Below are 57,671 nucleotides of genomic sequence, written 5' to 3'. Positions count from 1 at the left end.
CAATTCCGTTCCGTCGCCCATCATTTCCGCGGCGGGAACGACGGTCGTGGCGGAAAGCTGCTCTCCTGGTAACGGCGCGATTGATCCGGGTGAAACGGTCACTGTGAATTTTTCTCTTCAGGACATCGGCTCGATCAGCACTGGCAATCTTACCGCGACGCTTCTGACCAACAGTTCCATTTTTCCGAGTGGCACGCAGTCGGCTTCTTTCGGCGCGTTGGCGGCAGGCGGCGCGGCGGCGAGCCAGCCGTTTACATTCACCGCGAATGGCGCTTGCGGCAGCAACATCACCGCGACTCTCCAACTCAGCGATGGCTCGATCAGTCTTGGCACGGTGAATTTCATCTTGCCGCTTGGCCAATTCGTCCCTGCCGATACGTATGGAGAAAGTTTTGACGAAGTTGGCGCGCCCGGGCTCCCGATGGATTTCACGAATCAAGCGACCGCCGGTATGAGCAACTGGGTCACGGTGACTGATCAGGTGGATACCGCGCCGAACGCCGCGTTTGTCGCCGACGTCAATACGAACGGCACGAGCGATTTGATTTCGGGTTATGCGCAGATCGTTTCATCGTCCGCGCAAATCGTCTTCCGCAATAATTACGATTTGGAAAATAGTCCGTCAGATTTCTTCCAGGCTTACGACGGCGGCGTGCTGGAAATTTCGATCAACGAGGGGCCATTCTTCGACATCATCGCGGCGGGTGGAAATTTTGTGAGCGGCGGTTATAACTGCGAAATCAGCACGAATTATAGTAACCCGCTCGGCGCGCGTCTCTGCTGGAGTGGCAACTCCGGCGGCTACATCACGACCACTGCCACGTTGCCGCCGTCGGCTGCGGGACAAAAAGTTTTCTTCCGCTGGCGTCTCGCGACGGATATTGGCAACAGCACCGTCGTCAAAGGCTGGTATATAGATAGCATCGTCATTCATGACGGCTCCTATGTTTGCTGCGGCACATCCACGGACGTGGGTATTAGTGTGAGCAATGATTTGCCGAACATGGCAATCGTTGGATCGAACCTGGTTTACACGGCGACGATTCAAAATCTTGGGCCGGACGCGGCGGCGGGAATCACGTTCAGCGATACGTTGCCAACGAATGTGACGTTCGTCTCGGCCTCCATTCCTATGGTCACGAACGGCAATACGATCAGCGGCAGCGTATCGAACTTGCTGGCGGGAATGTCGAATACTGTGACGGTCACGGTGGTGCCGACTTCGCCGGGGCCGATCACGAACTTCGTGAGCGTCAGCAGCGCCACTCCTGATTTCGATAACGCCAACAATTCGGCGATGAATGTCAGCGGGGCAAATCAAATGCCGTTCATCACCACGCAGCCGACCAATATAATCGGGCTGGTGGGCACGAATGTGATGTTCCTTGTGAGCGCAGGCGGCACGTCGCCGTTCGCGTATCAATGGGTGTTTGAATCGAACAACATCGCGGGCGCGAACTCGAATATCCTGACGTTGACGAATATCCAAAATCCGCAGGAGGGCAATTATTGGGTAGTCGTCTCCAACATCGCCGGGTCGGCGACGAGTTCCGTCGCGGTCCTCACGGTGCTGACGCCGCCAAAGATTTATACGATGTTTACGAACAGCAGCACGACGCCGGGAGCGATCACCGGTATGGGCATGGCGAACAATGCGAACCTGGTGCTCTTCGTGAACAGCCTGCCGGGATATAATTACACCTTGCAGTATAAAAACCTGCTCACCGATTCGAATTGGATTCCTGTTCTGCCATCGGTCCCCGGCAGCGGCAAAGTGTTGATGATCGGCGATACGAATGCAGTTCCGGCGCACCGGTATTACCGCGTGAAATCCACGAAGATTAATTAACTTCGATTGATGGCGGCCGGGCATTGCGCCCGGCCGCCGTTTGATTTTCCTCGGACGTTACACGCTGAGCAATGCTTTTGCTTTAGCGAGCGCTTCGTCCAATTTCGCAATGTCTTTGCCACCACCACGAGCGTTGTCGGGTTTTCCACCGCCTTTGCCGCCGACGATGGGTGCAATCGTCTGGATGATTTTTCCCGCCTGCACTTTTGCGGTGAACTCCGGCGAAACGGTGGCGATGAGCGAGACTGCGCCATTTGAAGTTCCACCCAGCACGACGACGCCTTTAAACTCACCCTTCAGTGCGTCAGCGACGGCTTGCAGATAATCGCCGTCCACATTGCCAAGATTTTCGATGATGGCGCGCAAATTGTCCGCGCCGATGTTTTGCGCACGAGCAACCAATCCGCGAGCGGCCTGGGCGGCTTCTTTTTGCTGGAATGATTTCAGTTGTTTCTCGATTTCGCGCTGATGGGTAAGCAGCGAATCAATTTTCTTTTCAAGTTCGGCGATGGGCGCGCTCACGCGGCCGGCAACCGAGCGGAGCAATTCCGCTTCCTGATGCGCCGCCTGATACGCGGCGAGTCCTGCGACCGCTTCGATGCGCCGCACGCCCGCCGCGACCGCGGCCTCGCTGACGATGCGGAACAAACCGATCTCGCCAGTCGCGCGCGTGTGCGTGCCGCCGCAAAGTTCCATCGAATAACCGTTCAATGCGCCCGCTTGCCCGCCGATTTGCACGACGCGGACGACGTCGCCGTATTTCTCGCCGAAAAATTGCATCACGTCCTTGCGCTGCTTGACGTCGTCGTGCGGGACTTCCGTCCAGGAGACGCCCGCATTTTCAACGATGCGTTCGTTGACCAGTTTCTCGATGTCGCGCACTTGCGCGGGCGTGAGCGCGGCGGAATTAAAATCGAACGTCAATTTGTCCGGCCCGACGAACGAGCCTTTCTGCGTCGCTTCCTGGTTGACGACTTCGTGCAAGGCCCAATGAAGCAAATGCGTGACGGTGTGATGCCGCTGGATGGCGCCGCGGCGGGGGGCATCCACGGAAAGTTCGACGGTCGTGCCGATAGCGGGTGCGTCCTTGTCCGCGAGGAAGTGCAGAAAGGTGTTGCCGGTTTTTTGCGTGTTCGCGACGCGCCAAAGCTGGCCCGCGCCGGACATTTCACCGGTGTCGCCGACCTGCCCGCCCATCTCGGCATAGGCCGAAGAAACGTCGAGAATCACGCCGGTCTTGTCTTTGACCGAAACAACTTCCAAAACTTTCGCTGGAGTTTGCAGTTGCTCGAACCCGACGAATTTTGTGGGAGCGGTGGTTTCGATTTGCGAAAGGGAAATGACTTCTTTTTTCTGGGCGGCGCGAGCGCGAGCCTTCTGCTCCTCCATCAGTTTGTCGAAGCCCGCTTTATCCACCGTAAGGCCGCGTTCGCGCGCCATTAATTCGGTGAGGTCATAGGGAAAGCCATACGTATCATAGAGCGTAAAAGCGAAGTTGGCTGGCAATTCCGATTGCGAAGCTGAATTGCTCGAACTCGCTTTTTCAAAGAGTTCGATGCCTCGATCGAGTGTCTTGTTGAAAGCTTCTTCCTCAGTCTTGAGCACGTCCTTTACGATTTGCTGGCGCGCGCGAATTTCGGGAAACACGCCGCCCATCGTGTCGGCGAGGACGTCCACGAGTTTGTAGAAAAACGGCTGATGAAAGCCGAGCGTGCGGCCATAGCGCACCGCGCGGCGGAGGATGCGGCGCAGGACGTAGTTGCGGTCGGTGTTGCCCGGTTGAATTCCGTCGGCAATCGAGAAACTCAACGTACGGATGTGGTCGGCGATGACGCGGAAGGCGATGTCCAGCTGTTCCTGTTCCCGGGGAGCGCACGCGCCCTCGCGTGCAGCCGACTGCGCCCCCGCAGTCGGCACTACAGCGTTAACATTTTCCGCTGTGTTGACTTGTTCTGCGGAAACACCCGGAGTCCATAACCAAGGATAATTTTCCGTAGCCGATGCGTCGCCCGAATCCCAAGGATTCCTGCATATATAATGAAATTTCTCTTCAAAATCAGAATCTCCGCGAATCATTCGATCCATGTATTCTTGTTCCCAAACATGACCTTTGGTGGCGGATGACTCATTTATTTGGTGGGCGCTTGCAGATTTGATACCTTGCAAGATTTCGCGCAAAGACCAGAAAACAGTTTCGCCAGCCTCATTTTTTTCTTTTATCTGTGGTTCAAATAGAAGATGGACATGGTCAGGCATCACGCATGCGGCATAGAGTTGATATTGCCGATGTTCATGAGCGTAGAGAATGCTGCGGAGCGTCAAATCGCGTTCGGCGGCCGTTAATTTGCGGTGATCATGGGTTGAAAAAGTCACCATGTATTTTGCCCACGGACGCTCAAAATGCGGCAGGTTGCGACGTGAATATTTTGTCCCCGGTTGATGGCCGGACTCGGATGCCGACCGCGAGGGCGCGGTCGGCGACACGCGAGGGCGCGTGTGCTCCCCGGGAATATTTTGTCCCGGCAATGTGGATGTGTACCGTTTGCCGCTCATCTTTTCCAGGACGTCGAAAATGGGGCGGAAGATGTCGGTTTCGTAATTGGAAATGATGCCGCTGAAGTTGGTGAAATTTTTCGTGCATTGGATGATGCTCGTGACGCGCTCGAAGCCCATGCCGGTGTCCACGTGGCGCGCGGGCAGGGGAGAGAAGGTGCCGTCGGGGTTCGCGTTGAACTGGATGAAGACGAGGTTCCAAATTTCGATGCACTGGGCGCTGCCTTTATTGACGAGCGAGCCTTTGGTCGAGCCGTCCGGCGTGAGGTCCACGTGCAATTCCGAGCACGGGCCGCACGGGCCGGTTTCGCCCATCATCCAGAAATTATCTTTCTTGTTGCCATAGACGATGTGGACTTTCGGATCGAGTCCGGCGGTGGTGAATTTCGCGGCCCAAAAATCGTAGGCTTCCTGGTCGAAATCGCTGGGGTCGCCCTTGGTTTTATCCGGCGAATAAACCGTGGCGTAGAGGCGGTTCTTGGGGAACTTCCAGACCTCGGTGATGAGTTCCCACGCCCAATCAATCGCTTCCTGCTTAAAATAATTTCCGAAGCTCCAGTTGCCGAGCATCTCGAAAAAGGTGTGGTGATAGGTGTCGAGGCCGACGTCGTCGAGGTCGTTATGTTTGCCGCCGGCGCGGATGCATTTTTGGGTGTCAGCGGCGCGGGGCGGGTTATAGGGGCATTGGATTTGCCCGAGGAAAATCGGCACAAACTGGTTCATCCCGGCGTTCGTGAATAGCAGGTTGGGCGAGTCCGGCATGAGGCTGGACGAGGGCACGATGGTGTGTTGCTTCGATTTGAAGAAGTCGAGAAACGACTGGCGTATATCACTGCTGGTCATAAATGGTCGGGAAGATTAACAAGCGCGGATGAATAGGTCAAAACCTCAAAACAGGGCTAGATGATTTTAACCGCGGAGACGCAGAGGCGCGGAGGTCCTTGCGGACGGCCAATGGGAGAGTGTGCTAAAATGGAATAAGGCTTAAATTCGGAAAAATAAATTCTCAATCCGTGTTTAATCTGTGTTCCATCCGTGGCTTAAAGTTTTTGTTCTCCGCGCCTCCGGGTCTCCGCGGTTAAATTACAGGCTAGTTCTTCTTAAACAAACCGCCGAGGCCTTTGGTGGCGTTGTTCAAGGTATTTGCGCCGTCTTTGCCGAGGGTTTTGCCGAGGTCGCCCGCTTTGCCGGCGAGGTGCGAAACCCATTCGCCGGTGGCGGTGATGGTGCTCGAGATGAGGGGTTTCATCACGGCCTGGACTAACTGCTCGGCGGTGACGCCGCCTTCCGCTTCGCCGATATTTTGGAGATGAATGGTCGGTATCGGAAGTGTGGTGGATTGTGCGCCCAGCACTGGGACGGTGATGCTCACATTCACTTTCGCGCCTTCAATCAGAAAATCCTTTACGATAAATTTCTTCGAACTTTTGCTGGTGCCGGCTTGCGCGGGTTCGCCTTTGGGTTTGGGCGTGCTGCTGCTGTTGCCATTCACGTTGTCGAGAATTTTGGTGAGATTATTTCCGCTGAGCGAACCGTCCAAGGTGATTACCGCATCCTTCACGCTGACTTCATTGACGACGATGGTGTCGGAGGTTAAAGAACCCAATTTTACGCCGACTTTGATGTCGCCGACTTCCATTGCCGAAGGAGTTTTATAACCTTCAGGATTGCCGACGAACAGTTTCACCAGGCGTCCGCTGCCGGAGAAGGGAGAAATTTCCGCCGCGCCCAATTTCACATCCACTTTGGTGACGGAAGGGCCAACGGTCTCGACGCCTTTCTTGACGATGGAATCGAGCGAGAAAAACACGACGAGCAAGGCGACGACCACGAGCGCAACGATGACGATGCCGATCCGAATGATTATTTTTTTCATAACAATATAAAAAGGAGTTTACGGACGGCAGTGTTGGAAATGACGCGCCGTTCATTTCAAGGCCATTGTCAACTTGGGCCGCGTTTCCCGTGAGGTCAAGGGGAATGTCCGCGAAAATTTTCAAAAATAAAAGCCGTGCGCGGAAATTTTTGCTTGAGATTTTTGCAAAATCCGCCGATGATAAAACCAGTTGATTGACAGTCGGCGCAGCCCGGAGCGCCCCGCTCTTTGGAAAGATCGAGCAGACAATTTACCCTGCCATGTTCGTGAGCCTAACAAAGTCCTTGAACCGTAGTTAATAAAAAACGGAGCCTCTATTTCGGTTGTGGCCGACAGGCCTTCACTGGAAGTCGAAAGAAATCGATCGGGTTCCACCTATTCCTAAGGCGTTCATAGGAGCTGTTATACACGGCATTACGGTGGGGTTTTTTTATTTTTGGGTTGGCGCGCAGTTGGTGTTATTTTGGTGCCATGTCACGGGATGACTTATTTGCGCCGGCCAAAATCGCCGCGCCGGAAACGCCCGCCGCTGAGGCTTCAGAGGCGCAGCCCGTACGTCACATGCCGCTGGCCGCGCGCATGCGTCCGCGAAATCTTTCTGAATACACCGGCCAGACGCATATTCTTGGTCCGGGACAACTTCTCCGCCGCGCCATTGAGGCCGATCGCATCCAATCACTTTTATTTTACGGACCGCCGGGCACGGGCAAAACTTCGCTCGCGCAAATCATCGCCCGGCAAACGCGCAGCAAATTCGAGCGGCTCAGCGGTGTGGAATCCAACGTGGCGGACATGCGGCGCGTGCTGGCATCGGCGGCGAATCGTTTGGAGAACACCGGCCAGCCAACGATTCTTTTCATTGATGAGATCCACCGCTTCAACAAGGCGCAGCAGGATATTCTTTTGCCGGATGTGGAGAGCGGCGTGGTCCGGTTGATCGGCGCGACGACGCACAATCCATTTTTCTTCGTCAACTCGCCGCTGGTTTCGCGTTCGCAGATTTTTGAATTGCGTCCGCTGACGGAGGCGGAACTTTACGAATTGCTTCAACGCGCGCTCGCCGATTCCGAACGCGGGCTTGGCTATCTGAAAATCAAAGCGGAGGAATCTGCGTTGCGCCATCTCGCGAAACTCAGCGACGGCGATGCGCGCAAGGCGTTGAACTCATTAGAGATTGCGGCGCTGACGACCGAGCCGACGGCGGACGGCATGATTCACATTGACCTTGCCGTGGCCGAACAAAGCATCCAGCGCAAAGCGGTCGTCTATGACGGCGATGGCGATGCGCACTACGATACGATTTCCGCGTTCATCAAATCCATGCGCGGCAGTGACGCCGATGCCACGCTCTATTGGCTCGCGAAAATGATCCATGCCGGTGAAGACCCGCGGTTCATCTCGCGCCGCATCATGATTTGCGCGGCGGAAGACGTGGGGCTCGCCGATCCGATGGCGCTGATATTGGCGACGGCGGCGCATCAGGCGGCGGAATTCGTGGGCTGGCCGGAAGCGCGCATTCCGATTGCGGAAGCCGCGATATATATTGCGACGGCGAATAAGAGCAACACGAGCATCGTGAGCATTGACGCCGCGCTCGCCGATGTGCGCTCGGGTCGCACGCTGGCAGTGCCTGAACATTTGCGCGACGCTCATTACGCGGGCGCGAAGCGGCTCGGGCACGGCGAAGGTTATCAATACGCGCACGATCAACCGGGCCATTTCGTCGCTCAGGATTATTTAGGCGCGGACAAGCATTATTACGAGCCAACGGAGCAGGGCGTGGAAAAGAAAATCAAGGAGCGCGTAGAGAAATGGCGCGCGGCGCTGGCGGAGGCCAGAAAAAAATCGTGACGACGCTTTCCGAAACGCAGCAAGCCAAAGCCGCCGTGCGCGCGCAAGTCCGCGCGGAGTTGAAAAAAATTTCAGCGAGCGAACGACTGGAGTTGAGCGAACAAGCGTGTGAACTTTTGGAGCAGCAAACGCTGTGGCGCGACGCGAAATCCATTTTGTTTTATGCGCCGCTGGCGGACGAATTGGACGTTTGGCCATTGATGGTGGATACTCTGGCGGCGGGCAAGACGGTTTTGCTGCCGCGCTTCGAGGTGGAACACGGGCACTACGTCGCGTGTCATATAAGAGACCTCGCGCAAGATTTGCAGGCCGGAAAGTTTGGCATTCGCGAGCCGGTGGCGTCGTGCGAGAAAATTTTGCTAAAGCGTCTGGACTTGATACTGGTGCCTGGGTTAGCCTTTGACCTCGGTGGGCATCGGCTCGGTCGTGGCAAGGGGTTTTACGACCGGTTACTGGCCGTGCTCCAAGGGCCGGCTTGCGGGGTGGCGTTTGACGAGCAGATCGTCGGCGCGCTTCCAGTCGAGCCGCATGATCTCCGTTTAAATTGCATCCTGACGCCGACGCGCTGGCAATGTGACATCGCCCGCGAGCGGTTTTGAAATGATGTTCCTGGCAACTATCTCGATCACAGACGTCGTCGTTTTCTTCGGCGGCGCAGCGGTGTGTTTTGCTATTCTTTATTGGAAAGACCAGAACGCGCGCAAGCTGCAAGCCGACGAAGCTCAATCCATCCTGGAAAAATCCCGCCGCGAATCCGATACGATGATTCGCGACGCGCGCCTCGCCGCCAACGAGGAGGCGCTCAAAATTCGCGAGCAGACGGAACAATCTTTCGCCACGCGCCGCCAGGAACTGGCCGAGTCTGAACGCCGCCTGGGCGAACGCGAATCGTTGATCAATACGCAACTCGAAAAACTCGTCCAGGTCGAAAAAAGTTTGCAGGACCAGAAGACCGAGGCGCAGCGTGAAGCGGAGGCGCTCGCGGCGCAGCAGCAGGAATTCAAGCGCCTGACCGAGCAGCGCCGGGCGCAATTACAAGCGCTGGCGCATTTGACCGAAGCCGAAGCGCGCACGCAATTTCTCAAGGAGATCGAACAGGAAGCGATGGGGGATGCCAGTTCGCTTTGCCGCAACATCGTGGATGCTGCCAAGACTCGCGCGGAAGAAAAAGCGCGGGCGATCATCAGCCTGGCGATCCAGCGTTACGCGGGCGAACACACTTTCGAGACGACCACGGCGACGATTGCCTTGCAGGGCGAGGAGATGAAGGGGCGCATTATCGGCCGCGACGGACGCAACATTCGCGCTTTTGAAGCGGCCACGGGGATCACGGTTTTGATTGATGACACGCCGAACGCGGTGGTGCTTTCGGGCTTCGACCCGGTACGGCGCGAGATTGCGCGCGAAGCGATGACGCGGCTGATTTTGGATGGGCGCATCCATCCGACGCGCATCGAGGAGGTGGTTGCTAAAGTCACGGAAGAAATGGATGAAACCATCGAACGCCTCGGCGAGGAAGCGGTGCTTAAGGCGGGTGTGCCGGCGGTGCATCCCGAGGTGGTGAAGATGCTTGGCCGGTTGCACTTTCGCCGCAGCTATTCCCAAAATGTACTGGATCACTCGGTTGAAGTGGCGCACTTAATGGGGTTGATGGCGGGTGAGCTTGGCTTGGATATGGCGACGGCGAAACGCGCGGGGCTTTTTCACGATATTGGCAAGGCGGTGACCCACGAAGTGGAAGGACCGCATGCGATCGTGGGCGCGGATTTTGTGAAGCGTTACGGCGAAGCGGATGCGGTCGTCAACGGCGTGGCTTCGCATCACAATGATGTGCCACCGATCGGGCCGTGGGGAATTTTGGTGAGCGCGGCGGATGCCATCAGCGCGTCGCGTCCCGGCGCGCGTTCGGAAACGATGGCGACTTATCTCAAGCGAATCGAGGAACTCGAAAGAATCGCTTTGTCATTTCCCGGCGTGGAGAAATGTTTCGCGGTGCAGGCGGGGCGCGAGTTGCGCGTGTTGGTTCAGCCGGACAAGGTCAGCGATGAACAGGCGTTTGCGCTGGCGCGAAATATCGCGTTGAAGATCGAGGACGGATTGCAATATCCGGGACAGATCAAGATCACGGTGATTCGCGAGACGCGCTGTGTGGAGACAGCTAAGTAAGAGGCGGTGAAAATTCTTTTTCGCTTCGATTATTTTTGTTTTCGTTTTTCCCGACGCTGATTTCGCGAATCAAAATTTCTTCGATCTCTACTCGAAGAGATCTTCCAGGTCATATTAGATTCCGCACAGCAAATGTACAAATTTTGTACACGGTTGCCTGTGTTCAATAATTCTGTTCACTCCGCCCGCTTTTTTTACTGTGATTAATGCTCAACAGAATCGCGCGAAAACTTTGTGGTCCACTAAAAATCTTTTTTCGGGCCGGTGTGGCAAGACTTCTGCTTTTTCCGAACCGCCCCAAACAGGGCTTGCAGAATATTAATCTATTAACACAACCGGAAGGCATAACCAACGCATGAAAAACTTCAGAAATTTCGCAGTCATCACGACCCTCCTCGCCACTTCAACGGCATTTGGCCAAAACATTCTGGTCAATGGCGGCTTTGAAGCCGACGGTCAAATAGGCACAACTGTGGGCACCACTCCCGTTAGCGGTTTCATCACGGGCTGGACTTTGGCTACGACCTCCAGCACCACGGACTTTACGGTTTTCGCCGCGCCCGGAGAGAACGAGCCTAATCCAGCGGACGGCAGCCATCTTTTGAACATCGGCGGTTTCGGCACGTCCAAAGGCGTGGGTGAGCTTTGGCAGGATTTCGCGACTACCGCCGGCATGAGCTATGATGTCACCTATTTTTACGGACGCGGAAATAACGATCCCATGCCTGTGGATATTGTTAGTGATAGCGCATCCATCTTCGACCTCGAGTCAGGAGTGCCTTCGGGATCTGCGCTCGCGGTTGACAATTCCGGTGATGCTCCGCCGACTGGAACGGTTGGAAACCTGACCGAACGCAGTTTTGAATTTACCGCCGCAAGCGACAACACGCGCCTTTTGATTGAAGATACTTCGATGAGCAGTGGCGCGAGCATCGAACTGGATGCGGTTTCCGTTACCCAGACTCCAGAACCTGGAACGGCTTCGCTGTTGCTTGGCGGATGTTTGGCGGGCGTCGTTGCCTTTTGGCGCCGCCGTTAAAATCAATCAGCTATTGTTTTCGCTTTCGCCCGGGATTGAGACAAAGGTAACTTTGCCGGCTTATCCCGGGCGAAGGCATTTTTTTTGTTTCTCGCGGATCAGGAAGGAAGAGGAGCATCGACATTCGGCGGTCATAGACCGCCGCTACAGGAGGAAAAAGGAGAGCTTAGTGATTCTGATAGAGATTGCTGGGCAATGAACCGTTTTGCCAGCCCTCGGGAGAATTCCAAGGCTTCGAGGAAACATTATCGGGTTCATCCGTGCCACAACCCGTCAATCCAACAGTCAACCCGAGCAAGGCCGCAAGAAGCCAGACTCGGGGATTTAGGATGAGTTGGCGGAGGCGCATTTAAAATCTTAGTAAAGGACTTGATCGCCTTCCATCACGTCGCCCAGTTTCCAGCCGGGCATGACGTTGGCGATGCAACGATCGGCCTGGACGCTCTTGACTTTGACTTTGGCGATGAGCTTGCCATTGCGGTTCACGAGCAACTTGCCATCTTCGAGCACGCCTTGTTTTTCACCAATGTCGAGCACGACGAAATCATAACGAGGATCGGCGACGAGCACTTTGCCTTTCAAACCGGCGGGCAGGGGAACATCATAATCGGGATTCAAGATGCTTTGAATCTTTTGGTTCAGCTTGTAATTGGTGGCGGTAAGGACTTTCTTTTCTTCCTCGATGGCGTCGCGCTCTTCGGTGACGGCTTTGAGCGAGGCGAGCGTGGTCTTAATATTCTCGATGGGGATGCCCAAGGCTTTCCAAGCGGCGAGATCGTTCTGAGCGCTGTCGCGTTCCACCTGAGTCTTCTTCAAATTGTCGGCGAGGTCTTGCGCGCGCTTGGTCTGGTCGGCGGCGGTTTGGACGGCGGTATCGCGCTCGGCCTGTGTGGCGACGAGCAAGGCATTCGTGCGTTCCAAAGCGCTTTGCGTATCTTTGGCCAGCTTCTCGAATTTCTTGTGAGCGGCGGTTTCCGTATCCCAATTTTTGTGATACGTATCCCGGTCGTTAATAGTCGTGGTTATTTTCTCCTTAACCGTGACGAAATTTAACACTCCAGCCGCCAATCCTGCGAGAATGGCAATCCCTAACATTATTCGAATAAGCATGGCAAAACGGTAATCAAGTTGAGTAACATCCCCAACTTAACCGGTGCAAATGACTGTGTCAACGCTCCTTTAAAAATTCTTCACAACCGCGGAACATTTCGTGCAGCCAGCCATTCCGGCGTTGCGCAAACCAATTTATCTGCCATCATTGGGTCGCATGAAATATCGAAGATTTGGCCGGACGGAACTCAAAATGCCTGTCATCTCGTGCGGAGGGATGCGTTATCAATACAAGTGGCAGGACGTGGATCCCAAGGACGTTCCCCGCGCCAATCAGGAGAACCTCGAAGCGACCATCCATCGCGCCCTGGAACTGGGCATCAACCATATTGAAACCGCGCGCGGCTACGGCTCCTCAGAAATGCAACTCGGCGCACTGCTGCCCAAATTACCGCGCGACAAAATGATCGTGCAAACCAAGGTCGCGCCCATGGCCGACCCCAAGGATTTTCTCAAGACCTTCGAGCAATCCATGGCTTACCTGAAGCTCGACCACGTGGACTTGCTTTCGATGCACGGCATCAATAACCGCGAACTGCTTGACTTCACCGTTCGCAAAAATGGCTGCCTCGCCGTTGCCCGCCAACTCCAGCGCGAAGGCCGTGTGAAATTCATCGGCTTCTCCACCCACGCCACCACCGACGTCATCGAAGACGCCATCGCCACCGACGAATTCGATTACGTCAACCTCCACTGGTATTTCGTCAACGACCTGAACTGGTCCGCCGTCCTTGCCGGCCACAAGCACGACATGGGCATGTTCATCATCAGCCCCAACGACAAGGGCGGCAAACTTTACGAACCCCCGGCCAAGCTCGTGAAACTTTGCCACCCGCTTTCGCCGATGATTTTCAACGACCTCTACTGTCTCGCCCGCAAGGAAGTTCACACCCTCAGTTGCGGCGCCGCCAAACCCACCGATTTCGACGAACACCTCGACGCCCTGAAACATTACGACCAAATCCAAACCACGATCGCGCCCATTGCACAACGATTGCGCGCAGAGATGGATTCCGTCCTCGGCGCCGACTGGTGCGCGCGCTGGTTCGAGGGCTTGCCCAATTACAACGACGTCCCCGATCACATCAACATCTCCGAAATCCTCCGCCTGTGGACCTACGCCAAGTCCCTCGACCTCGTCGAATGGGGCAAAATGCGCTACAACCTCCTTGGCAACGCTCAACATTGGTTCCCCGGTGAAAACGCCGGCAAAGCTTCTGCCGCCAAACTCGCTAAAACCTTGAAAACCAGCCCCTTCGCCGAGCGCATCCCCGCAATCCTGCAAGAGGCCCACGAAATGTTATTGGAAGCCCCGAAGAAACGGTTAAGCGAAAGCTAGCCTGCCAATGGTGTGGTCACGCCCGCCAGGCCGGCACGGCTTTCACCATTTTCCACATCATCGCATCCAGGTCCAGTTGACTCGTCCGGGTATTGGTGAGCGCGGCCCAGCACAAACCGCTGGCGGTGCGCACCATGATTGACAACGTCCCCGGCAAACTGCCGCTGTGCCACCAGTTGGGCACGCTGTTCACCGCCCAGCCGCACGCATAATGTGGATTCGCCGTGCTGCCCGTCGTCATCGTCCTGATGCTCTCCGCCGTCAGGATATTTTTGGTCGTTTTGAAACCATCCACGTGCATCGCGAATTGCACCAGGTCACTCGCCGTCGCCATCCACCCGCCATGCGAATCCATGCGCGTGATGTTCATGTCGTAAGGATTCGTTCCCGATCCCGGTTGTCCGTAGTAAACCACTTCACCGGCGGCCCGCTGGGCGAAGGTATTTCCGCCCACCTGCATATCTTTAATGCCGCATTTGTCCAACATCGCCCGCTGCACAAACCCCGCGTAACTCTGCCCGGTGATTTTCTCGATCACCCGTCCCAATAGACAATAGCCAAAGTTGGAATAAGAATAATGTGCGCCCGGTTCAAACTTCAGCGGCTGCTCCTGCACCGCCCACGCGATGAGTTCCCGATGATTCCATTCCGGCTTATAGAACATCGGATCAATTCCACTATTATTGTCCCAACCGCCGCAAGTATGAGTGAGCAAATGGTGAAGCGTTATCTTGGACACCAGTTCCGGATAACTCGCTCCGTAATCGAACTGCAAAATGCCTTTCGCCCCAAAAATCAAGTCGTCCAGTCTCAACCGCCCGGCTTCGATCAGCGAAAAAATCGCCACGGACGTGAACGGCTTGCTGATGCTGGCGATGCGGAACCGGCTCGCCGTCGTCACGCTCTCTCCGCTGGCCTTGTCCGCATAGCCGAAACCCCGTTGATAGACAAACTGTCCATGCCGGGCAATCGCCACGGATAACCCGGGCGCATGACATTCCTGCATCAGTTTTTGCGCGATGTCCGCGATGGCCGCCGCCTCGCTCTCGGTGGGAGATGGCTGCGCTCCGGCCTGCTCGGCAAACCCCGGCAATGGAAAAGCAGCCGCGGACAAAGCGCCCACGCCCGCCATCACGGCCATCCGTTTCAAACCGCCGCGCCGAGTCATCTTTTTCATCGCCTGGATTTCAATTAAAGAGACGCCGCAGAATCACTCGCCACCTCGCGAAAGTCTATAAAACAATTTCTAATGCCGGGCCAGCACCGCCGTAGCCTTGGGGAGCGCACGCGTCCCGCGTGCCGTGTTCGGCGGCCCGCCGAACACCTTCATTCCCTATCTTCCCTCGTGCTCCCATTTTTTTTTCAGAAAACGAACGCCCCCCAAAATTATTTTAAGTAACTGCATGTTTTTTGCTTGCGGCTTGCAATCGTAAGTAGTAACAACGACCTTTGTAACACAGAAGTAACTCGGCTGTAACTCAGATAGAGCCCTTTTTATATCTAAAAAACTATGAAAAACTTCTCCTCCACCCTCCTATATGCCTCCGCCGGTGTTTGCGTTCTGTTCGGCCTTCAGGCGAACAATGCCCAGGCGGGTAACGATTTTTTTGATGTCAACGGCACCACTGCCGGCACCGGCGTCACCAGCGGCGCGAGTTACTCCTGGGAAGACCCTAATTGGGCCACGGCCTCCGGCGGCACGACGGCGACGGGCGCCTGGACGCCCGGAAGTTTCGCCGAGTTCACCACCGCGCTTCCCTATACCGTCACGCTCAGCGCCGATGAATCCGTAGCCGGGTTTTTCGCCACCGTCAGCGGTGAAACCTTGAATCTGAATGCCACCGGCTCTGGCACCCTTGATCTCCCCACCTCAACCACCGTAGTGGCCGGGGTCGGCACGGTTCAAGGATTTCTTGGCCACAGCAGTTCCACTGTAAATATCAACGCGCCGATCAGTGGCAGCGGCGGCGTCGAACCTGAAAATGGCGGCAGCATTAATCTTTTGGGTAACAATACCTATACCGGCGGGACGTTGTTGGCTTCCAGCAGCACGCTGGTCGGCTTCAACAATAACAATTCCTTCAGCACCGGCGCCATCGGGATCCAACTCACCTCCGGCAGTTTTGCGCCGCTCCTTTCCTCCGGCGGCGCTGCCATCACCCTCGGCAACAACTTTGTGAATTTGGCCTCCGGCGGTGGCGTTAATTTTGCCAGCGCTGCCAATACCCCCGTCATCAGTACCGGCACCTGGAGCCTGGGCGCAAACAATTTGAACCTTAGAAACAACGGCCCCGGCACGGCCCAGTTGACTCTTTCGGGCTCCATCAGCGGCAGCGCCAACCTCACGCTGAGCGGCGCCAACGGTGACAAGATCAAATTAAGTGGAGCCAATACCTATTCGGGAGTAACCACCATCGGATCGGCCAGCGCAACGGCCATCACCCTCGTGCTGGGCGCGGCCAATACCATCGCCAGCAGTTCCGGCATCGTTTTGACCGGCCCGACCGCAACCTTGAATTTGGGTGGTTTCAGCCATTCGATGGGAGCTACCACCCTCACTCTTTCCAGTGGCGGCATCATTGATTTCGGCGCGGGCGCAACCACCACCTCCTTTGCCAATAGTTCCTCCCTGACCTGGACCGGCACACTCGATCTGATTAACTATAATTCGGCTGTGGACACCCTGCAATTCGGCGTGGACACCACCGGTCTCACCTCCGCTCAACTGGCTGAGATTGAAGTAAACGGAACCGGGCTCGGAGCGGCCACAATCAACAGCGCCGGTGACATCGTCTTCACCCCGGAACCCTCCGCTGCCTCCGTCGGTCTGCTCGGCGCCGCGCTCGCCGGAGCCTTGAGCCTCATCCGCCGCCGCCGCACCTCCTAAAAAACATTTTTAGAAATCACCGGGCCGCCATCACCAATGGCGGCCCTTTTTTTTAAATCGGGAGGGCGCGAGCGTACCCGCGAGCCGTAACATTGCCTTCACCCCTTCAACCCACTATAATGGTAGGGCTGCGCTGCCGCGCAGCCGTCCGAGAAAGGAGACCATAAAATGACACTATAATTAAGCCAAAACCACTGCTCCGCCATCCGAAGTCCCGCCAGGGACGACCGACCTTAGCCCAGCAATTTATTGCTGGGTTGAAACACCCCTCAAACCAAGTCCCGCGTCTCCCCTTCACTCCCAAAAACCCACAACAAAAAACCCGCAAACTCCGTTAGGAATTTGCGGGCTTGAATCAATTTCTAAGCCTTAAAACTTCCCACCATAAACCGCGTTCTTCCCAAGGATTTCCTCGATGCGCAGCAACTGATTGTATTTCGCCACGCGATCGGTGCGGCTGAGCGAACCGGTCTTGATCTGCCCGGCGTTCGTCGCCACGGCGATGTCCGCAATCGTCGCATCTTCTGTTTCACCCGAGCGATGGCTGATGACCGCCGTATATTTATTTTCCTTGGCGAGTTCCACGGCGTCCAAAGTTTCCGTGAGCGAACCGATTTGATTCACCTTCACCAGAATGGAATTCGCCACGCCGGTATCAATGCCTTTGCGCAGGAACTTCACATTCGTCACGAACAGATCGTCGCCGACCAGTTGAATCTTGTCGCCGAGCTTGTCGGTGAGAAGTTTCCACGTCGTCCAATCGTTTTCCGCGCAACCGTCTTCGATGCTGATGATCGGATATTTGCCCGTCAGTTCCGCGTAAAAACTCACCAGTTCCGCGCCCGTCAACTTGCGGCCGCTGCTCTTCTTGAAAACATAACCGCCGGTCTTCGCATCGAAAAATTCCGACGACGCCACGTCCAGCGCGAGGAAAATCTGCTTGCCCGCCTTGTAGCCCGCGTCCTTCGTCGCCTGCAAAATCGTTTCGATCGCCGCTTCCGCGCTGTCCAGCTTCGGCGCAAAACCGCCCTCGTCACCGACCGCCGTCGAAAGCCCCTTTTTCTTCAACACGGATTTAAGCGCGTGGAAAATTTCCGTAATCGCGCGCAACCCTTCCGAATAAGTATCGAAACCCTTGGGCACGATCATGAATTCCTGGAAATCAATCGGCGCATCCGAGTGCGCGCCGCCGTTGATGACATTCGCCATCGGGACCGGCAACACCTTGGCGTTCGGCCCGCCGAGATATTTGAAAAGGGGAATGCCGATGGCTTCGGACGCGGCCTTCGCCGTCGCGAGCGAGACGGCGAGAATGGCGTTCGCGCCCAGCTTGGACTTCGTTTCCGTGCCGTCGAGTTCGAGCATCGTTTTATCCACCGTCAACTGGTCCAGGGCATCGAGGCCTTCCAGTTCCGGCAGAATTTTCTCGTGAACATTCTTGACCGCCTTGCTGACACCTTTGCCGCCATAACGCTTCGCTTCACCGTCGCGAAGCTCAAGCGCTTCGTGTTCGCCCGTGCTCGCGCCGGAAGGAACCGCCGCGCGGCCCACCGCGCCGCCGGCGAGGATCACGTCAACTTCAATGGTCGGATTGCCCCGCGAATCAATGATCTCGCGGGCCTGGATGTCATAAATGGTGCTCATGGTTCAGTTTCAGTTTTAATGATTCAAAATAACCGGCGAATAATATGAGCCGACCGCCCCGAGTCAAGAACCCATCTTGATCCGTGCGGACCGCGGGTCTGCGACCCGCAGCCATTCCCAAACCGGATTGCCGCCTCGGCCTAACCCGCCCTGCATCCAAATCCATCCCGCCAGAAACAAAAAAAACCATCACCACACCACCCTCGCTCCCGCAAAACAACCGCCACCCCAATCGGGAGGGCGAGCGTACCCGCGAGCCGTAACATCCACCCGTGCGCATCCATCACAAGGTTAGGTGGAATCACCACTCTCCGTAGTCCCGCAGGGACGGCAGACCTTAGCCCAGCAATTTATTGCTGGGTTAAATCGCCCTTCAATCCAAGTCCCGCGAGGGACGAAAGAACCATTCTGAGATACCAAACCTCACCCACTCGCCCAACGCTTCTCATTAACCCCCAAACTTCAGTTGGGGGAAAAACCGGTGCATACGCAAAAAACGGTTTTCAACCGTTTCCCTAATTACAAATCACCAACCCTGGTTTTGCCGATGCGCCCTTTTCCGGCATCGGCGACCATTTTCGCATTGACAAAACGCCTGCTTTATTGTCTATTTTCTCTCATCTCATGAAAAAGATTATCCTGATTATACTTCTGGCGGCTTTCTCCGGTGCTGTGATGCAAACTGAAGTCCAGGCCGCGCCCCGCGTCACCCAGGTCAAGCTGGTGAAAAAGCACCACAAGCAGCATCATAAAAAGCACGGCCACAAAAAGCACAAAGCTTAATAGCCCGTCAGATATGGCCGCAAGCCATGTCGCATTCATTTTCCGCGCAAAGTCCCTGCCTTTTTGGCGGGGACTTTCTTTTTGTCCAGAATAAGCGAAATTAAACCGGCCTTCGCCACCATGAGCCAGCCGCCAACGCCATCCAAATCCGATACCGATCCCCAATGCCTCGCGCGTTCGGTGGCGAAAGTTCTCGGCGAAGAACCGGCGCTCGAAGCCATCACTTTCAATCACCACCAAAAAACCATTTCCGTCGCCACACTCGGGCAGGTGGACGTCCCCAAAATCACCGAACGCGTCACCGCCACTCTACAAAATACCCGCGGCCCGGATGCCGAACCTTGCGGACTCCTCACCGGCGCCGGTAATTGCGCGACCTGCACCACCCCGCTCACGGCGCAGGAACGCGGAACTGTCACCATTCGCAGCGAAGGCGATGCCACCACCATCGCGCGCGTGACCTGTCCGACCGCCCCCAGCTTCTGGCGCTGGCGCGATATTCCGTGGCCCAAAGTCGTCCAGCGCGACGTCGAATTCATCGAGCCTCACGATCATTTCGACGAATGGAAAGCGCAACTCGCCGCGGCCATTTTGTGCGGCGTGTTCGGCGCGGCAGGATATTTTTTGCAAGGCCAGCCCGCGTCGCTCTATTGCTTTTTGGCCGCGTACCTCGCGGGCGGCTGGTTCACCACCGAGGAAGTTTGGGAAGGCTTGCAGGAGCGCACGATTGACGTGCATTTTCTGATGCTCGCGGTCGCTGCCGGCAGCGCATGTATCGGCGCGTGGGCCGAAGGCGCGACGCTGCTCTTTCTCTTTTCACTGTCCGGCGCGCTCGAACATTTCGCCCTCGGTCGCACCCAACGCGAAATCCGTTCACTCTTCAAGGAAGCCCCCAAAGTCGCCACCGTCCTCGACGCCGCTGGGCACGAAAGCGAAGTTCCGGTCGAGCGCTTGCGCCCCGGCATGCGCTTGCTCATCAAGCCCGGCGCGCAATTTCCCGTGGACGGTGAAATCGCCAAAGGCCAAACCGCCGCCGACGAATCCAATCTCACCGGCGAAGCCGTCGCCGTCGAAAAAGCCACCGGCGATTCCGTTCTCGCCGGCACGCTCAATCTTTGGGGCGCGGTCGAAATCACCGTCACCCGGCTCGCGCGCGAAAGTGCCCTGCAAAAAATCATCCAGCTTATCCGCGAAGCCCAGCAACAAAAAGCCCCCGCGCAACAATTCACCGACAAGTTCAGCGCTTACTACACCTATCTGATTCTTGGAGTTTCGTTCGTCATGTTTTTCGTCTGGTGGAAAGCTTTTGGCCTCGCCGCCTTCACCGGCACCGGCGCGCAACGCAGCGCATTTTATCACACCATGACCCTGCTCGTCGTGGCCTCGCCCTGCGCGCTGGTATTGTCCATCCCCTCGGCGGTGCTCGCGGCGATTGCCTGGGGCGCGCGGCACGGGATTTTATTTCGCGGCGGCGCGGCGGCGGAAAAACTCGCGGGCATCAACATTGTCGCGCTCGACAAAACCGGCACGCTCACCACCGGCGAATTGCGCGTGGAAAAAATCGAGAGCTTCCCGCCGGGCCGCGAAAACGAAGTCGCGCAACTGGCTTTCTCGCTCGAACGTCTTTCCACCCATCCCCTCGCGCGCGCCGTGACCCGCTACGGCAAACGCCAGGGATTCACCCCCGTCGAGTTCGACCGTTTTGAATCTGTGACCGGGCATGGCCTCGAAGCGTCTCGCGGCGAAGTGCTTCACCGCCTTGGCCGCCGCGAATGGCTCGCCGGCGGAATTCATTGCGCGACCATCGCCCAAGTGCCTGCCACGGATGCCGGCTTCGGCGAAGTGTGGCTCAGCGCAGGCGATTTGCTCGGCCGCATTGTTCTGCGCGACGACATTCGCCCGCAGGCGAAATCGGTGATCGAAGAATTGCGCCACGCCGGATTGCGCACCGTCGTCTTGACCGGCGACCGCCGCGCCGCTGCGGAACATTTGAAGTCCGAACTCGATCTCGACGACGTCCGCGCCGAGTTGAAGCCCGAACAAAAAGTCGAAGCCGTTCGCGCGTTGGCCGCCGGTGGACAACGCGTCGCGATGGTCGGCGATGGCGTCAACGACGCGCCCAGTCTCGCGGCGGCGGATGTCGGCGTGGCGATGGGCGCACGCGGTTCGGATGCCGCGCTCGAACAAGCCGAAGTTGTCCTCATGCATGACAAGCTGGAAAATTTCCTGGCCGCCTTCCGCCTCAGCCAGCGCACCCGCCGCGTGATCCGCCAAAATCTCGTGATCTCGCTGGGCACCGTCGTCGTCCTCGTTTGTCTCGCAATGCTCGGAAAAATTCCACTCACCCTCGGCGTCGTCGGCCACGAAGGCAGCACCGTCGTCGTCGTGATGAACAGTTTAAGATTGCTGATCGGCAGCGGCGAGAAACGCCCGCAAGTTGCCGATTAATATATTCCACCGCATCCGCACATTCCAAAGTTTCCCCTCCCTCTCCTGCAACGCAGTTGCGGGGGAGGGCCTGGGGAGGGGGTTCGCAAATGGAAAGCTTCAACCCTAAGTCTATACCATCTGGCACGAGATAAACAGCCTCATCGTGATTACGTGTTCACAACCTCAAAATAATTTTTATTCCCGCCTCGCAGGATTCAACTCTTGAACTCGCCGCGTTTCTACTTTAAAACGGCAGCCACTGATGAACAATAATCATGGCCTCCCGTTAGTCGCTCCGCGAGTTACTCCCGTTCTCGACCCCGCCTTCCGTCCCGCGATCTTGGCCAACCGCGCCTTCCGCGAACTCGCGCGCGCCACCGGCGAAGCCGTGCCCGTCGAACTCGCCCTTGAGCAAGCCGACGGTTCCATCTTCCGTTTCAAAACCGTCGCGCTGCCCGACACCCATCCGAACGCGCCCGGCAATATTGTTCACCTCGAGCGCATGGTGAAATTTCTCCTCTGGTCGCGCGGCGGTTTTCGCATTTATTTCAACGGCCCCAAATCTCTCGGCGAAGCCTTGCAAAAACATTATCGCGAAACACCCACCGGCAAGTTCGATTCCGAAATCATCGGCTCGCGCATTTATGATAAACCGATTGAAGTCGTGATCACTTCGAATCTTCCGCCCGAACGCGCTAACACGACCCCGCTGGGCCGCCATCTCGACGGCTGCCGCATCGGTTTTGATCTCGGCGGCAGTGATCGCAAAGTCGCCGCGGTCGTGGACGGAAAAGTTTTGTTCAGCGAAGAAGTCGTTTGGGACCCCGTCAAGCAAACCGACCCGCAATATCATTACGACGGCGTGATGCACTCGCTGAAACTCGCCGCGAAACATCTGCCGCGCGTGGATGCCATCGGCGGCAGTTCGGCGGGTGTGTATGTGAACAACCGCGTGAAAGTGGCGTCGCTCTTTCGCGGAATCGCGCCCGATATTTTCAACCAGCGCGTGAAGGAAATGTTTTTGGAAATCCAAAAAGAGTGGAGCAACATTCCCTTCGAGATCGTGAACGATGGCGAAGTCACCGCGCTCGCGGGCTCGATGTCCCTTGGCGAAAACGGCGTGCTCGGCATCGCGCTCGGCACCAGCACCGCCGGCGGTTATGTGAACATGGAAGGCAATATTACCTCGTGGCTGAACGAGCTTGCCTTCATGCCGATTGATTATAATCCCGCCGCGCCGGTGGATGAATGGTCGGGCGATTACGGCTGCGGCGTGCAATATTTTTCGCAACAGGGCGTGGGACGGTTGCTCGGCGTCGCGGGTATCGAAACCGATTCGTCGCTCGGCTTTCCCGAAAAATTGAAACACGTCCAGGTGTTGATGGCCAGGGGCGATTATCGCGCGGAAAAAATTTATCAAACCATCGGCACGTATCTCGGCTACGCGCTCGCGCACTACTCGGATTTTTACGATTTCAAACACATCCTCATTCTCGGCCGCGTGACCACCGGCAGAGGCGGCGATGTGATCATCGCGGGCGCGAAGGAAGTTTTGAAAATCGAATTCCCCGAACTCGCGGCCAAAATCAAATTTCAAATTCCCGACGAAACCGACAAGCGCCACGGCCAGGCCATCGCCGCCGCCAGCCTTCCCACGATCAAAAAATAATGAACCCGTACCATCAACTCGTTTCGGACTATGCGCGAATGACGCGCGAAGGAAAATCGTTCCCGCTCGGCAAATTTCCGCGCTGCCCGCGGCCCGACGTCGCCGCCGATGCCCCCAAGGTCCTGATCTTTTCGCCGCACCCCGACGATGAAGTCATCATCGGCGGCATCGCGCTGCGATTGTTGCGCGAAGCGAAATGGAACGTCATCAACATCGCCGTGACGCAAGGCAGCAAACCCGAACGTCAGGCCGGTCGCCTCGCGGAACTGAAAGCCTGTTGCGACTGCATCGGTTTCGGTTTGGAGCAGACCGCGCCGACCGGTTTGGAGCGCATCTATGTGAAGACGCGCGAACAGGAGCCCGCGTTCTGGCAAAAATCGGTGAAGGTGATCGCCGATATTCTCGCGCAACATCAGCCGCACGTGATTTTGGTTCCGCATGACCGCGACTGGAACAGTTCGCACATCGGCACGCATTTTCTGGTGATGGATGCGCTGGCAATGCTGCCGAAAAGTTTTGATTGCTACGTCGTCGAGACGGAATTTTGGGGTGCGATGTGGTCGCCGAATCTGATGGTGGAAATCAGCCCGCAGGATTTGGGCGATCTCATCACGGCGCTGACGTTTCACGAAGTTGAGGTGAAGCGCAACCCATATCATCTCTCGCTGCCCGCGTGGATGCAGGACAACGTGCGGCGCGGCGGCGAATTGGTGGGCGGGCAGGGCGGCGCGGCGCCGGACTTTGTTTTCTCGACGTTGTATGGCTTGAAACGCTGGCGCGAAGGGAAGTTGGAAAAAACCTACGAAGGTGGAAAAATGATTTCATGCAATCAAAACCCGGCGGAGTTATTCCCATGAAAAGCGCGTTCATGAAAGCAGCGATCCGCATCTCGCTCCAGATGATGCGGCGCAATGCCGGCGGCCCTTTCGGCGCGGTGGTGGTGAAGAACGGCCGCGTGGTCGGACGCGGCTGGAACCAGGTCACCTCGACGAACGACCCGACGGCCCATGCCGAAATGGTCGCCATCCGCGACGCCTGCCGCCGCTTGAAAACTTTTCAGTTGGACGACTGCGAACTCTACACCAGTTGCGAGCCCTGTCCGATGTGCCTCTCCGCTATGTACTGGTCGCGCTTGAAAAAAGTTTATTATGGCAACACCCGCGAAGACGCCGCCGCCATCGAATTCGACGACGATTTTATTTACCGGGAAATTCCGCGCCCCATTTCAGAACGCAAACTGCCGATGAAACAGTTATTGCACAAGGAAGCCCTCGCGGCGTTCACCGAGTGGAAGAACAAGCCGGATAAGATTCGGTATTAGGCCCATCAGAATCCTAAAAATAAGATGAGCGACAAAATTTTTTGTTGGAAATGGTGAGAGTCCTAACCGGTATGATGAGCTATTCGGATGCAGCGGTTGAAATTTTACGCCAATTTTCCCCAGTAACCATAACTGCAAAGACTTCTCATTAACCCCCAACTTCAGTTGGGGGAACCCTCGTCAAAACCGCTCACCTCTATATCGAGCGAAGCGAGGCGAGCCCAGGCGAGCATCCTCTTATCACCCGCGCTAGTGTCAAAAAGTGCCCGATTTATACTCGCTCAACCTTTGCCAAAAAGTGATCGCTATACCCATTTTTTCGCAACTTGTCGTAATCAACGCGACTGTATTTCTTTTCGATTTTCTGTTTCACTGCGCGCAAAGTTGATTGGTGGCTTGATCCAGTAACGCCGCCTCAGTTTTTTCAGCTTTGAAAGCCATTGAATAAAAAAAGATTCGATGGTTGTAAATTATCCCGCGTTCTCCAGCGGCCTCGCGGAAATTTCCAGCATGCGCTCAATCGGCAGGCGCGCGCGTTGGATGATCTCAGCGGGCAGCTCGATTTGCGGCGCGAGATTTTTCATGCAGTCGCGCACTTTTTCGAGCGTATTCATCTTCATGTATTTGCACTCGCTACAGCGGCAGTTGTCCGTCGGCGCGCGCATCACGTCAAACACCGGCGCGCAAATAAATTCCTTGTCGGGACATTCGCGCTGCATGCGATGGATGATGCCCGATTCCGTGACGATGATGAATTTCCGCGCGTCGCTGTGCTTGCAATAATCAATCATCTTTTCCGTCGAGCAAACAACGTTGGCAAGGTCGCGCACTTCGCGCATGCTTTCAGGATGAACAATCACTTTGGCGTCGGGATATTGCCCGATCAATTTCGTCAGCGCATCGGCGCGATATTCCACATGCGCATAACAATTTCCGCGCCACAAAGTCATCGGGCGCCCGGTCTGTTCCATGACCCACGCGCCGAGATTTTCGTCCGGCACGAAAAGCAAATCGCGGTCCTTCGGCGAGGCATTCACGATTTTTACCGCATTGCCACTGGTGCAAATCACATCGCTGAGCGCTTTCACTTCCGCGCTGCAATTAATGTAAGTGACCGTGTAGAAATTCGGATTGGTGGCTTGCAGCGCCGCGAGTTTTGGCGCGGGACAGCTTTGTTCGAGTGAACAACCAGCATCTTTGTCCGGCAAAATAACGACCTTGTTCGGGTTCAAAATCTTCGCCGTTTCCGCCATGAAATGCACGCCGCAGAACACGATGACATCCGCGCTGGTCTTCGCCGCTTGCTGCGAAAGCCCAAGGGAATCGCCAACGAAATCCGCAACATCCTGGATTTCCGGGACTTGATAATTATGCGCGAGAATGACGGCGTTGAGTTTTTTCTTGAGCGCAAAAATCTCCTGCGAAAGCGGATCAAACTGCGCGCGCGGCATCGGTGCGCGAACCTTCAACAAATCCCCGCGAACCTGAAATTCAGCCAAATCAATCATGGGCACAATTTAACGCGGCTGAGGAAGCGCCGCAAGGCAAGTCGGAAGGGGCGCATCCGCGTACTGCCCTCAAAAGCCAGGGTGGCGCTGCCGCGCCGCCGAAGTCCCGCAGGGACGAAAGATCTTAGCCCAGCCATTTATGGCTGGGTTTTAATTCGCTTCTGATTCAAGTCCCGCCAGGGACGAAAGAATTTGATGAAAATGAACACGGCGTAAACCCGGATGATTTCAGAAATATTTCTTTCGTCCCGGCTGGACTGCGGCGGCGTTGGCAGGGCTTAACCTCGGGTGGCCGTGTCAAGATGCGCACGTTGAAAGTTTTAAGTTTTAAGTTTTCAGTTCGGAAAAATATTTTGCTGGCCACTCGCTCCCAGCTTGAAAATCACCCAGCGCCTCACTTCCCTCTCCCCGCGACCGCGCGGGGAGAGGGCTAGGGAGAGGGGCAGCTTTAAAGAATTTCTAAAAACATTCCCTCACATTCCGCACAACCGCTCACCGATGCCGCGCAAGAAAACCCGGCTCAGTCCCGCGCAAGTCCGCGCGCCGCTGATGGGCAAGAAGCTGGCCATAGACGCGCGTATCGCGCACAAGCATTTCGAGGCGGTGCTTGAAAGTTTCGCTGATGATTTGGCCGTCCTTCACATCGTGCCCGTCAACAAAAGCGACGCCGTACGGCAGCACCCACGCGTAACACTGGCGCGCGACCGTGCGGAGTTGGTCGGTGGCAGTGAGGCCCTTTTCGTGCGAGGCGACCAGGATCGCAAAAAGTTTTCCGGCGAACTCGCGCCAGAAATGGTCGAGAAAATTTTTCGTCGCGCCGCTGATGCTGCCGTGATAATCCGGCGTGCCGACGAGGATGACATCCGCCTGTTCCACGCGCGCGCGCAACGCGGAATAAGCCGGGCCTTCGTGCGCCGTGTCGGGATTATAAAGCGCGAGCGGTTCCTGCGCGAAATCGAGAATGTCCACAATGCAACCCGCAGCTTGAAATTGCCGGGCGGCATTCTGGATCACGCAGCGCGTGACGGATTCGCGATGGAGGCTGCCGACGACCGCAAGAATTTTCAGAGCTGGTTCTGACATGGCCGGAACTTAGCGCAAGTCGGCGGGAGAGGCAATGCTCGGTGGAATGGGATTATATTGCCAATGTGTTCAACACATTGACCGGGGAAGCTGTGAACACCACGAAGGACAGCACCAAAATTAAAAAGGTTTTTGCGTCCGGATTACAATTCCGTCTCGATTAAAAACAATCACATAATCTTCACTGGTGGGCGTGAATAATCCGTGTTGAAAAAAACCTCCGTGGAGCAAATCTTCAAAAGCCTCCGAAAGACTTCTTCGACTTGAAAATGCCCATGCTTCATTTCCGCCGAATTTCAATAGCACGAGAACACCTGAGAATTTAGCATCTGGCTGGCCGACGCGGCTTATTACTTCGCTTTTTGTTGCTCCAGGTCGTATTTGAGCGAAACGCTTATTAAATTTCTTCGGCCATGACGCTACTAATAACGCGGCGAGAATGATAAAGCTGCAAATCACAATCGCCGAGAATTTCGTAATCGCGCGAGGCATAAAATTAAAAATATCTAAAATCTCACAGAATCTTTACCTCTTTATTTTCTTGCGAGGACAGTTCAGTTATCTGCTCCGAATCCACAATTCCTTGACGGCAACCGCGCGGATTTAAGAACCAATTGTCAACCGGTGCAAGTAGTTGTTTGCTTGAAAATCGTGATACGCATCGTTACGCGTTGTGTAAGAACAGCGGAATCTATGGTCGCTCTTTATCAGAGGATTCAACGGCCATAGACCGCCGCTACAAAGGCAGGAAATCTGCCGGTCAAACCACCCAACCAGCAACTTGCATCGCCCAAACCATGCCGTAAGCAATGGCACCCGAAACCGGAATCGTGAAAATCCACGCCCACACCATGCGCTCCACCACGTTCCATTTGATCGCGTTGAAACGCTTCGCGCAACCCACGCCCATGATGGAGGCGGAAATATTATGCGTCGTCGAAACCGGAATGCCAAAGTAAGACGCCGCCGCAATCACCGTCGCGGAACTCGCCTCCGCCGCGAAGCCATTGATCGGATGCAGCTTCACCATTTTGTGGCCGAGCGTCTTGATGATGCGCCAGCCGCCGACGGCCGTTCCCGAGGCCATCGTCAGCGCGCACGTCACCTTGATCCAAAGCGCAATTTCCAGTGAACCGCCAGCCGGTGGTTCCGGCGTATCCAGAAAGGAAAGGAATCCCGGCAAGTGCGCGAAAGTCCCGGCCTTCGTCGCGCCCAGCAGCACCAGCGCAATGATACCCATCGTCTTTTGCGCGTCGTTCGTGCCGTGCATAAAACCCATCGCGCCCGCGCTGAACATTTGTGCCTTGCCGAAGAACGCGTTGACGCGCGAAGGCCGGCGGTTGCGCAGACAAATATAGAGCGCGGCCATGATCGCAAAACCAAGGATGAATCCAAGCGCCGGCGAGAAAAACATCGGCACGATCACTTTCCACAACAGCCCCCCGCCTTTGTACCAATGCTCGTGATTGGGCTCCGACCAGATGATCGCGTGCCAATTATTATGCGACGCCGCCAGGCCCGCTCCGCACAACGCGCCGATCAGCGCATGGCTCGAACTCGAAGGCAACCCCAGCCACCACGTGAGCAAGTTCCAAAGGATCGCGCCGATTAAAGTGCAGATGAGAATGTCCGAAGTCATCGTGACTATCCTCGAATCAACGAGGCCGCCCGTGATGGTCTTGGCGACGGCGGTTCCCCACATCGCGCCGACGAGGTTGGTGACCGCCGCCAGCACGACCGCCTGGCGCGGCGTCAGGACCTTGGTCGAGACGACCGTGGCGATGGAGTTGGCGGTGTCATGAAATCCGTTGATGTATTCGAAAACCAACGCAATGACGATGACGGTCAGGACGAGCGTCATGGCATCAGGAGTTTTTCAAAATGATCGCGGCGATGATATTGCCGACGTCGCGGCAACGATCTATGACCTTTTCCAGCACTTCATAAAGGTCCTTCAAAACGATGACTTTGATGGGGTCATCGTGTTTGGCATTGAGCAAACCGCGGAGCAGTTCGATGACGGTCTTGTCGGCCTCGCCTTCGAGATATTGCAGCTTGTCATTGAGCGCCATTATTTTCTCAAGCGACGCCCCCTGGCGAAGGCTTTTGACCATCTGGCAAACCGTGTCGGTCGCTTGTTCAAGCAAATTCACCTGCTTGGAAAAATCCACGCCCTGAGCATACTGCGGCGCGAGCAACAGGCGCTCGCCAAATTTCTCGACCGTCTTGGGAATGCGATAAAGCGCATGCGAAAGACTCTCGATGTCTTCGCGTTCGAGCGCAGTGACAAAAGTATTATAGACCGCCTCGGTGATCTTCGCGCGAATCTGCTTCTCCTTGCGCCGCGCCTGGATGAATTCGTAGAGCAAGGTGGTTTGCTCGGGGTTTTTGTTCAGCTTGACGAGCGCCTGGACGCTGGCACGCGCTTCTTCCGCGCTGGCTTCAAGCAGGTCAAAGAACATGTCTTCTTTGCCGAGCAATTTTTGAAGTGAAAACATAGGTTGGCGTCATGTTGCCCAAAATCGGAAAAAGCGCACGAACATTATTGTTACGTTTTTAGCCGCGTGCGGGCGATCAACAAAATTGCTTGGTGCAATGTTCCACCGAATATATGTTAAGCCGAATGGTTCATGTAGGAATAGGTTATGATGTCCATCAACTGGTGGCCGGTCGCAAGCTCATCATCGGCGGCGTGGAGATCCCGCACACGAAGGGGCTCGACGGCCATTCGGACGCCGACGTGCTCATGCATGCCATCTGCGATGCCGTCCTCGGCGCGCTTGGCGAGGTGGACATCGGCCACTTTTTTCCGAACACCGATCCACGCTGGAAAGGCGCGCCCAGCAAAGTGTTTTTGCAGGAAGCCGCGCGCCAGGCGAAAACCCGTTCGGCCCGCATCGTGAACATTGACGCCACCATGATCGCGCAGGAACCCAAATTATTTCCGCACATCGCGAACATGAAAAACAACATCGCCGCCGCGCTGGGCATTGATGCGACCCGTGTGGGCATCAAGGCGACCACCAATGAAATGATGGGCTTCGTCGGCCGCGGCGAAGGCATCGCCGCAATGGCCGTGGCGAGCGTGGATCGTCCCGAATAATCATCATGGGAGCCAAAGCTGAAATCAGTTGGAAACGCGTGAATGACGAAGGCGAAAAAATGCTTTTGTATGCGCAACACGTGGGAACCCAGTGGAAATTTTTTATTCGCGACCGCCGTTTTGAGCAATGGCAGCCGCTGGCCGACCCGCCGCTCGAAGATTGGCTGGAACTTTTGGATGCCGTCCGCCGTCGTATTGGTCGGCGGTTGCAGCGCCCCGAAGAAGAGCAGCGCCTGAAAAGAACGATCAATGAAAAATTCCCCGCGCACAAAATCGAAGACTAGAAACAAAAACGAGCGGCCGCCGCTGATTCTAGTTTCGCCGAACACGGAAGTGAAAGGCGAAGAATTTGGCGACATGTCCATCAGCCTTTCGGAGACTTATATGCGCGCCGTCATGGCGGCGGGCGGCGTCCCATTGGTGCTGCCGGGATTGGCGTCGCCGGAAATCGTGGCCGAATGCGTGGCGCAGTGCGATGGCGTGCTTTTCTCTGGCGGCGACGACATCAATCCGAAGCTCTATACAAAATCCTTATCGCCGAAGTTGCGAAAGACGGTGAACATCGAAAAAGGCGAACGCGATTTGCGCGAGTTGATATTGGTGGACGAAGTGTTTAAACAACGCAAACCGGTGCTGGGAATTTGCCGCGGGCATCAGATCATAAACGTCGCGCTCGGCGGCACGCTGGTGGTGGATATTCCCAGCCAGGTCAAGGGTGCTTTGAACCATCGCCAAATGGAGCGCAAAAGCGAGGTCGTGCATGAAGCACGGTTGACAGAGGATTCATTGCTTGCCAAGATTACGGGGAAGCAGCGCCTGGGTGTGAACAGCACACATCATCAAGCCATCGGCCGCGTCGCCAAGCCGCTGAAGGTCACGGCTGTAAGCGATGATGGCGTGGTGGAAGCAACGGAATTGCAGAGCGACTCCGCCCATTTGCTGCCGTATTTTATGACCGTGCAGTTTCATCCTGAGCGTCTGGCGCCCCGGTATCCGGAGCATCAGGAAGTATTCAATAGTTTTACCCGGGCGTGTGTCGCAAATCGCAATCGTAAAATATGAAGGCAAATATCCTGGTCCTGGACGACGATTCGGAAATCCGCGAATTGCTCTCACAAGTGTTGCAGCGCAGCAATTACACAGTCCACCAGGTGAAGGACGCCGCCGGGCTCAAGGAAACCTACGGCCGTTTCCAGCCGGACGTGGTGTTGCTGGATTATAAATTGCCCGATGCCACCGGCCTCGACCTGCTCCCGCTCATCAAGAAAGAATGGCCCGAGGCGGAAGTCATCATGCTCACCGGCCACGCGACCTATGATGTCGCCGTGGAAGCCACTAAGCGCGGCGCATTTCACTTTGCAGAAAAGCCGTTCGACCCCGAGAGCCTGCTGAACCTCATCAAGCGCGCGCTGGAAATCCGTTCCTTACGCGAAGCCGTCTCGACCGCGAATTCCATTTTCCAATGTGAGGCGATGAAAGCCGTCGTGCGCACCGTGCGCCGCGTCGCGCCGAGCGATGTTTCGATTTTGATCACCGGCGAAAGCGGCACGGGCAAGGAAGTCATCGCCGATCTCGTCCACACCGCGAGCGGGCGTTCCGCTGGGCCGTTGATCAAGATCAACTGCGCCGCACTGCCGCGCGAATTGATCGAGAGTGAATTGTTCGGCTCCGTCAAAGGCGCCTTCACCGGCGCGAACAGCGACCGCGAAGGGTTGTTTCGCCAGGCCGAAGGCGGTACGCTGCTGCTGGACGAACTGTCCGAAATGCCGATTGATACGCAGAGCAAATTGCTGCGCGTGCTCCAGGAAAAGGAAGTGCGCCCGGTCGGCGGGCGGACCAGTTACAAGACGGATTGCCGCATCATTGCCGCGACCAATCGCAAGCCGGAAGAGGCGATCCGTGATGGCAAGCTGCGCGAGGATTTGTTTTACCGCATCAGCGCGGTATCGGTGCATCTGCCGCCCTTGCGCGAGCGCCGCGAAGACATTCTGCCGCTGGCGATGTCGTTCCTGAAGCGGTTTTCCTCACAGGCGAATCGTGACATCACGGGATTTTCTGACGAAGCGGCGGAGCGGTTGCGTTCGTTCGACTGGCCGGGCAACGTGCGCCAGTTGCAGAACGAAGTCCAGCGCGCGGTGCTTTTGAGCGAAGGCAAAGTGATTGAAGGCGTTGACTTGTCCATCACTTCCGCCAGCAACGAAGCCAGCGGTGACACAAGTTTTACGCTGCTGGAAGGCGTTGAACGCAATACCATCGTGCAGATGCTCAAGGAAACCGGCGGCAATAAATTGGAAACGGCCAAGCGTTTGGGCATTGGCCGGCAGACACTTTATAATAAGATCAAGGCTTACGGGATCGAGACGTAACCGGATTAGATACTCAAGGGTTTTGCGGACAGGTTTAGACCTGTTCCACCAACAAACCGGGCGCGAGCAAGTCAAAATCGTTGCGATCCAGGGTCAGCAATTCGTTCGCGCCTGATTTAACTGCTGCGAGTGCGTGCAAATAATCATGCACACGCCCGCCTCTCACGCCTCGCTGCCGGGCCTTTGAAAGACCGGCAATCACTTCATCGCTGGAAAGATCACAAATTGAATGCACTCGGCAATTTGCTTGACGACTTTAGCCGCCGCCGCGGCGTCCATGCGAATATGGGCTTTACCTGTAAGCACTGAAAACACTTCGGCGAGAGTGTGCGTACGAGTGAGTCCACCCTCTCTCACCAACCGTTCGTGAAGTTGATCATCCAATATTGCTTTTACAAGCGCGGAAGAATCCCAATACGCTTTCATCGGGAATCCCGGTCTGCCCGGATAGCCGCGATTATTTCTTTCCGGCTCATTTTAACCGGCCATTTATAGGAACCATCCTTGCGTTTAATTGGATTTACGATCGGAACATCGGTGGGCTGTAATTCAACCAAATTAAAGTGGCCTGAACCGCTATTCACGAGTTGAAAAACGGTTCCTGGTTTTACATCCGGCAATTTTACCCGGCTGCGATTGTCCGCTTTGAGCGTAATCATATGAGGACTATCCTCCGATTAGCGATTTTTTTCAACCGGTTTCGGGATATTGCATGTCGCAGGGTTGACCGGCGTGGCGTCTCAATTTGATGAATGCAAATAGCCAGCTATTCCGTCTTTAAAACTCACCCCATTAATTGAAAATAATTCCATTGCGCACTTTGCATCACCAACATTGTCCTCCTGAAGCATCAATAGTTGATCGCGATTGAATGGCGGCGCTTTTCCGAAGAGAGGAAAAACTTTTTCCAGCAGCGTGGCTTGGAGTCGCGCGATGGCGAGGGGCACGTGCATTTTCCAGCGTTTGCGATGCGTGACTTCGAGAATAGTGTCGAGGACTTGCTCAAAACTTAAAACGTCACGACCAGCAAGGTCGAAAGTTTGGCCGATAGATTTGGGCTCGGAAAGTGCGCTGACAAAACACTTCGCCACATCCGCGACGGGAACCGGTTGCAATTTTGCGCGGCCATCGCCGATCACTGGCAACACGGGAGAAAAACGCGAGAGGCTCGCGAACAGATTTACGAAATGATCATGCGGGCCGTAAATGATCGAGGGACGAAAGATCGTGAAGTCCAGGCCGCTGTGGCGCAAAATTTCCTCGGCGGCCCATTTGGATTGATGATAACGCGCGACCGCGTTCGGGCGCGTGCCGAGCGCGCTCATGTGGATGAAGCGGCGCACGCCGGCTGGTTGCGCGGCACCCACCATATTTTGCGTTCCGCGCGTGTGGATGTTTTCGTAAGTGGATTTGCCCACTTCGCTGATGATGCCGACGAGATGGATGACGGCATCGCAGCCGATCAATGCGCCGAAAAGGGTTTGCGCATCGGTCACGTCCCCGGGATGAATCTCAACCTTGAAACGCGCGGCGGCGGATTGAACCGCGGATGATTTTTCCTTTCGCGCGAGAATGCGGATGCCGTAACCAGCGGCGTGAAGCTGTCGAAGAATTTCTTCGCCGACAAAGCCCGACGCGCCGGTGACGAACACTTTCACATTACTTGAGCCGGGCCAATTCGGTGCGGACGAGGTTCATCAGCGGCTTCATCGTTTCCTGGTTGAATGCGAATTTGCAGCCGGCGGCGGCGAAAAGTTCGGGCAGCGGGCGCGAACCGCCAAGCGCGAGCGCGGACTTGTAATCGTTGAGCGCTTTCGCCTTGTCCTTTTTTGAATTTGCCCAGACTTGCAGCGCGCCGAGTTGGGCGATGCCGTATTCGACATAATAGAACGGATGCAGAAAAATGTGAAGCTGGCGGTGCCACATATAGCCGCGCGCTTTTTCATAGCCTTTCCAATCCACATCGCCGCCGAAACGATCCATGAGTTTTTCCCACGCCGCGCGGCGGTCGTCGCGCGTGTGGCCGGGATGCGAATAAATCCAGTGCTGGAAGGCATCCACCGTGGCGATCCACGGAAAAATTTTCGCAATGCCTTCGAGATGATCCTGGCGCGCGCGGCCCGCTTCGGCAGGCGCGTAAAAGTTTTCGATGAACTCGTTGCCGAGCAGTTCCATGCTCATCGAGGCGACTTCACAGAATTCAATCGGCGCATCGCGATAGGCATACAAATCCTCCTTGCGGCTGGCGAGCGCGTGAAACGCGTGGCCCGCCTCGTGCAACATGGTCTCGACGTCGCGCTGCACACCGACCGCGTTCATGAAAATAAACGGCAGCCGCGATTCGGACAGCGTGGATTGATACCCGCCCGGCGCTTTTCCTTTGCGATTCGCCAGATCGAGCAAACGCAAATTCTGCATCTCCTGAAACTCGCCGCCGAGCGTGGCGTCGAGCTGGTTAAAAATCTTTTGTGTGCTCGCGACCATGCCTTCGACCTGCTCAAAAGGACGCAACGGCGGACGATTCAATGGGTCCACGCCGAGGTCCCACGGACGCAACGCGGTCAAGCCGAGTTGACCACGGCGAACCGCTTGCAAATCACGCACCACCGGCATGATTTCTTTTTCAATCGCGGTGTGAAATTGCAGGCAATCCTCGGGCGTGTAATCGAAACGGCGGCGGGAGCGAAACGCGTAATCAATAAAATTTTTGTAACCCGCGTTTTTCGCCGTCTGCTCGCGGATTTTTACCAACTCGTCAAAAATCGTTTCGATCTTGTCCACTTCCTGCAAGCGGCGATTGGCGACGAGTTCCCACGCTTCCTGACGCAACGGACGGTCGGGCTCTTCGAGAAAACGCGCCATCTGCGCGAGGGTTTTTTCCTCGCCGCGAAATGGCACCGTCAGCGAGCCGCTGAGCTTTTGATATTGCTGGCCGAGCTTGGCTTCCTCGGTTTCGAGCGGGACATTTTCGGGACGATACAATTCGACCTGAAGCGCGGTGTTGCGGTCGAAGACTTCGTAACGCTGTTTCGGCAACCGGGCACGCAACGGATGAGCGATGAAAATTTCCGCGAGCTTGAATTCGCGTGGCTTGAGTTGCGGCTGCACATTTTCGACGGCGTGCAGGTAGGCTTTTTCCGCGTCGGGACTGTCCGTGTGGCAGGTCATGGCGATGTAACGCTCCGATTGATCCTGATCAATCGCGGCATTAAGTTCACTCCAATCCACGAGCCAGCGTTCGAGATCGGCAGGAGTCTGGCACGCGGCAGCGCGGACTTCCAGTTGATCGTAAAGCGGAGTGATCTGCGCGATGTCCCCTAAATCAATTTTTTGCGGAACGAAATGACGGGGCTTGTAGGCCGGCAAATTGGTGAACGGCAATAAATTCATACGCGAAAAGATAAACTAAGTTTGCCGAATGGGAATGAGATTTTAAGGGGAATGACGGGCCGATCTCAGTTTTTGTGGAATTGAAAGAGCGTATTCATGAGGGTGTCGCTCCTACGGAGCTAAGGATTGATTTGAAATACTATTATAAACATGGCGCTCCTAACGGAGCTTAATACACTGCCGTTGCGCGATCATCTCCGACGCGCATGTCGCGGCCAAGGGACAAGGTTTTATTTTTTTCAAGCTCCGTTAGGAGCGCCATGTTTATAATAATGACCCTGCAATAACCAAGCTCCGTAGGAGCGACAAGGTTCCTTCTTCCCAAGACGCAGGAAGTTGAAATGCGCAAATCCCGATACCACCGCAAAACCGGCCCTAAGAAAATTTAATCAGCGCGCCTACTGCGCCAAACGAGTTTTCTGCCCGGTGTCAAAATTCGCGGAATCGGACGCCAGCGTTCGAAATCCACTCGGCGCTATGCCATAAATGGATTTGAACATCCGGGAAAAATACAGCGCATCCTTGTAACCGACGAGATAGGAAACTTCCTTGACCAGCAAACGGTTGGTCGAAAGAAGTTCGCGCGCCTTCCGCATGCGCAAACGGATGAAAAAATCCAGCGGCGTATAACCGGTGGAAGATTTGAAGACCGCAAAAAAACGGCTGTGAGTAATCCCGGCGAGTTCGATGAGCACGGAAATTTTTAAAGGCTTGTTCAACTGCTGCACCATGTAGCTCACGCAATGATCCACTTGCAGATTTCCCGTCGCGAGCCGGATTGAATTGGAACCACAACCGGCATCTTCGCTGGAAGAGTTCTCGAAAGAAATTTCAACTGGCGCTGAACTTTTGCTGGTGCGGGCGGCACAATGGTTGGTCATCAGGCCAAGCTTATCATTCAGCTTTCCCGGTCATACATAGGTAGCAATACCTATGCGCTTTTGGACGGCCACAGAAAGCTACAGGTGAGACTTGTGATCAAACGCGAATTTGAGAAGGCTGTGGCTGCCGTGCAGGTTCAGTTTCTGGCAAATGTTGAGCCGATGATTATCTACCGTTTTGACGCTAATGCCGAGTTTGTCGGCAATTTCCTTGCTCGTATTATCTTCAGCGATGAGTTTCAAAATCCGCCGTTCCGCTGACGTGAGATACTCGATTTGCGGCTTGCTCAATAAAAGTTTTTGGACATGGTCGGTGCGCTTCTTTCCAATGTCCGACATGGAGCGGCTGATGAAAGTTTTTCCGCCGACAACTCTATCCAAGGCTTCCACAATATCATCGGCGGCGTTCTCTTTGAGAATATAAGCCTTGATGCCCAAATCCATCGCCGCGTTAAACATGTCCTCCTCCTTGTACATCGTAAGCACAATGATTTGGGCGGGATGCTCGCTCTTTTGAAGCGCGCGCGCCATGTCCAATCCGCTGATGCGTGGCATGTCAATGTCCAGCAGCACAATGTCCGGCTTGCGGTCCGAAACGAGCCGCAGCCCAAGCTGGCCGTCCGACGCCTCGCCCACCACTTCGAAATTCGGATGCTCCTCGATGATCTCGCGGAGCCCGCGTCGAAAGATCGGATGATCGTCAACGATCAATAATTTCACCAGGCGCTTCATGCTTGGAATTAAGAATGGGAATTTCAATCGTCAGGCTGACTCCGCTTCCCGGGCGGGAATCCACCACCAGTTCGCCGCCGAGAATTCGCGCCCGTTCGCTGATGTTGCTCAGGCCGAAACCGGCGCTTTCAACCCCGTGCGCGGAAAAGGCGTTGGCGTTAAATCCCTGGCCGTTGTCGCGAATGCCGAGCGAGATACGCGCCAGGTTTTTTTTGACGATGATGGTGACCTCGGTGGCCTTGGAATGTTTGACGACGTTGTTGAGGCTCTCTTGCACGATTCGATAAACATGGATTTCCGATTCCTTGTCGAGCAATCCGTCAATGTCCTCAACATCGCTGGCGAAGGAGATGGCGGTGTTTTCCGAGACGCGGCGGATCGCGGCGCGAATGGTCTGCGTCAAACCGAGCCGGTCAAGCTGATACGGCCGCAAGTCGTGGGTGATCTGGCGTACTTCTTCAATCGCCTGCGAAGCCATGCTCGAAATCTCCTCGAGCCGCCGTTGTAACTCTGGCACCGCACCCACCGGTTGCATCGCCAGATGCAGTTGATTTTTTATGACCAATAAATTTTGCCCAAGGCTGTCGTGAAGATTGGCGGCGATGCGGCGGCGTTCACTTTCCTGGCCTTGAAGCGTTTGCCGAGAAAAGGTCAGCCGCGCCGCCTGTTGCCGCCGGAGCCGCACGCGCAACAGTTGGATCCACAAGATCGTGCCGGAAAGAATCGCGGTCATGATGCCGATCAAAATCGAGGCGCGTTTCCAGGTCCACCACGGCGGCCCGCTCAGCACCACCACGTCGGCGGGACTGCGCAACCAAACCCGCCAAAGCCCGGTGGCATTTTCCGACAAGCCACCTCTCGCCGCTGCCGTGGCGATGGGTTGAAAGTCGCAGACGCCGGTGATCTCAATGCGGCTTCCGGGATTAAGCTCCGGCAGTTGGCCATCGTGCGTCGCCAGCACCGCCTCAAATGCCCGCTGGCCTTGTTCCAACTCCAGCATTTGATGATTGGCGTTCTTTTTCTGGGACAGCAAATCCGCCCGGACTTTTACGAACAGGCTGCCTCTTTCGCCCGGACTCACAGTGGCGAGATCAAGATTCAGCGGCTTAAATAAAGGATGGTTCCCGGTGGGACGCACCAGCGCGCCCGTTACGGAATTATTTTCATCGGGAAATCCAACGATTTCGACACCATCGCCAACGGAAACGGCCGGAGCATTCACGGTCTGAACGCGCATGCTTCCCGAAGCGGTTTGCACAAACAATCCCCAGTCGCCGCGAAACGTCACCACCCCGCCCATGCGAACGCGATGCTGCCAGTTGAAGCCCACGCCAACCGGCTTCGGATTCGCCATCGAAAAAACCGGCAGGTCAAAAGGATGTTCCGGCGCGGCTTCCTCAACCTCGACAAATTCGCGCGAAGGTGTCAGCAGCACGGGCCGGCCAAAAACCGCCGTGGACATGACGCCCTGGATGCGAAGGGTCGCGTCCACGTAATGCCGCAAAACTTCCGGCGGCGTCCGTCCAATCCACACCGAGGCGAGCGCCTTTTTTCCCGCCAATAAAATAACGCCGTTGGTATCCACGGAACGAACCACGCCCTCGACTTCCGTCCAGATTCCGTTGGCGATTTTCTCCAGCGAAAGATCCGTCGGGCCGATGATGGGCTTGGGCATCGTCTGAAGGCCGAGATTCCTCAGAACGGTCGGCTGAAGCCCGGGAGCATCCTTGCCCAGCAACAAAGTGCCGCCAATCTGCACCCATTCGCCGATTTGAAGTTTGCCGACGAGACGCTCCGCCGGGTCCAAAATAAAAATACTGCTGCCATTATCATCCTGGATGAAAGTGCAATGCTTCTTGAGCACGTCATCGTTGAAAGTGACCACCCCGCGCGTGATATAAAATCCCGCCATGTCGCCGGTGGGATTCATTTGGGTCTTCACGGCGGGTTGAGCCAGCGTCAACGGGGCCGTATTGGTGATGGTGGTTTCCAGCAGGCGAATATTGCTCTGCGAAGGAACCCAGATCAGGCCGGGCGTCAGCGGGCCGGTCATGCTGTGAGTGCCTTCGCACACGCCCTGCGCCTCGGCGCGGACGTTCAGCGGATGCAACGGCGAATCCTTGTCCCAATGTTGAACGTGCAACTCCGTCTGCTCATTGTTGTCGAGCATTTCCAAACTGGCCGACGTGTCATGCACCGCGAGAAAACTCAGCATGCCTTCCACTTGCACCCAGCAATAATTATTTTCGGGAGCGAGCGGCTGGTCCAGCGAGATGCGGCGCGGCTCAGGCAGCGGGCCGTTGCCAAGGATCGTGAGGTGAATTTCCTTCGCGCTCAAAACGGACGCGTAACGCCGGGGGCCGGTGATTCCCACGAGGCTGCCGGCGGAATAATTGGTCCAGAATTCGCGGAGAATTCCGTGGCTCACCGGCAATTTTTTTTCATCCGCACTATCGGCGAAAGGCGTCAAATATTTTCCATCAACCAAGGCTTGCGCGAAGTCCGGCCCTTGCCACGCGACCGAAAGATGGTCGTCTTGCAAGACCTGTTCCTGAAAAGCTTCGACGTAATAGGTTTTGTCGGAGCGCAGAAAAATCGTTTCTGAGCGTTGCGATGGATAGCGGGACCATTCCCGCGGATTCACCCAAAAACCTTCGCTGATGAAGGCAATTTTTCGGACTTTGGCCGGGTCTTCATCCGTGCTCAGCCAAAGCTCGGATGAATTATCGCTGGCGATCCAGAAAGTGTAATTTCCCGTCACCGGCGGATGCAGATAGCCCCGCATGCGCGTCAAATGATAATTGCCCCAGTTTGAAGGAGCCTCGAACGCGGCGGGCACATCCGAGCCGGACGGATGAAATGGATAATCAGGAAAACCTTCAACCGCCGGCGCGGCTTCGTTTCCCTCAACCAAAACGCGCTGGCCGATCATGACGGGTGATTTTTTTACGCTGCCGCTGATCGCCACCGCGCCGGTCGAGTCTTGCACCACCATGAGATTGCGGTTGGTATCGGCGAGCGTAACGACACCAGTAATGTGGAAAGAACATCCGCGAAGAAAATATTCGTTCGGGACGTTCCAGAATTGGTCAACATTCGTGACGATCGGAAAAGATTGCGCGAGCGTGAGAGCAGGGAAATAAATGAAACTCAAAATAGAAAACAGCCAGAGCGATGCGAACGGCGTTAATCGGTGAATTGTTTTTCTAATCGGCGAGCGCCGGTTCGGCACGCAATGGGTATCATGCGCAAGCGCATTGGGCCGTTCAGCGAACCGATGGTGAGACATGAAACGCATTCTGAATTCTCGAAAAAAAATAATCAATGGTTCTCTCAATAATCGTCCAGGGACAGGACAAATCGCAAAAATTTCAGCCAGCGGAAAAGCGAAACGGCGCCGGAACTTTGCAGTCCGGCGCCGTCGAGTTACGGACGCTTTAACTTCCCCATGCTTAATCGGCCGGCGGCGGATTCGACAGTTGGAAAAACACATTAGTGTCCGGTGTCCCGCTGAGATTCGAAGGCAGAATATCCGGCGTCACCAAAACCCATTTTTTCAAACCGAACTGAGTCCCCGTTCCCTGGTTGCCGAAAAACCCATTATAGAATCCCGGCAAATGCCAATCCATGGAGTTCGTGAGATCGGGACTGATGCCCAATCCGAAACCGGGATCCGGCGTCGTCCAGTTCACCCACACGGGATTGTTCGTCGTGACGAAGGCCACGCTCGCCACTTGCGCCGAGTCCGACGCGTCCCAGATGCCTGTATTGAGCCCGGTATCGGTGGCGAAGGTGTCGTTGATCGGCGTGCCCGACACACCCCTGGTGGTGATGTTCGCGTAATCGTTGAACTGGCCTTCGCCAGCGGTGGAATTGGGTTGAACACCGAAGATCGCGATCAGCGGATTGGCGAAATCGTTGGTTATATTCGCGTCAGCAATCGTGAAGGACGCCGGCGCCGCGCCCGGGGCAGTCAAGGTGCCACTGTTAGTATCGTTGAAAGTCACCGTCCAGGTTCCGACGGCAGTCGAGTTGGTAATCTGGAGCGCGATATTATTCGGATTGGAATTGGGCAGATTTGTTTTCCACGAGATGTTCGCGGTGACATTAGTGGTGCCGGCAAGAATCTGGAGCCACACGGAATTCGATGATTGGTAATCCATATACTCATTTCCTGTGATCGGATTGCCAATGAAATTGACCGGAAGCAGGAAGACATGAGTCTGGAAACCCGCAGCGTTGGCGGCGTCCAGCAGCGTGAAGGAATAGGAAACAGGATAGGTCGTCCCGGTTCCGACCCATGATTGATTTTGATCGAGGCTGGTGAGTTGCTCGCGGTCAAACACACTGGAGGTCGAACCGGCAAAAATGCGCACTGACGGGACGGCTTTTTGAATGGCCATGGTGGGCGGAGGATTCGTCACGGTTGAGGCGGGCCCGACCAACTTGATATTATCCACAAATAAAATGGACTTGTTGGTGAACGAACCGGAGAACATTTTCACAAACACATTTGGCAGGTTGGTGAATTGTGAATTGGCCACGGCATCCACCGGCAAGCTTACATGAATCCAATTGGTTTGGTCCACGGTGGGCGTGATGCTGCCGAAGTCCGGTTGGTTGAATCCCGTGCCGCGCGAGCCGAATTCCACCGTGCCGTAATTGGTCGAACCGCCGGAAACCTGCGTCTGCGACGTCGGGTCAAAGCGGATGTCGCACTGGAAGTTCGTGATTTGAAAACCATCGTAGCCATTGGGGGGATTGAGTCCGCCATAATTATCCATCACGACAAATTGCGGGCCGAACTGGCCGCCGACGCCGGCATCGGGAAATATGGCGACGATTTTCAGTGAACCGGAATTGGTGTTGCCATTGGCGTCGCTGGGGTCCCAGACGTTGGTGAAATAGGCGGTGCCGAACCAGTTGATCCAGGGATAACCCGCGTTGTTGGTGACTTCGGCGGCTGAATCAAAATTGTTCACGGTGTAGGTGGTGGTGGTTTGCGCCTGGCTCGATAATCCGCAGGCCGTGGCGAGCCCCAGCAAGGCGAACAGCTTTATAATTTGTTTGATCATCAACTTTTTCATGCGTTTGTGGTTTGGTGTTGTTTGGGTTGCGCGGGACGTTCGCCAGAGAAAGCGAGGTTCAATAGAAATAACTTTCCTGGCCAGCCGCGCCGGTCATCTGCCAGCGGATCGTGGCGGATGTGTGCTGTTCCACATGCCCGTCGGCAAAAGCCAGGTTGATCGAATTCAACGTGCCGTTGAAAAAATGCGCCGTGGTGCTCGGTATCAAATTGATGTTGGTGGAATTGCCGACGTACTCGGCGAGGTCCGTCATGATGGGGGCCGTGGCGGCGACGGGGTCGCTGGTTTTCTGCGGCCATCCCAGGCAATCAGGCGGGAACGTGGCGTTGGCCGTCACGCCCGGCACAGGAAATAATCCGCCATTGGCGTTGGAGAGTCGCGGCACGTACCAGTCATGCAGCAGCTTTCCATATCCGCCATTTTCGGAACGGCCACCCGGCAAGGTGGAAGTGAAATAAACATTCAGGTCGGTGATCTGGCTCAGGCTCCGGTGGAAATTACTGAAGAACCAGGTATTCGCGGTGTCGAATTCCTTGGACCGCACCGGGCAAAAATACATCGGCACGGTCATGCCATAGGGCGAGAGCGCCGTGACAAAATTGGTGCCGACATCGGTGGGATTTCCCCCCGAACTATAAACGGTAAACGCAGGCAATTTGCCCTGGGGATCGTCACTGGCATAGACGTTCACCATGATCGTCCACTGGCGGTAGTTGGAAGCGCAGTTGATGACCTTGGCCTTGAATTTCGCCTTGGCCAGGGCGGGCAAAAGCAATCCCGCCAGGATGGCGATGATCGCGATCACCACCAACAATTCGATCAGGGTAAAGCCGTTGTGCTCGCGTTTCGTCTTTTTCATGATGGCACTCAAATTACTTTGCCCATGGGAAAGCTGGCTCGTCCAAGAGACGCATACACAAGCTTGGTTGCGCGAGTTACTCGCGGCACTTTCTCATTCGGGCTTTCACAGACACTACAATCATCGAAAATGGTTTGCTATAGGTGGAAATACCTATCCAAAGATTCGAAAGAGACGGAGGTTTTACGGCGTGGATATTGCGTTCCGCCGTGGCGGCGAAAGATTCAATTTGAAGACGGATCGAAATCAGTTGCGAACGGCCTGACTATTTTCGGAGTTACAATGGCGGAAATATTTTGGGCTTAATCCAACCCATATTTTTCCAGCCACGCCTGTGGAAGCGTGCCGAAACTGATAAGCCAGTCGTTGAATTTTTGCAGCGTCCAGCCGCGCCCGATCACCAGGCGTTTGCGGAGGCGTTCGTTTTCAAGGCGTCCGAGCCAGTAACTCATCGGCACCGAGGGTGAGGCGGTGTACCAATTCACATCGGCGGCGGCGCGGGCGCGCGTGAAGCCGAGATTTTTTTGCATATGCGCGACGGCTTGTTCATAGCTGTAGCGGCCCGTCTGCAAACGCAGGTCAACGAGGATGCGATGGCAGCGCCATAGGGCATCGTGAAGCTGCTGAACTTCGAGCCACGGCGAACGCTCGATCTTTAAATCCACCATCATCTGCTCGCACCAGAGCGTCCAGCCTTCGTAAAAAACCGCGTGCGCAAAAAGCCGCCGCCATGGGCGCGGGTGGCGATTGGCGGTGACGAATTGCAAATGATGGCCCGGATAGGCTTCGTGCGCGCAGGTAAGGCTGAGGCCGAAATGCTGCTGGCGTTCGGCGAGTTTTTCGGCCTCGGTTTTTTTGGTGGCGCTGAGGTCGTTGACCCAAAAAATTCCGCGCTGGCGTTTCTCGAACGCGCCCGGCTGCGTGTACGCGGCAGTGGGGAAAAGATGGCGCATGAATTCCGGCACGAGGCGAACGTCCAGGGTTTCGCCTTTGGGAAAGGTGACCGCTTTCGTCGCGCGAAAAGCCTTGGCGACGCGCTGGGTTTCGCGGCGATACACGCCGAGCAAATCATCGCCGGGATTCCACGCGGCGCGGCTCTCGTGAATGATTTCATCGGTGGACTTGCCCCGGCCAAATTTGGCGGTGGCTTTTTTTAGAAGTTCGCCGACGCGCGCGACTTCGGAAAGTGCGAGTGACTCGATTTCACCGAGCGAATAATCAAGGCCGAGTTGATCGCGGACGCGGCGTTGAAGAATGGCGGCGCCCACCGCGAACGAACCGGACGGCGCCAGCGGACGGGCAACCACTTGTTTGTGATATTTCGCAAAAGCTTTTTTTGCGGCGGCGATTTGCCGCGCGTCAGAAGCGTGAGGCGAAACACTTTTCAGAAATACGGCAACGGCGTCGAAGAGCGAACCGGCTCCCGCGGCAGTTTGTTCCATGCTATTGCGCCAGACGCGTTCGGGACGATCAATCAGGGTGGCGGCTTCGGTGAGATATTGAGGAGTTTCGCGCAGGAGCGAACGCAAATGTTTCGCAACCACGGCTGGCTCGTCTTCGCCGCGCTGGAGTTCGTGAAGGAGAGCGCCGAGCACGTGGTCGAGCGCGTCCGGGTTTAAGGCATGACGGCCGCGCTCGAAGTCTTCGCACTCGCGCAATAGCTGGCTGCGAAAAGCGAGGCGGTCGAGGTGTTGCTCATTGCTGAGTTCGCTGGGGGAAAGTGATTCAAGCGTGGTGAGGGCTTGCTGGCGTTTGGCGTGCCAGCGTTTTTCGTGCGCAAGGTTGGCGCGGCCAAGTTTGCCACGGCTGTCCGGGAGGCCGGCGCTGGCGGCGAACGTGGGATGCTCGGCGAGGAGGGATTTAAAATAGCGGTCGAGAAGAGAATCAAAGGTTGCGGACGCGTTGCTCATCGAGTTACTGAGCCATAGCGCGAAACGATTTGCAATCGCGCAGAAAAGCAAAAATCATTTTGGGATTTGCCGCGTGAAGTAATTGAAGATGGTTTGAGCGACGGTTAATTGCTTTACTCCGGCCAGCCCGGAGAACGAATAGCTCAAGTTCTTTCGCTTAAATTCGAAGAGGGTCATTTTCCAAAACGGGCGTTGTGCCTGCTTCAGATGAAATGTCGCGCTCACGCTGCCATAGGTTTTTCGGTAGGAAATTTTTTGCAAATCGGCGAAACGAAGTTGGCGATGCCAGCCGGTATAGCTCAGGCCGTTGGCGTCGAGAGTCAATTCCCCATTCCGATGCCGCACCCAGAGGACACCCACTCCATACACTGGCAGCAAGGCGAAGAACGCGAAAAAGATTCGCAGCGGACCCATTTCGGCAGGCAGGAACATCGCCAGCGCGACGAGACCGCCGGCCAGACAGCCAAACACGATCAAACAAATCCAAAAAGCTCTCGCGCTGGATTTCCATTTGCGAACCGGGAAATGTTTATCCAGCAACTCGCGGCCATCGGCGGTTTGATAATCGGCGGTGGTGACCTGCGCGCGAGAACGCATCGTTCCAATGGCGGCATCGGCCTGGTTGCGCAGGTCGGCAAACAATTCCGAGCGATGGGCGAGCCAGCGGCTGTAGGCGCTTTCATTTTCCTGGACTGCGAGCGCCTCGGCGGCTTTGGCATCAATCGTCTGACCGAGCGCTTCAAGGCGCACATGCAAAGCGGGATGAGTGTCGAGCGGATGCGGCAATTTTTGCTGGAACAATTCATCCCAAAACGCCACGCCCGCGGGAAGTTTTTCGCGCACCACCGTGTGCAGGGGAATATCCAGCGGGCTTTGGCCGCCCTTGGTGACGGCATCCACCATGCCCTGCTTGAAAGCTTCGAGCAGCACGTGGAACCGCACGAGCGCGCTGGCGGCAACGCGCGGCGAAGTGACGGCGGCGGCCTTCGAATCCGCCAGCAATTCGCGCCGGCGGGAAACGGTGTTTTTGGTTTCGGCGAATGACCAATCGAAAAAATTCAAAAAATGGAGCGTCGTCCAGCCGATGTATTTTGCGCCCGCCAACGCCACGAGCGTGCCGTGGGTTTTTAAATGCAGCGGATAAAATTCCCGCGTGAGGCGCGTGTCATCACCGATGAAATGACCGAGTTCATGGCCGATGATGGCGATGATTTCCTCCTCGGGAAGTTGTTTGAGCAACGGATACGATAGAAACAACGTGCGGCCCTGCGCGAGTTCCTTGCCATCCCAGACGGCGAGTTCGGTGACGTAAAAATTCAACTGCAAACCGATGATGATATTGTCCGGCGGCGTGGCGTTAAGCCGCGCGGCAGCGGTCAGCACGGCGTCCCACAATTCCGGCGCTTCGGCGCGCGAGACTCGCCGGGACATCGGCTCGTTGAATCGCAGCGGCACCTTGGTCAAAAGAATCTTCGCGCTGGTGATGAGGACCGTCCCGCCAAGGATGACAATCACCAGCACCAGTTTGGGATACCAATGATCGGCCCAGATGATCGGAAATTCGTACGAGGCGTAAGTAAGCAGGGGAACGAGCAACAAAATTTGAATGAAGGCGCAAGTCATACCGATGCGCCAGCCAAGTTTATAATTGCGAATAAGATTTTCCTGCGATTCTTTTGCCTTCGAATTCAGGATGGTCATGTAACCCATCGCGGCGAGTTGCATCACGACGAGCAGCAGTGAAGCGCCAAAGCCCCAGCGCAGAAAGCGATAGGTTTGGGCGAGGCCCGCCTTGACGAGTCCCTCATGCAAGGTGGCAAGTTCCGGTGCACCGTCCAACGCGACCTTGGCAAAATCCACTTTGGAAAAAAATTCGATGCGGTCGTTTCGTTCGGCGGCGGTAAGGCGGGTGTTATTATTGAGATCGCCGATGATCTGGTTGCGCACTTTGGAGTTCAGCCAATGCGGCGCAAAATAAAAAAGCACCAGCACCACCAGTGGGATTGGCAAACTTTTGAAGAACGACGGCCAGCGATGGTTCTTCGGCTTGGCCGGTGGTTTGCCGGCGGCGCAGTTGCGGGGATCGTGCCCTGAAATCATCCCGGTTAGCATCTTTGGCATGCGCGCGCGGCGTCAAGCCCCGAATCGTTACAATGTTTTGCGCGAGAGCACGACGCCTTTAAAAGGCGATGGGTTCTTACTTCGCGAAGAGATTTTCGAGCGTCAGAACAAATTCCGGCAAAGCGATACTGGCGAGTGTTCCGCCTGGTCCGTGGGTCGTGCGTTCAGTGAACTGCTCGCCCAGCGGTTTCCGGTAAACCTCGATCTGTTTTTCCGGCGCCAGCACGAACCAGCATTCTTTCACACCGGCAGAAGCATAAGCGCGCAATTTCGAGCGATCATAGTCGTGGCTGGTCACACAGATTTCGACAACCAATTCCGCAGTGTGGGGATGCTCGGCAAAAAAATCGCTTTCGGTGCCGCGCACAACGGAGACGTCAGGCTCCGGTTCGGAATCGGAACAGGTTATCGGTTGCTCCGATCGGATTAGGCAGCCGGGTTTAATCACTGCCTCCAACAGGCGCAGCAGACGGGCAACCAGAAAGCTATGAAATGGCGACTTGGATATTTTGGTGTAAACCAAACCATAGAGAAGTTCGGTATTTTTGGGAATCAAGCCCGCTTCGCCCAGCGCGCGATACGCGGCCACGGATAAAGGCCAAAGCGGCGCACCTCGCAAAGGAGTAGGTGGAGAATCAGCCGCGTTCATTAGTAATCAAAGTAACGATTTTTGCCGTTTTCGCAAGGCTATTGTCGCGCTCGCGGCAGGACCAAACTGCCGTTTGGTGGTTTCGGTAATGAGAGCAATTCAAGATTTTTATCCGTTGCGCGAGCCAATTTATTTGCGCGAGAGCACGACGCCTTCAAAACGCCACTTGTCCGCGAATTCGACGAAGGTCATTTTGGTGAGGCCGTTGAGTGGATCGCCGACGGTGACGGTATCGCCACTGACATCAAGAACTGTCACATAATGGTCGAGGACGAGATTGAATTTCACGACGGCAAGTGTCAGTCCGGCGCGTTTCAATTCATCCACGCTGGCGAAATGGCGATACGTGCAGACAAGACCGCGCGCTGAATATTCTTGCGCGAGCGCTTGAGCAAGGACATCGGGCGGAGTCCCGGCGGCCGCGCTGGTGTGCGCGAGAATCGCGACCTGGCCTTCTTCGGCGGGCAGGCCGAGTTTGCGCAGGGCAGTTACAGCAGATGCGGGACCGCACGTGTAGGCGGTGTTTTGCAGGCAGACGCCGTCGGAATCAATGCGCGTGACGAGGCTCGCCAGATAATCGTGATTGAAAGCGGGCGCAAGGAACGGCCACACGGAAGCGAGGAGAACGATGACCGCGCCAAGACAGCCAAGCGCAATGCGGTCGCGCCGCAACGGCAGTTTCAGCAGGGGCGTAGTGAGCATCATCGCGCCGATGAAACCGACGCTGGCGAATTTTGCCCGGCCCAGCATCATCCATGAAATCGGCGGCGTGAATATAAGTATGGGGAATCGGCTGGCGACGGCGTAGAGCGCGATCAGGAATAGCGGGATGAAATAGCCGATGAGCCAGTATCGGTTCGGCAGGCGTGAACACCACGCGCCCAGGAGTGTTCCTCCCACTGCAATTAGCAAAACTCCCAATGATTCCACCCACGGATTCATTCTGGGTTATGGAGAGCTTAGAGAATGCCAAGGCAGTGCGGAGTGCGGAATTGGGAAAATGCGTCGCGGGCCTTAGCGAATTCTATGGCCACATCGTGCCGGGGAATTTTTTTTGGAGGGCGGGCTTGAGTTTGGGATAGACGCTCGTTCTGAAGGAGGGCCAATCGAGGGTGGAGTCGAGGCGTTTGCCGTCGGGCGTGGCGAGCCAGAGTTTGACGGAGAGTTTGCCTTCGCAAAGCAGGGGGTGTTCCTTGAGCGGGAAGCATTCCGTAAGTTTCACCTGCAACTCGGGCGGGTTGGGCTCGCCGTCTTTGCCGGTGGCATCTTCGGCGTAGAGGAGTTTGAGTTTGCGTCCGTCAGGCCACGGTATCGTGAGCGGCAATAATTCATCGAGCCAGGCGACTTGTTCCTTGGCGAGATGTCTTAAAAAATGTTCGCGCAGATGAACGGCTTGGGCTTCTTTAGCCAGCGTGAGGCCGGCGAAGGCGGTGGCGAGACACTTGGTAATGGCGGCTTCGTCGAAGGGAGGAAAATCCAGTTCGGGCATGACGGCGCAAACAAGATTCACACGACCGATGAATTGTTTGATTTCGTGATTGAGCAGCGGAAGCTCAAAATATTCTTTGCGCGCGGCTTCGGCGAGGCAACGGCCGGATGCGGCGTCGTCCATCTCACGCTGGTGCTCATGGTGGATGACGAGGTCGCGGAAGCGGACCATGCGAATCGCAGCGACGCGTTTGTGCGTGCGGTCGTAGAGATGTTCGACTTGCACGGTGATGTGCTGGGGAAAGGTCTGGGAAATCCACTCGAGTTTGACGGCGCTGGCGAGGCCGAGGAGCGTGAGCGGTTTTTCGCCGCGTCCGGGAACTTCGCGAATGGAGGCGACGACGAACAGCGGGGAATTTTGCACCACGCTCTCGCGCACGAGCGCGCCGGTGCGGCCTTCGGTGAGGTCGCAATCAAGCGTGCCAAGATCGCGGCGGATGCAAAGTTGATCAATAAAACCGGCCATCAAACAACGGAGTAGGGCGGTGTCGTCAATGCGATTATCGGTCGAGGGTAATTTTTTTTCGGCGATTTGGATGAGTTGCTGATACGTTTGCTCAACCTGGCGCGCGGATTGGGCGTGGATGCCGTAGCGGCGGCATTGGTCGAAGTTGAAATTGCCTTTTCGCGCAAATTCGTAGGCGCGCATGAGCGTGAAAAAATCGGAGTCCTGGCTGGCTTCAAACAGTTCGCGCGCCTCGGCGATGTGTTTGTCATCGCGGCGCAGGCGCTGGAGAAGATCGCGTCCGCTGACGAGCGCGGCGCAGAGCGCGGCGGGTTTGACGCAGCCGAGGCGCGCGGCCTCGATGAGCATGCGCGAGTAACGCGGGTGCATCGGCAAATGCAGCATCTGGCGGCCGATGGGCGTGAGTTCGGCGGCGGCGGAATCAAGCGCGCCGAGCATTTGCAAAAGATTTTCCGCGCGTTCCACGGCGATGGCGTCGGGCTTGTCGAGCCAGTCGAATTGCGCGGCCTTGGAAATATGGAGCGAGTGCAGGAGCAAAACGACTTCCGCAAGATCGCTGCGCTGGATTTCGGGCGTGTTGCGCTCGGGACGATTGAGGTGTCCGCTTTGCGTCCATAGGCGGTAGCACGTTCCCGGCGCGGTGCGGCCGGCGCGGCCTTTGCGCTGGTCGGCGGAGGCGCGGCTGATTTCCTCGATCGCCAAAGTGCCGATGCCGCGCTCGGCGTCGTAACGCGCGATGCGGGCCTGGCCGCTGTCCACGACGTGGCGGATGCCGTCAATGGTGACGGAAGTTTCGGCGACATTAGTGGCGACGACAATTTTGCGAAGCGGATTCGGCGCGAAGGCGAGGTCCTGCTCTTCGGGTTGCAATTCGCCGTGAAGGGGAATCAGCGCGACGCGTTCGGTGGTGTGCATGGCGCGGCAGGCGTTGATGGTGCTGGCGATTTCGCCCATGCCGGGCATGAAAACGAGGATGTCGCCGTGCGCGCCGGAATTGACGATGCGTTCGATGGCATCGGCGGCTTGTTCGGTGGCAGGGCGTTCGTCGTGGCTGTCGAGGTAGCGGACTTCGACGGGAAAGCTTTGGCCCTCTGAGATGAGAATGGGGCAGGGCAGTGCGGAATGCGGAGTGCGGAGTGCGGAATTGTCGGAAACGGAGGCGGTGGAGAGATAATCGGCAACGGGTTCGGCGTCTAACGTGGCGGACATCACTACGATTTTTAGATCGGGGCGGCGGGATTGTTGGAGTTGTTTGGCGAGGGCAAGAGCGACGTCGCTGAGTAAATTGCGTTCGTGAAATTCGTCGAAGAGAATGATGCCGACGTCGGCGAGGTCGCGGTCGTTCTGCAACCAGCGCAACAAAATTCCTTCGGTCACAAAACAAATGCGCGTGCCAAGGCTGGTGACATCATCGAAACGAATTTGGTAGCCGACTTCCGCGCCGAGTTTGACCTGGCGCTCCCACGCGACGCGCGCGGCGACGGTGCGGGCGGCGACGCGGCGCGGTTGCAGCACCACGATTTTGCGATCACCAGCGAGGCCGGCGTCGAGGAGCATCTGCGGGACTTGCGTGGTCTTGCCGGAACCGGTGGGTGCGACGAGCACGAGGCGGTTGCCTTCGCGGAGGACGCGGAGAATCGAATCGTGAATTTGCCAAATGGGCAACATTTCAGTGCGGAATGGTCCTTGCGGACGGCCACTATGCGGAATTAAAGAACGTGGGTTCGGACGCGAGGGACGGATTTACATTCTTTGCCTCAATTAAAAATGGACGTGGCGGAGAACGAGAGCGGCGAGCGTGATGATGGACATCAGGCCGTTGGGCATAAATTTTTTGGACTTGGTGAGGCGCACGGCGAAAAAGAGCAGCAGGAACAGCATCACGTAATCGGCGGCCAGCGGATAAGTGATGATGCGGATGGCGCAAAGGATGAGAATGACCGCGAACGCGGCGGACATGATGAGGGACATTTTGCTGCCGGCCTTGAGAAAGCCAACAAGGCCGCCGAGGAACAGCAGCACGATATAAACCCAAAGTATGGTGAGCGGATTTAACATAATGACGGACTTTGGGCTAATTGCCGGAGACATCCAAGCCAAGAATTTCGCCGGGCTCGCATTCGACGGTGACTTCAAAGGGGCGGCAGCAGATCTCACAATCGGTAGTGAAGGTCTGTGAAGGGATGCTGGTGTCAATGGTGAGGTCGAAGCTCTGGCCGCAGAAGGGGCATTGGATGGTTTCGGAAACTTGCATGGCAGGAGAACGTAATGGGTGAATGGGGAAAGACAAATTGAAATCTGTAGAAGCGGGATTTTTACCGCGGAGTCGCGGAGACGCGGAGGTGGGAAATTAAAAACGCAAAATTAAAAATTGAGAATGTTTCGGGTCGCCGCAAGACTGTAAGCGGTTTTGACAGCTACATTATTTTGACGTAGAGTTTGGCGCATGCAAACGACGATTCAACTGGATGATGTTGTATTTGCGGAGGCGACGAAGCTGGCCAGTGAAAGCGGACGTGATTTGTCTCATTTAATTGAGCAAACACTTCGCGACAAAATTGCCGCTAAGATAGCCGTCCCACCTCAACCATCTTTTCATCTGACAACATCTGGCGGCGGAGGTCTTCTTCCGGGAGTTGATCTTGATAACTCGGCGGCGTTGCTTGATCGCATGGAATCGCAAAAATGATTTTGCCGGATGTAAATGTCCTGGTGTATGCAAATCGTGTAGATGCCAGGGATCATCTCCGGTATCGGTCATGGCTTGAGGGGGTTGTTCAGAATGGCCAGCTATATGGGTTAAGTGATTTTGTTTTGAGCGCTTTCCTGCGATTAGTAACCAATCCGCGCATTTTTCAAGTGCCGACCGCGATTGATCGTGCATTGGATTTCACCAAGCAAATCAGGGAGCAGACAAACTGCCGTGTGATTGTCCCGGGCGTCCGTCATTGGCAGATTTTCACAACTTTATGCAGAGATACTCCGGCTGTCGGCAACCTCGTTCCAGATGCGTGGCTGGCTGCGCTTGCCATAGAATCCGGTTGCGAATTGATTACAACGGATCGCGACTTTAAAAAATTTCCTGGACTGCGGTCGAAACATCCTCTCGACTAGCACAATGAGGAGTATCGTTTGCGGTTGGTCAAGTATAGTTCGGCGAGATATTCAACTTATGAAAAAATTTACGGCTATTGTGCATCGGGGAGAGCCGGATGAAGGCGGTTTTTGGGCCACATGTTTGGAAGTGCCTGGAGCAAATGGGCAGTGGAAAACACGCGAGGAATGTCTCGTCAATCTTGGATCGGCAGTGCGAGATTTGATTGAATTGAACCAATGAGATTTAAACGCCGCTTGTTTCTATATTGCGCAGGAGCGATTGGAATCAGCATTGTTGCGCAAGTGGGTCTGCTTTTTTGTTTTTTTAGTTATACGTTGGTGGGCAAGTATATTTATTCCCCGTTTTACTGGCTTTCAAATTGGCCGAACATGTTGTTCCAACCACTTTTTCCGAAGACATTGCCAGATTGGCTTGAAGGATTCGGCTGGCCACTTAGCTGTCTGATTTCGTTAATTGGATGGGTTATGCTGGCTGGATTTGTAGCAATTATAATCCATGTCCTCTCGCTATCACGTTCACAAAACAGAGACTGACGTTTTAGAAACAAAAAAGGCGAACGGGGTTGCCGTTCGCCTTTTGAATTGATATGGGGCTCGCGGGTACGCTCGCCCTCCCGTTGATTAGTAGCGGTAGTGGTCGGGTTTGTAGGGGCCTTCGACGTGGACGCCGAGGTAGTCGGCTTGTTTTTTACTGAGCTTGGTGAGCTTCACGCCGATTTTTTCGAGGTGCAGGCGGGCCACTTCTTCGTCGAGTTTCTTGGAGAGACGATAGACGGTGGGTTCATAGGATTCGCGGTTCGCCCAGAGGTCGAGTTGCGCGAGGGTTTGGTTCGAGAACGAATTGGACATCACGAAGCTCGGATGGCCATGGGCGCAACCAAGGTTCACGAGGCGGCCTTCGGCGAGCATGTAGATGCAATGGCCATCGGCGAAGGTGTAGCGATCCACTTGCGGTTTGATGTTGAGCCGAGTGACGCCTTTGGCGTTGTTCAAGCGGTCAATCTGGATCTCATTGTCGAAGTGGCCGATGTTGCAGACGATGGCCTGGTCTTTCATCTTGGCCATGTGTTCGAGCGTGATGATGTCGCAATTACCGGTCGTGGTCACGTAGATGTCGCCCGTGCCGAGGGTGTCTTCGAGCGTGGTGACTTCGAAACCTTCCATCGCGGCTTGAAGCGCATTGATGGGGTCAATCTCGGTGACGATGACGCGCGCGCCGAAACCGCGAAGTGAATGCGCCGAACCTTTGCCGACATCGCCGTAACCGGCAACGACCGCAACTTTGCCCGCGACCATGACGTCGGTGGCGCGCTTGATGCCGTCGGCGAGGGATTCGCGGCAACCGTAGAGATTGTCGAATTTGCTCTTGGTGACCGAGTCGTTTACGTTGATGGCGGGGACGAGCAGCTTGCCCGCTTCCTTCATCTGATAGAGACGATGGACGCCGGTGGTGGTTTCTTCTGAAACACCTTTCCAATCCTTCACGATGTTGTGCCAGAAGGTAGGATTCTCTTTATAAACTTTCTTAAGCAAGTTTTTGATGACTTGTTCTTCGTGGCTGCCGGAAGGTGACGTTACCCACTTGTCGCCATCTTCAAGCTGATAACCTTTGTGGATGAGCAGCGTCACGTCGCCGCCGTCGTCAACGACGAGTTCGGGGCCTTTGCCATTCGGATGACGGACGGCGTCGAGAGTGCAATCCCAATATTCTTCGAGCGATTCGCCTTTCCAGGCGAAGACGGGAACGCCGGCTTTGGCAATGGCCGCGGCAGCGTTGTCCTGCGTGGAGAAGATATTGCAACTAGCCCAGCGAACGTCCGCGCCGAGATCCACGAGCGTCTCGATGAGAACGGCGGTCTGAATAGTCATGTGCAACGAACCGGTGATGCGCACGCCTTTCAACGGCTTGCCCACCGCATATTTTTTGCGGATAGACATGAGGCCGGGCATTTCAGCTTCGGCGATGGTGATTTCTTTGCGGCCGGAATCGGCGAGACCGATGTCGGCAACTTTATAGTCTTGTTTAGAACCGTTGCCGTTTTTCGGCAGGCGGTTTTTCGGCGACTTGGGCAATTTAATAGCAGCCATAATTTTTTAATTTTTTGATTTCAATTTCAGAACGAATTACAAATTCTTCGCTGCCTTTTTCAGAGCTGCGGCTTTGTCGGTTTTTTCCCAAGTGATGCTATTCAAGTCGTCCACCTTGCCGAAGTGACCGTAGTTGGTGGTCTTCGAGTAGATGGGTCGGAGGAGGTTGAGTTGCTTGATGATCGCGGCGGGCTTGAAGCTGAAAACTTCCTGCACGGCTTTTTCGATGGCTTCGTCGCTGACGACGCCGGTGCCGAAGGTGTTCACGCAAACGGACACGGGATCAGGATAACCGATGGCGTAGGCGAACTGGATTTCCGCGCTGGTGGCGAGGCCGGCGGCGACAATATTTTTCGCAACGTAACGGCCCATGTAGGCAGCGCTGCGGTCCACCTTTGACGGATCTTTGCCGCTGAACGCGCCGCCACCGTGACGACCCATGCCGCCGTAGCTGTCCACGATGATCTTGCGGCCGGTCAGACCGGTATCGCCCTGCGGTCCACCGACGACGAAACGACCCGTGGGATTGATGAGGAACTGGGTCTTTTTGTCGAGCAGGTGCGCGGGCAAAACTTTTTTGATGATTTCCTTGGTAATGAAATCCTTGATCTCCTTGTGCTTCACGTCTTCGGCGTGTTGGGTGGAGATAACGACGTTGGTGATGCGCACGGGTTGGTCGTTCTCGTATTGAACGGAGACCTGGCTCTTGGCATCGGGGCGAAGCCAATCCACCTTGCCGGCCTTGCGGATGCGAGTGAGTTCGCGGCCGAGTTGATGCGCATACATGACGGGCGCGGGCATCAGTTCGGGAGTCTCGGTGCAGGCGTAACCGAACATGAGGCCCTGATCGCCGGCACCTTGTTCGGCGGTGTCCTTGCCGTCGGCAGCCTTCGCATCAACGCCCTGGGAAATATCGGGGCTTTGCGAGGTGATGGCGTTCATGATGAGCACTTTGTCGGCATGGAAAACGTCGTCGTCGTGCGTGTAACCGATTTCGCGAATGGCGGCGCGGGCGATGTCGTTGAAGTCAAGCTTGGCCTTGGTGGTGATCTCACCGCCGACGACCACGAGGTTGCTCTTGGCGTAGGTCTCGCAGGCGACGCGGCTGCGCGGGTCCTGCGCGAGGCAGGCGTCGAGAACGGCATCAGAAATAGTATCGCAGACTTTGTCCGGATGGCCTTCGCCGACGGACTCGGAAGAGAAGATGAAGTTTTTGCTCATTTATATTTTATGGTGACCGACGTTATTAAGCGGCATCCTGGCCGAAAACTTGAGTGCCAATTTTCCGACACCAAAGCCCGATAAAATGCCGCTGTTTTAATACATATTGACGTATCAGGATAAGATGATATAAGATTTTAAAAATGCGTCAACTGAATTTTTGGAGAATCTAAAACTGGAAGTGACCGAAGGGACCACCTCTCCCCGGCCCTTTCCTCCGCAAGCGGCGGAGAGGGGGAAGAGATCGGAGTTGCGGGAAGTTTTGCTATTTGTTTTATGACTACTACTTTAAAAGCCTTGCGGGCGTTGTCCGATCCGACGCGGCTGCGCATCATCGCGCTGCTGGAGCGGGAAGAGCTTTCCGTGAATGAGTTGCAGGAGATCACGCGCATGGGGCAATCGCGCATCTCGACGCATCTGGGTTTGTTGCAGGAAGCGGGATTGTTGCAATCGCGGCGCGAAGGGAAGCGGACGTTTTATAAATTGCTGGCGGCGGCGAACGGCACGGCGTCGGAAGTGATCCGGCTGGCGATCTGTGGCGCGAAGGAATTGACGGAAAATAAGGCGGACCAGATCAACCTGAAACGCATCGTCGGGTTGCGGCACGAGCAGGCGCAGGTTTATTTCAACCAGGTCGCGGGACGGTTTGACCGAAGTTATGGCCCGGGGCGGTCATGGCAGGCGTTTGGGCATTTGCTATTGCGCATCATTCCGCCGCTGGTGGTGGCGGATTTGGGATCGGGCGAAGGGTTGTTGAGCGAGTTGCTGGCGCGGCGCGCGAAGAAAGTCATTGCGGTGGACAACTCGGAAAAGATGGTGGCGTTCGGCGCGAACAAGGCGAAGAAAAATGGATTGAAGAACCTGGAGTTTCGCCTGGGCGATTTGGAGAATCCGCCGATTGACGCGCACTCGGTGAACCTGGTGATCCTGAGCCAGGCGTTGCATCACGCGAGCGACCCGGCGCTGACGATCAAATCGGCGTATAAAATTTTGAAGCCGGGCGGGCAGTTGTGGCTGCTGGATTTGGCAAAGCATAATTTCGAGAAGGCGCATGAGTTGTACGGCGACCGCTTGCTGGGTTTTGC

48 protein-coding genes and 1 other RNA gene (1 of these 49 running past the window's edge) are annotated in these 57,671 nt (G+C 55.8%); 21 read left to right on the top strand and 28 right to left on the bottom strand.

Annotation, left to right across the window (positions count from 1 at the left end; translation table 11 throughout):
• Positions 1-1,849 carry the 3' portion of a S8 family serine peptidase gene (locus VH413_14110; protein ID HEX3799826.1) on the top strand. The gene continues 2,531 nt to the left of window position 1, outside the view, so 1,849 of the gene's 4,380 nt are visible here — the last part of the coding sequence; the start codon falls outside the window, past its left edge; its stop codon occupies positions 1,847-1,849.
• Between the two features lie 57 nt (positions 1,850-1,906).
• Here the strand turns inward: VH413_14110 and alaS are convergent, their stop codons facing one another.
• Together alaS and VH413_14100 are read right to left on the bottom strand one after the other, a co-directional pair.
• Complete coding sequence (gene alaS / locus VH413_14105) at positions 1,907-5,245, bottom strand: alanine--tRNA ligase (protein HEX3799825.1); 3,339 nt, start codon at positions 5,243-5,245, stop codon at positions 1,907-1,909.
• Positions 5,246-5,492: 247 nt separating this feature from the next.
• Complete coding sequence (locus VH413_14100) at positions 5,493-6,278, bottom strand: hypothetical protein (GenBank protein HEX3799824.1); 786 nt, start codon at positions 6,276-6,278, stop codon at positions 5,493-5,495.
• Between the two features lie 249 nt (positions 6,279-6,527).
• On the opposite strand from VH413_14100, the gene ssrS reads away from it, so the two are divergent.
• The 5 genes from ssrS to VH413_14075 all read left to right on the top strand — a co-directional run bounded on the left by ssrS (position 6,528) and on the right by VH413_14075 (position 11,334).
• Positions 6,528-6,708, top strand: a non-coding RNA gene (gene ssrS, locus VH413_14095) — 6S RNA.
• A gap of 41 nt (positions 6,709-6,749) precedes the next feature.
• The gene (locus VH413_14090; GenBank protein HEX3799823.1) at positions 6,750-8,129 is read left to right on the top strand and encodes a replication-associated recombination protein A; all 1,380 of its coding nucleotides are present in this window, start codon (positions 6,750-6,752) and stop codon (positions 8,127-8,129) included.
• The gene (locus VH413_14085; protein ID HEX3799822.1) at positions 8,126-8,728 is read left to right on the top strand and encodes a 5-formyltetrahydrofolate cyclo-ligase; all 603 of its coding nucleotides are present in this window, start codon (positions 8,126-8,128) and stop codon (positions 8,726-8,728) included. Before VH413_14090 ends, VH413_14085 begins: the two co-directional genes overlap by 4 nt.
• A complete protein-coding gene (rny, locus tag VH413_14080; GenBank protein ID HEX3799821.1) occupies positions 8,703-10,295 on the top strand; it encodes a ribonuclease Y in 1,593 nt (530 codons plus the stop codon). The genes VH413_14085 and rny overlap by 26 nt, the downstream gene beginning before the upstream one ends.
• A gap of 355 nt (positions 10,296-10,650) precedes the next feature.
• Complete coding sequence (locus VH413_14075; GenBank protein HEX3799820.1) at positions 10,651-11,334, top strand: PEP-CTERM sorting domain-containing protein; 684 nt, start codon at positions 10,651-10,653, stop codon at positions 11,332-11,334.
• 357 nt (positions 11,335-11,691) lie between these two features.
• Here VH413_14075 and VH413_14070 read toward each other — a convergent pair whose 3' ends face one another.
• Positions 11,692-12,429, bottom strand: coding sequence for a hypothetical protein (locus tag VH413_14070; GenBank protein ID HEX3799819.1), 738 nt, complete (start codon positions 12,427-12,429; stop codon positions 11,692-11,694).
• Between the two features lie 172 nt (positions 12,430-12,601).
• Between VH413_14070 and VH413_14065 the strand changes: the two genes are divergently transcribed.
• The gene (locus VH413_14065) at positions 12,602-13,783 is read left to right on the top strand and encodes an aldo/keto reductase (protein ID HEX3799818.1); all 1,182 of its coding nucleotides are present in this window, start codon (positions 12,602-12,604) and stop codon (positions 13,781-13,783) included.
• 16 nt (positions 13,784-13,799) lie between these two features.
• Here VH413_14065 and VH413_14060 read toward each other — a convergent pair whose 3' ends face one another.
• Positions 13,800-14,960 (bottom strand): serine hydrolase domain-containing protein, encoded by a 1,161-nt coding sequence (locus VH413_14060; protein ID HEX3799817.1) that lies wholly within the window; start codon positions 14,958-14,960, stop codon positions 13,800-13,802.
• A gap of 333 nt (positions 14,961-15,293) precedes the next feature.
• On the opposite strand from VH413_14060, the gene VH413_14055 reads away from it, so the two are divergent.
• On the top strand, positions 15,294-16,670 hold the full coding sequence (locus VH413_14055; GenBank protein ID HEX3799816.1) for a hypothetical protein: 1,377 nt from the start codon (positions 15,294-15,296) through the stop codon (positions 16,668-16,670).
• Positions 16,671-17,039: 369 nt separating this feature from the next.
• Here VH413_14055 and eno read toward each other — a convergent pair whose 3' ends face one another.
• Complete coding sequence (gene eno / locus VH413_14050) at positions 17,040-18,314, bottom strand: phosphopyruvate hydratase (protein ID HEX3799815.1); 1,275 nt, start codon at positions 18,312-18,314, stop codon at positions 17,040-17,042.
• A 624-nt stretch (positions 18,315-18,938) separates the two neighbouring features.
• Here eno and VH413_14045 point away from each other — a divergent pair.
• The 5 genes from VH413_14045 to VH413_14025 all read left to right on the top strand — a co-directional run bounded on the left by VH413_14045 (position 18,939) and on the right by VH413_14025 (position 24,517).
• On the top strand, positions 18,939-19,097 hold the full coding sequence (locus VH413_14045; GenBank protein HEX3799814.1) for a hypothetical protein: 159 nt from the start codon (positions 18,939-18,941) through the stop codon (positions 19,095-19,097).
• Between the two features lie 120 nt (positions 19,098-19,217).
• On the top strand, positions 19,218-21,545 hold the full coding sequence (locus VH413_14040) for a heavy metal translocating P-type ATPase (GenBank protein ID HEX3799813.1): 2,328 nt from the start codon (positions 19,218-19,220) through the stop codon (positions 21,543-21,545).
• Positions 21,546-21,789: 244 nt separating this feature from the next.
• Positions 21,790-23,196 carry an ROK family protein gene (locus VH413_14035; GenBank protein ID HEX3799812.1) on the top strand — a complete coding sequence of 469 codons (1,407 nt, stop codon included), beginning with the start codon at positions 21,790-21,792 and terminating at the stop codon, positions 23,194-23,196.
• On the top strand, positions 23,196-24,053 hold the full coding sequence (locus tag VH413_14030) for a PIG-L family deacetylase (GenBank protein ID HEX3799811.1): 858 nt from the start codon (positions 23,196-23,198) through the stop codon (positions 24,051-24,053). The genes VH413_14035 and VH413_14030 overlap by 1 nt, the downstream gene beginning before the upstream one ends.
• Positions 24,050-24,517, top strand: coding sequence for a nucleoside deaminase (locus VH413_14025; GenBank protein ID HEX3799810.1), 468 nt, complete (start codon positions 24,050-24,052; stop codon positions 24,515-24,517). Before VH413_14030 ends, VH413_14025 begins: the two co-directional genes overlap by 4 nt.
• Before the next feature lie 470 nt (positions 24,518-24,987).
• Here the strand turns inward: VH413_14025 and nadA are convergent, their stop codons facing one another.
• The 5 genes from nadA to VH413_14000 all read right to left on the bottom strand — a co-directional run bounded on the left by nadA (position 24,988) and on the right by VH413_14000 (position 29,606).
• Entirely contained in the window at positions 24,988-26,025 is a 1,038-nt protein-coding gene (nadA, locus tag VH413_14020; protein ID HEX3799809.1) for a quinolinate synthase NadA, read from the bottom strand.
• Positions 26,026-26,517: 492 nt separating this feature from the next.
• Positions 26,518-27,108 carry an NAD(P)H-dependent oxidoreductase gene (locus VH413_14015; GenBank protein ID HEX3799808.1) on the bottom strand — a complete coding sequence of 197 codons (591 nt, stop codon included), beginning with the start codon at positions 27,106-27,108 and terminating at the stop codon, positions 26,518-26,520.
• A 120-nt stretch (positions 27,109-27,228) separates the two neighbouring features.
• Positions 27,229-27,600 (bottom strand): hypothetical protein, encoded by a 372-nt coding sequence (locus VH413_14010; protein HEX3799807.1) that lies wholly within the window; start codon positions 27,598-27,600, stop codon positions 27,229-27,231.
• Between the two features lie 268 nt (positions 27,601-27,868).
• On the bottom strand, positions 27,869-28,969 hold the full coding sequence (locus tag VH413_14005; protein HEX3799806.1) for an inorganic phosphate transporter: 1,101 nt from the start codon (positions 28,967-28,969) through the stop codon (positions 27,869-27,871).
• 4 nt (positions 28,970-28,973) lie between these two features.
• The gene (locus tag VH413_14000; GenBank protein HEX3799805.1) at positions 28,974-29,606 is read right to left on the bottom strand and encodes a DUF47 family protein; all 633 of its coding nucleotides are present in this window, start codon (positions 29,604-29,606) and stop codon (positions 28,974-28,976) included.
• Positions 29,607-29,731: 125 nt separating this feature from the next.
• Between VH413_14000 and ispF the strand changes: the two genes are divergently transcribed.
• From ispF to VH413_13980, 4 genes are read left to right on the top strand one after another with little or no spacing between them, the layout of a single operon-like run.
• Positions 29,732-30,211: a 2-C-methyl-D-erythritol 2,4-cyclodiphosphate synthase gene (ispF, locus tag VH413_13995; protein HEX3799804.1), complete on the top strand. Its 480-nt coding sequence runs from the start codon at positions 29,732-29,734 to the stop codon at positions 30,209-30,211.
• 5 nt (positions 30,212-30,216) lie between these two features.
• Positions 30,217-30,495 carry a hypothetical protein gene (locus VH413_13990; GenBank protein HEX3799803.1) on the top strand — a complete coding sequence of 93 codons (279 nt, stop codon included), beginning with the start codon at positions 30,217-30,219 and terminating at the stop codon, positions 30,493-30,495.
• Positions 30,461-31,273: a gamma-glutamyl-gamma-aminobutyrate hydrolase family protein gene (locus VH413_13985; protein ID HEX3799802.1), complete on the top strand. Its 813-nt coding sequence runs from the start codon at positions 30,461-30,463 to the stop codon at positions 31,271-31,273. The genes VH413_13990 and VH413_13985 overlap by 35 nt, the downstream gene beginning before the upstream one ends.
• Positions 31,270-32,577, top strand: a complete 1,308-nt coding sequence (locus tag VH413_13980; GenBank protein ID HEX3799801.1) for a sigma-54 dependent transcriptional regulator — start codon at positions 31,270-31,272, stop codon at positions 32,575-32,577. Before VH413_13985 ends, VH413_13980 begins: the two co-directional genes overlap by 4 nt.
• A 198-nt stretch (positions 32,578-32,775) precedes the next feature.
• On the opposite strand, the gene VH413_13975 is transcribed toward VH413_13980, so the two are convergent.
• From VH413_13975 to VH413_13900, 16 genes are all read right to left on the bottom strand, one after another.
• Complete coding sequence (locus tag VH413_13975) at positions 32,776-33,003, bottom strand: hypothetical protein (protein ID HEX3799800.1); 228 nt, start codon at positions 33,001-33,003, stop codon at positions 32,776-32,778.
• Complete coding sequence (locus VH413_13970; protein HEX3799799.1) at positions 33,000-33,236, bottom strand: hypothetical protein; 237 nt, start codon at positions 33,234-33,236, stop codon at positions 33,000-33,002. The genes VH413_13975 and VH413_13970 overlap by 4 nt, the downstream gene beginning before the upstream one ends.
• A gap of 81 nt (positions 33,237-33,317) precedes the next feature.
• Positions 33,318-34,235, bottom strand: coding sequence for a complex I NDUFA9 subunit family protein (locus VH413_13965; protein HEX3799798.1), 918 nt, complete (start codon positions 34,233-34,235; stop codon positions 33,318-33,320).
• 1 nt (position 34,236) lies between these two features.
• On the bottom strand, positions 34,237-35,967 hold the full coding sequence (locus VH413_13960; protein ID HEX3799797.1) for a M3 family oligoendopeptidase: 1,731 nt from the start codon (positions 35,965-35,967) through the stop codon (positions 34,237-34,239).
• Between the two features lie 398 nt (positions 35,968-36,365).
• Positions 36,366-36,848 carry an AraC family transcriptional regulator gene (locus tag VH413_13955; GenBank protein ID HEX3799796.1) on the bottom strand — a complete coding sequence of 161 codons (483 nt, stop codon included), beginning with the start codon at positions 36,846-36,848 and terminating at the stop codon, positions 36,366-36,368.
• A gap of 78 nt (positions 36,849-36,926) precedes the next feature.
• Positions 36,927-37,580: a response regulator transcription factor gene (locus VH413_13950; protein ID HEX3799795.1), complete on the bottom strand. Its 654-nt coding sequence runs from the start codon at positions 37,578-37,580 to the stop codon at positions 36,927-36,929.
• Positions 37,549-40,734 carry a histidine kinase gene (locus tag VH413_13945; protein HEX3799794.1) on the bottom strand — a complete coding sequence of 1,062 codons (3,186 nt, stop codon included), beginning with the start codon at positions 40,732-40,734 and terminating at the stop codon, positions 37,549-37,551. Before VH413_13945 ends, VH413_13950 begins: the two co-directional genes overlap by 32 nt.
• Before the next feature lie 298 nt (positions 40,735-41,032).
• Positions 41,033-42,667 (bottom strand): hypothetical protein, encoded by a 1,635-nt coding sequence (locus tag VH413_13940; protein ID HEX3799793.1) that lies wholly within the window; start codon positions 42,665-42,667, stop codon positions 41,033-41,035.
• Positions 42,668-42,725: 58 nt separating this feature from the next.
• A complete protein-coding gene (locus VH413_13935; protein HEX3799792.1) occupies positions 42,726-43,526 on the bottom strand; it encodes a type II secretion system protein in 801 nt (266 codons plus the stop codon).
• A 302-nt stretch (positions 43,527-43,828) separates the two neighbouring features.
• Positions 43,829-45,436 (bottom strand): DUF885 domain-containing protein, encoded by a 1,608-nt coding sequence (locus tag VH413_13930; GenBank protein HEX3799791.1) that lies wholly within the window; start codon positions 45,434-45,436, stop codon positions 43,829-43,831.
• Positions 45,437-45,490: 54 nt separating this feature from the next.
• Complete coding sequence (locus VH413_13925; GenBank protein HEX3799790.1) at positions 45,491-47,536, bottom strand: M48 family metallopeptidase; 2,046 nt, start codon at positions 47,534-47,536, stop codon at positions 45,491-45,493.
• A 97-nt stretch (positions 47,537-47,633) separates the two neighbouring features.
• On the bottom strand, positions 47,634-48,146 hold the full coding sequence (locus tag VH413_13920; GenBank protein ID HEX3799789.1) for a Uma2 family endonuclease: 513 nt from the start codon (positions 48,144-48,146) through the stop codon (positions 47,634-47,636).
• 189 nt (positions 48,147-48,335) lie between these two features.
• On the bottom strand, positions 48,336-49,148 hold the full coding sequence (locus VH413_13915; GenBank protein ID HEX3799788.1) for a cysteine peptidase family C39 domain-containing protein: 813 nt from the start codon (positions 49,146-49,148) through the stop codon (positions 48,336-48,338).
• Between the two features lie 82 nt (positions 49,149-49,230).
• Positions 49,231-51,828: an ATP-dependent helicase HrpB gene (hrpB, locus tag VH413_13910; protein HEX3799787.1), complete on the bottom strand. Its 2,598-nt coding sequence runs from the start codon at positions 51,826-51,828 to the stop codon at positions 49,231-49,233.
• Positions 51,829-51,921: 93 nt separating this feature from the next.
• Entirely contained in the window at positions 51,922-52,218 is a 297-nt protein-coding gene (locus VH413_13905) for a TMEM14 family protein (GenBank protein HEX3799786.1), read from the bottom strand.
• 16 nt (positions 52,219-52,234) lie between these two features.
• The gene (locus tag VH413_13900; GenBank protein HEX3799785.1) at positions 52,235-52,414 is read right to left on the bottom strand and encodes a CPXCG motif-containing cysteine-rich protein; all 180 of its coding nucleotides are present in this window, start codon (positions 52,412-52,414) and stop codon (positions 52,235-52,237) included.
• A gap of 192 nt (positions 52,415-52,606) precedes the next feature.
• Between VH413_13900 and VH413_13895 the strand changes: the two genes are divergently transcribed.
• Genes VH413_13895 through VH413_13885 form a run of 3 tightly spaced genes read left to right on the top strand, consistent with a single transcriptional unit; the run spans position 52,607 to position 53,497 of the window.
• Positions 52,607-52,849 carry a DUF2191 domain-containing protein gene (locus VH413_13895; protein HEX3799784.1) on the top strand — a complete coding sequence of 81 codons (243 nt, stop codon included), beginning with the start codon at positions 52,607-52,609 and terminating at the stop codon, positions 52,847-52,849.
• A complete protein-coding gene (locus VH413_13890) occupies positions 52,846-53,274 on the top strand; it encodes a type II toxin-antitoxin system VapC family toxin (GenBank protein ID HEX3799783.1) in 429 nt (142 codons plus the stop codon). The genes VH413_13895 and VH413_13890 overlap by 4 nt, the downstream gene beginning before the upstream one ends.
• Before the next feature lie 58 nt (positions 53,275-53,332).
• Complete coding sequence (locus VH413_13885) at positions 53,333-53,497, top strand: type II toxin-antitoxin system HicB family antitoxin (protein HEX3799782.1); 165 nt, start codon at positions 53,333-53,335, stop codon at positions 53,495-53,497.
• Between the two features lie 401 nt (positions 53,498-53,898).
• On the opposite strand, the gene ahcY is transcribed toward VH413_13885, so the two are convergent.
• Together ahcY and metK are read right to left on the bottom strand one after the other, a co-directional pair.
• A complete protein-coding gene (ahcY, locus tag VH413_13880) occupies positions 53,899-55,365 on the bottom strand; it encodes an adenosylhomocysteinase (protein HEX3799781.1) in 1,467 nt (488 codons plus the stop codon).
• A 36-nt stretch (positions 55,366-55,401) separates the two neighbouring features.
• On the bottom strand, positions 55,402-56,586 hold the full coding sequence (metK, locus tag VH413_13875; protein HEX3799780.1) for a methionine adenosyltransferase: 1,185 nt from the start codon (positions 56,584-56,586) through the stop codon (positions 55,402-55,404).
• 276 nt (positions 56,587-56,862) lie between these two features.
• Between metK and VH413_13870 the strand changes: the two genes are divergently transcribed.
• Positions 56,863-57,671: metalloregulator ArsR/SmtB family transcription factor (locus VH413_13870; GenBank protein HEX3799779.1), on the top strand; the 809-nt coding region annotated here is incomplete at its 3' end.

Source organism: Verrucomicrobiia bacterium, assembly GCA_036268055.1.
GTDB lineage: Bacteria > Verrucomicrobiota > Verrucomicrobiia > Limisphaerales > Pedosphaeraceae > DATAUW01.
This window is presented reverse-complemented; position numbering and strand designations above follow the sequence as displayed.

Excerpts from the sequence above, each read along its gene's own strand:
- alaS (HEX3799825.1), bottom strand. The coding sequence starts at position 5,245 with ATGACCAGCAGTGATATACGCCAGTCGTTTCTCGACTTCTTCAAATCG.
- VH413_14100 (HEX3799824.1), bottom strand. The coding sequence starts at position 6,278 with ATGAAAAAAATAATCATTCGGATCGGCATCGTCATCGTTGCGCTCGTG.
- VH413_14090 (HEX3799823.1), top strand. The coding sequence starts at position 6,750 with ATGTCACGGGATGACTTATTTGCGCCGGCCAAAATCGCCGCGCCGGAA.
- VH413_14075 (HEX3799820.1), top strand. The coding sequence starts at position 10,651 with ATGAAAAACTTCAGAAATTTCGCAGTCATCACGACCCTCCTCGCCACT.
- VH413_14070 (HEX3799819.1), bottom strand. The coding sequence starts at position 12,429 with ATGTTAGGGATTGCCATTCTCGCAGGATTGGCGGCTGGAGTGTTAAAT.
- VH413_14065 (HEX3799818.1), top strand. The coding sequence starts at position 12,602 with ATGAAATATCGAAGATTTGGCCGGACGGAACTCAAAATGCCTGTCATC.
- VH413_14060 (HEX3799817.1), bottom strand. The coding sequence starts at position 14,960 with ATGAAAAAGATGACTCGGCGCGGCGGTTTGAAACGGATGGCCGTGATG.
- VH413_14055 (HEX3799816.1), top strand. The coding sequence starts at position 15,294 with ATGAAAAACTTCTCCTCCACCCTCCTATATGCCTCCGCCGGTGTTTGC.
- eno (HEX3799815.1), bottom strand. The coding sequence starts at position 18,314 with ATGAGCACCATTTATGACATCCAGGCCCGCGAGATCATTGATTCGCGG.
- VH413_14045 (HEX3799814.1), top strand. The coding sequence starts at position 18,939 with ATGAAAAAGATTATCCTGATTATACTTCTGGCGGCTTTCTCCGGTGCT.
- VH413_14040 (HEX3799813.1), top strand. The coding sequence starts at position 19,218 with ATGAGCCAGCCGCCAACGCCATCCAAATCCGATACCGATCCCCAATGC.
- VH413_14035 (HEX3799812.1), top strand. The coding sequence starts at position 21,790 with ATGAACAATAATCATGGCCTCCCGTTAGTCGCTCCGCGAGTTACTCCC.
- VH413_14030 (HEX3799811.1), top strand. The coding sequence starts at position 23,196 with ATGAACCCGTACCATCAACTCGTTTCGGACTATGCGCGAATGACGCGC.
- VH413_14025 (HEX3799810.1), top strand. The coding sequence starts at position 24,050 with ATGAAAAGCGCGTTCATGAAAGCAGCGATCCGCATCTCGCTCCAGATG.
- nadA (HEX3799809.1), bottom strand. The coding sequence starts at position 26,025 with ATGATTGATTTGGCTGAATTTCAGGTTCGCGGGGATTTGTTGAAGGTT.
- VH413_14015 (HEX3799808.1), bottom strand. The coding sequence starts at position 27,108 with ATGTCAGAACCAGCTCTGAAAATTCTTGCGGTCGTCGGCAGCCTCCAT.
- VH413_14010 (HEX3799807.1), bottom strand. The coding sequence starts at position 27,600 with ATGCCTCGCGCGATTACGAAATTCTCGGCGATTGTGATTTGCAGCTTT.
- VH413_14005 (HEX3799806.1), bottom strand. The coding sequence starts at position 28,969 with ATGACGCTCGTCCTGACCGTCATCGTCATTGCGTTGGTTTTCGAATAC.
- VH413_14000 (HEX3799805.1), bottom strand. The coding sequence starts at position 29,606 with ATGTTTTCACTTCAAAAATTGCTCGGCAAAGAAGACATGTTCTTTGAC.
- ispF (HEX3799804.1), top strand. The coding sequence starts at position 29,732 with ATGGTTCATGTAGGAATAGGTTATGATGTCCATCAACTGGTGGCCGGT.
- VH413_13990 (HEX3799803.1), top strand. The coding sequence starts at position 30,217 with ATGGGAGCCAAAGCTGAAATCAGTTGGAAACGCGTGAATGACGAAGGC.
- VH413_13985 (HEX3799802.1), top strand. The coding sequence starts at position 30,461 with ATGAAAAATTCCCCGCGCACAAAATCGAAGACTAGAAACAAAAACGAG.
- VH413_13980 (HEX3799801.1), top strand. The coding sequence starts at position 31,270 with ATGAAGGCAAATATCCTGGTCCTGGACGACGATTCGGAAATCCGCGAA.
- VH413_13975 (HEX3799800.1), bottom strand. The coding sequence starts at position 33,003 with ATGAAAGCGTATTGGGATTCTTCCGCGCTTGTAAAAGCAATATTGGAT.
- VH413_13970 (HEX3799799.1), bottom strand. The coding sequence starts at position 33,236 with ATGATTACGCTCAAAGCGGACAATCGCAGCCGGGTAAAATTGCCGGAT.
- VH413_13960 (HEX3799797.1), bottom strand. The coding sequence starts at position 35,967 with ATGAATTTATTGCCGTTCACCAATTTGCCGGCCTACAAGCCCCGTCAT.
- VH413_13955 (HEX3799796.1), bottom strand. The coding sequence starts at position 36,848 with ATGACCAACCATTGTGCCGCCCGCACCAGCAAAAGTTCAGCGCCAGTT.
- VH413_13950 (HEX3799795.1), bottom strand. The coding sequence starts at position 37,580 with ATGAAGCGCCTGGTGAAATTATTGATCGTTGACGATCATCCGATCTTT.
- VH413_13940 (HEX3799793.1), bottom strand. The coding sequence starts at position 42,667 with ATGAAAAAGTTGATGATCAAACAAATTATAAAGCTGTTCGCCTTGCTG.
- VH413_13935 (HEX3799792.1), bottom strand. The coding sequence starts at position 43,526 with ATGAAAAAGACGAAACGCGAGCACAACGGCTTTACCCTGATCGAATTG.
- VH413_13930 (HEX3799791.1), bottom strand. The coding sequence starts at position 45,436 with ATGAGCAACGCGTCCGCAACCTTTGATTCTCTTCTCGACCGCTATTTT.
- VH413_13925 (HEX3799790.1), bottom strand. The coding sequence starts at position 47,536 with ATGATTTCAGGGCACGATCCCCGCAACTGCGCCGCCGGCAAACCACCG.
- VH413_13915 (HEX3799788.1), bottom strand. The coding sequence starts at position 49,148 with ATGAATCCGTGGGTGGAATCATTGGGAGTTTTGCTAATTGCAGTGGGA.
- hrpB (HEX3799787.1), bottom strand. The coding sequence starts at position 51,828 with ATGTTGCCCATTTGGCAAATTCACGATTCGATTCTCCGCGTCCTCCGC.
- VH413_13905 (HEX3799786.1), bottom strand. The coding sequence starts at position 52,218 with ATGTTAAATCCGCTCACCATACTTTGGGTTTATATCGTGCTGCTGTTC.
- VH413_13900 (HEX3799785.1), bottom strand. The coding sequence starts at position 52,414 with ATGCAAGTTTCCGAAACCATCCAATGCCCCTTCTGCGGCCAGAGCTTC.
- VH413_13895 (HEX3799784.1), top strand. The coding sequence starts at position 52,607 with ATGCAAACGACGATTCAACTGGATGATGTTGTATTTGCGGAGGCGACG.
- VH413_13890 (HEX3799783.1), top strand. The coding sequence starts at position 52,846 with ATGATTTTGCCGGATGTAAATGTCCTGGTGTATGCAAATCGTGTAGAT.
- VH413_13885 (HEX3799782.1), top strand. The coding sequence starts at position 53,333 with ATGAAAAAATTTACGGCTATTGTGCATCGGGGAGAGCCGGATGAAGGC.
- ahcY (HEX3799781.1), bottom strand. The coding sequence starts at position 55,365 with ATGGCTGCTATTAAATTGCCCAAGTCGCCGAAAAACCGCCTGCCGAAA.
- metK (HEX3799780.1), bottom strand. The coding sequence starts at position 56,586 with ATGAGCAAAAACTTCATCTTCTCTTCCGAGTCCGTCGGCGAAGGCCAT.